Annotated in this window: 53 protein-coding genes, 1 tRNA gene and 1 pseudogene (2 of these 55 cut by a window edge); 32 read left to right on the top strand and 23 right to left on the bottom strand. The window is 71.6% G+C overall.

The window, feature by feature from the left end; genetic code table 11:
* On the top strand, window positions 1–763 hold the 3' portion of the coding sequence (locus ACZ53K_RS12655) for an NAD-dependent epimerase/dehydratase family protein (protein ID WP_468834657.1). Its footprint begins 182 nt before the window's first position; only the last 763 of its 945 coding nucleotides appear in the window; its start codon lies off the left edge, out of view; its stop codon occupies window positions 761–763.
* Window positions 764–847: 84 nt separating this feature from the next.
* On the opposite strand, the gene ACZ53K_RS12660 is transcribed toward ACZ53K_RS12655, so the two are convergent.
* On the bottom strand, window positions 848–1,777 hold the full coding sequence (locus tag ACZ53K_RS12660; protein ID WP_468834660.1) for an MBL fold metallo-hydrolase: 930 nt from the start codon (window positions 1,775–1,777) through the stop codon (window positions 848–850).
* A gap of 121 nt (window positions 1,778–1,898) precedes the next feature.
* On the opposite strand from ACZ53K_RS12660, the gene ACZ53K_RS12665 reads away from it, so the two are divergent.
* The 3 genes from ACZ53K_RS12665 to ACZ53K_RS12675 are packed head-to-tail and all read left to right on the top strand — an operon-like array spanning window position 1,899 to window position 4,560.
* The gene (locus ACZ53K_RS12665; RefSeq protein WP_468834661.1) at window positions 1,899–2,549 is read left to right on the top strand and encodes an antibiotic biosynthesis monooxygenase family protein; all 651 of its coding nucleotides are present in this window, start codon (window positions 1,899–1,901) and stop codon (window positions 2,547–2,549) included.
* On the top strand, window positions 2,546–3,286 hold the full coding sequence (locus tag ACZ53K_RS12670; RefSeq protein ID WP_468834662.1) for an SDR family oxidoreductase: 741 nt from the start codon (window positions 2,546–2,548) through the stop codon (window positions 3,284–3,286). Before ACZ53K_RS12665 ends, ACZ53K_RS12670 begins: the two co-directional genes overlap by 4 nt.
* A 32-nt stretch (window positions 3,287–3,318) precedes the next feature.
* A complete protein-coding gene (locus tag ACZ53K_RS12675) occupies window positions 3,319–4,560 on the top strand; it encodes an FAD-dependent monooxygenase (RefSeq protein ID WP_468834664.1) in 1,242 nt (413 codons plus the stop codon).
* Between the two features lie 61 nt (window positions 4,561–4,621).
* Here the strand turns inward: ACZ53K_RS12675 and ACZ53K_RS12680 are convergent, their stop codons facing one another.
* Entirely contained in the window at window positions 4,622–5,533 is a 912-nt protein-coding gene (locus ACZ53K_RS12680; RefSeq protein WP_468834666.1) for an SRPBCC family protein, read from the bottom strand.
* 239 nt (window positions 5,534–5,772) lie between these two features.
* On the opposite strand from ACZ53K_RS12680, the gene ACZ53K_RS12685 reads away from it, so the two are divergent.
* On the top strand, window positions 5,773–6,771 hold the full coding sequence (locus ACZ53K_RS12685) for an aldo/keto reductase (RefSeq protein ID WP_468834668.1): 999 nt from the start codon (window positions 5,773–5,775) through the stop codon (window positions 6,769–6,771).
* 3 nt (window positions 6,772–6,774) lie between these two features.
* Here the strand turns inward: ACZ53K_RS12685 and ACZ53K_RS12690 are convergent, their stop codons facing one another.
* The gene (locus ACZ53K_RS12690) at window positions 6,775–7,380 is read right to left on the bottom strand and encodes a response regulator transcription factor (protein ID WP_468834670.1); all 606 of its coding nucleotides are present in this window, start codon (window positions 7,378–7,380) and stop codon (window positions 6,775–6,777) included.
* Window positions 7,381–7,487: 107 nt separating this feature from the next.
* Here ACZ53K_RS12690 and ACZ53K_RS12695 point away from each other — a divergent pair, with 107 nt between their 5' ends.
* Window positions 7,488–9,083: an acyl-CoA carboxylase subunit beta gene (locus ACZ53K_RS12695; protein ID WP_468834671.1), complete on the top strand. Its 1,596-nt coding sequence runs from the start codon at window positions 7,488–7,490 to the stop codon at window positions 9,081–9,083.
* Window positions 9,080–9,328 (top strand): acyl-CoA carboxylase epsilon subunit, encoded by a 249-nt coding sequence (locus tag ACZ53K_RS12700; RefSeq protein WP_468834674.1) that lies wholly within the window; start codon window positions 9,080–9,082, stop codon window positions 9,326–9,328. The genes ACZ53K_RS12695 and ACZ53K_RS12700 overlap by 4 nt, the downstream gene beginning before the upstream one ends.
* A 254-nt stretch (window positions 9,329–9,582) precedes the next feature.
* Here the strand turns inward: ACZ53K_RS12700 and ACZ53K_RS12705 are convergent, their stop codons facing one another.
* The gene (locus ACZ53K_RS12705; protein WP_468834676.1) at window positions 9,583–10,302 is read right to left on the bottom strand and encodes a DUF5324 family protein; all 720 of its coding nucleotides are present in this window, start codon (window positions 10,300–10,302) and stop codon (window positions 9,583–9,585) included.
* Between the two features lie 310 nt (window positions 10,303–10,612).
* On the opposite strand from ACZ53K_RS12705, the gene ACZ53K_RS12710 reads away from it, so the two are divergent.
* Both ACZ53K_RS12710 and ACZ53K_RS12715 read left to right on the top strand, forming a co-directional pair.
* Window positions 10,613–11,140: a peptidylprolyl isomerase gene (locus ACZ53K_RS12710; protein ID WP_468834678.1), complete on the top strand. Its 528-nt coding sequence runs from the start codon at window positions 10,613–10,615 to the stop codon at window positions 11,138–11,140.
* A gap of 166 nt (window positions 11,141–11,306) precedes the next feature.
* On the top strand, window positions 11,307–12,215 hold the full coding sequence (locus tag ACZ53K_RS12715; protein WP_468834681.1) for a rhomboid family intramembrane serine protease: 909 nt from the start codon (window positions 11,307–11,309) through the stop codon (window positions 12,213–12,215).
* A gap of 519 nt (window positions 12,216–12,734) precedes the next feature.
* Here the strand turns inward: ACZ53K_RS12715 and crgA are convergent.
* A complete protein-coding gene (gene crgA, locus ACZ53K_RS12720; RefSeq protein WP_468834682.1) occupies window positions 12,735–12,992 on the bottom strand; it encodes a cell division protein CrgA in 258 nt (85 codons plus the stop codon).
* A gap of 149 nt (window positions 12,993–13,141) precedes the next feature.
* On the opposite strand from crgA, the gene ACZ53K_RS12725 reads away from it, so the two are divergent.
* The 6 genes from ACZ53K_RS12725 to ACZ53K_RS12750 all read left to right on the top strand — a co-directional run bounded on the left by ACZ53K_RS12725 (window position 13,142) and on the right by ACZ53K_RS12750 (window position 18,054).
* Window positions 13,142–13,912 carry a DUF881 domain-containing protein gene (locus tag ACZ53K_RS12725; protein WP_468834685.1) on the top strand — a complete coding sequence of 257 codons (771 nt, stop codon included), beginning with the start codon at window positions 13,142–13,144 and terminating at the stop codon, window positions 13,910–13,912.
* A 153-nt stretch (window positions 13,913–14,065) separates the two neighbouring features.
* Window positions 14,066–14,755 carry a class E sortase gene (locus ACZ53K_RS12730; protein WP_468835236.1) on the top strand — a complete coding sequence of 230 codons (690 nt, stop codon included), beginning with the start codon at window positions 14,066–14,068 and terminating at the stop codon, window positions 14,753–14,755.
* Window positions 14,756–14,848: 93 nt separating this feature from the next.
* Complete coding sequence (locus ACZ53K_RS12735) at window positions 14,849–15,025, top strand: hypothetical protein (protein WP_468834687.1); 177 nt, start codon at window positions 14,849–14,851, stop codon at window positions 15,023–15,025.
* Entirely contained in the window at window positions 15,022–15,672 is a 651-nt protein-coding gene (locus tag ACZ53K_RS12740; protein ID WP_468834690.1) for an aminodeoxychorismate/anthranilate synthase component II, read from the top strand. Before ACZ53K_RS12735 ends, ACZ53K_RS12740 begins: the two co-directional genes overlap by 4 nt.
* A gap of 230 nt (window positions 15,673–15,902) precedes the next feature.
* Window positions 15,903–17,282 carry a class E sortase gene (locus ACZ53K_RS12745; RefSeq protein WP_468835238.1) on the top strand — a complete coding sequence of 460 codons (1,380 nt, stop codon included), beginning with the start codon at window positions 15,903–15,905 and terminating at the stop codon, window positions 17,280–17,282.
* A gap of 25 nt (window positions 17,283–17,307) precedes the next feature.
* Window positions 17,308–18,054, top strand: a complete 747-nt coding sequence (locus ACZ53K_RS12750) for a class E sortase (RefSeq protein ID WP_468834693.1) — start codon at window positions 17,308–17,310, stop codon at window positions 18,052–18,054.
* 80 nt (window positions 18,055–18,134) lie between these two features.
* Here ACZ53K_RS12750 and pknB read toward each other — a convergent pair whose 3' ends face one another.
* From pknB to ACZ53K_RS12780, 6 genes are all read right to left on the bottom strand, one after another.
* Complete coding sequence (gene pknB, locus ACZ53K_RS12755; RefSeq protein WP_468834696.1) at window positions 18,135–20,153, bottom strand: Stk1 family PASTA domain-containing Ser/Thr kinase; 2,019 nt, start codon at window positions 20,151–20,153, stop codon at window positions 18,135–18,137.
* A 146-nt stretch (window positions 20,154–20,299) separates the two neighbouring features.
* On the bottom strand, window positions 20,300–21,769 hold the full coding sequence (locus ACZ53K_RS12760; RefSeq protein WP_468834699.1) for a peptidoglycan D,D-transpeptidase FtsI family protein: 1,470 nt from the start codon (window positions 21,767–21,769) through the stop codon (window positions 20,300–20,302).
* Window positions 21,766–23,163, bottom strand: coding sequence for an FtsW/RodA/SpoVE family cell cycle protein (locus ACZ53K_RS12765; protein ID WP_468834702.1), 1,398 nt, complete (start codon window positions 23,161–23,163; stop codon window positions 21,766–21,768). Before ACZ53K_RS12765 ends, ACZ53K_RS12760 begins: the two co-directional genes overlap by 4 nt.
* A 23-nt stretch (window positions 23,164–23,186) precedes the next feature.
* Window positions 23,187–24,686 (bottom strand): Stp1/IreP family PP2C-type Ser/Thr phosphatase, encoded by a 1,500-nt coding sequence (locus ACZ53K_RS12770; RefSeq protein ID WP_468834704.1) that lies wholly within the window; start codon window positions 24,684–24,686, stop codon window positions 23,187–23,189.
* A gap of 128 nt (window positions 24,687–24,814) precedes the next feature.
* On the bottom strand, window positions 24,815–25,342 hold the full coding sequence (locus ACZ53K_RS12775) for an FHA domain-containing protein FhaB/FipA (protein WP_468834705.1): 528 nt from the start codon (window positions 25,340–25,342) through the stop codon (window positions 24,815–24,817).
* Between the two features lie 10 nt (window positions 25,343–25,352).
* Complete coding sequence (locus ACZ53K_RS12780) at window positions 25,353–26,186, bottom strand: FhaA domain-containing protein (protein ID WP_468834706.1); 834 nt, start codon at window positions 26,184–26,186, stop codon at window positions 25,353–25,355.
* Window positions 26,187–26,873: 687 nt separating this feature from the next.
* On the opposite strand from ACZ53K_RS12780, the gene ACZ53K_RS12785 reads away from it, so the two are divergent.
* Window positions 26,874–26,957, top strand: a tRNA-Leu gene (locus ACZ53K_RS12785).
* Between the two features lie 126 nt (window positions 26,958–27,083).
* Here ACZ53K_RS12785 and ACZ53K_RS12790 read toward each other — a convergent pair.
* Entirely contained in the window at window positions 27,084–27,983 is a 900-nt protein-coding gene (locus ACZ53K_RS12790) for a LysR family transcriptional regulator (protein WP_468834709.1), read from the bottom strand.
* A 117-nt stretch (window positions 27,984–28,100) separates the two neighbouring features.
* On the opposite strand from ACZ53K_RS12790, the gene ACZ53K_RS12795 reads away from it, so the two are divergent.
* The 3 genes from ACZ53K_RS12795 to ACZ53K_RS12805 all read left to right on the top strand — a co-directional run bounded on the left by ACZ53K_RS12795 (window position 28,101) and on the right by ACZ53K_RS12805 (window position 32,118).
* On the top strand, window positions 28,101–29,330 hold the full coding sequence (locus ACZ53K_RS12795; RefSeq protein WP_468834711.1) for an MFS transporter: 1,230 nt from the start codon (window positions 28,101–28,103) through the stop codon (window positions 29,328–29,330).
* A gap of 201 nt (window positions 29,331–29,531) precedes the next feature.
* Complete coding sequence (locus ACZ53K_RS12800) at window positions 29,532–31,346, top strand: sensor histidine kinase (protein WP_468834714.1); 1,815 nt, start codon at window positions 29,532–29,534, stop codon at window positions 31,344–31,346.
* Window positions 31,347–31,431: 85 nt separating this feature from the next.
* Window positions 31,432–32,118, top strand: a complete 687-nt coding sequence (locus ACZ53K_RS12805; protein ID WP_468834718.1) for a response regulator transcription factor — start codon at window positions 31,432–31,434, stop codon at window positions 32,116–32,118.
* A gap of 118 nt (window positions 32,119–32,236) precedes the next feature.
* On the opposite strand, the gene ACZ53K_RS12810 is transcribed toward ACZ53K_RS12805, so the two are convergent.
* Complete coding sequence (locus ACZ53K_RS12810; protein WP_468834721.1) at window positions 32,237–32,887, bottom strand: FMN-dependent NADH-azoreductase; 651 nt, start codon at window positions 32,885–32,887, stop codon at window positions 32,237–32,239.
* Window positions 32,888–33,006: 119 nt separating this feature from the next.
* Here ACZ53K_RS12810 and ACZ53K_RS12815 point away from each other — a divergent pair, with 119 nt between their 5' ends.
* Complete coding sequence (locus ACZ53K_RS12815) at window positions 33,007–33,369, top strand: winged helix-turn-helix transcriptional regulator (RefSeq protein ID WP_468834723.1); 363 nt, start codon at window positions 33,007–33,009, stop codon at window positions 33,367–33,369.
* A gap of 7 nt (window positions 33,370–33,376) precedes the next feature.
* Here the strand turns inward: ACZ53K_RS12815 and ACZ53K_RS12820 are convergent, their stop codons facing one another.
* Window positions 33,377–33,811: a MarR family winged helix-turn-helix transcriptional regulator gene (locus ACZ53K_RS12820; RefSeq protein ID WP_468834725.1), complete on the bottom strand. Its 435-nt coding sequence runs from the start codon at window positions 33,809–33,811 to the stop codon at window positions 33,377–33,379.
* A 103-nt stretch (window positions 33,812–33,914) separates the two neighbouring features.
* Between ACZ53K_RS12820 and ACZ53K_RS12825 the strand changes: the two genes are divergently transcribed.
* From ACZ53K_RS12825 to ACZ53K_RS12840, 4 genes are all read left to right on the top strand, one after another.
* Window positions 33,915–35,285, top strand: coding sequence for an ABC transporter permease (locus ACZ53K_RS12825; RefSeq protein ID WP_468834727.1), 1,371 nt, complete (start codon window positions 33,915–33,917; stop codon window positions 35,283–35,285).
* A gap of 327 nt (window positions 35,286–35,612) precedes the next feature.
* Entirely contained in the window at window positions 35,613–37,307 is a 1,695-nt protein-coding gene (locus tag ACZ53K_RS12830; protein ID WP_468834729.1) for a DUF2252 domain-containing protein, read from the top strand.
* A gap of 148 nt (window positions 37,308–37,455) precedes the next feature.
* Complete coding sequence (locus tag ACZ53K_RS12835) at window positions 37,456–38,415, top strand: J domain-containing protein (protein ID WP_468835241.1); 960 nt, start codon at window positions 37,456–37,458, stop codon at window positions 38,413–38,415.
* Window positions 38,416–38,425: 10 nt separating this feature from the next.
* A complete protein-coding gene (locus ACZ53K_RS12840) occupies window positions 38,426–38,770 on the top strand; it encodes a rhodanese-like domain-containing protein (protein WP_468834731.1) in 345 nt (114 codons plus the stop codon).
* 186 nt (window positions 38,771–38,956) lie between these two features.
* Here the strand turns inward: ACZ53K_RS12840 and ACZ53K_RS12845 are convergent, their stop codons facing one another.
* The 6 genes from ACZ53K_RS12845 to paaA form a co-directional block, all read right to left on the bottom strand.
* Complete coding sequence (locus ACZ53K_RS12845; RefSeq protein WP_468834733.1) at window positions 38,957–40,090, bottom strand: acyl-CoA dehydrogenase family protein; 1,134 nt, start codon at window positions 40,088–40,090, stop codon at window positions 38,957–38,959.
* An 82-nt stretch (window positions 40,091–40,172) separates the two neighbouring features.
* Window positions 40,173–41,312 (bottom strand): 2Fe-2S iron-sulfur cluster-binding protein, encoded by a 1,140-nt coding sequence (locus tag ACZ53K_RS12850; protein ID WP_468834735.1) that lies wholly within the window; start codon window positions 41,310–41,312, stop codon window positions 40,173–40,175.
* Window positions 41,312–41,806 (bottom strand): 1,2-phenylacetyl-CoA epoxidase subunit PaaD, encoded by a 495-nt coding sequence (gene paaD, locus ACZ53K_RS12855; RefSeq protein ID WP_468834737.1) that lies wholly within the window; start codon window positions 41,804–41,806, stop codon window positions 41,312–41,314. The genes ACZ53K_RS12850 and paaD overlap by 1 nt, the downstream gene beginning before the upstream one ends.
* Window positions 41,800–42,612 (bottom strand): 1,2-phenylacetyl-CoA epoxidase subunit PaaC, encoded by an 813-nt coding sequence (gene paaC, locus ACZ53K_RS12860; protein ID WP_468834739.1) that lies wholly within the window; start codon window positions 42,610–42,612, stop codon window positions 41,800–41,802. Before paaC ends, paaD begins: the two co-directional genes overlap by 7 nt.
* Entirely contained in the window at window positions 42,609–42,908 is a 300-nt protein-coding gene (gene paaB / locus ACZ53K_RS12865) for a 1,2-phenylacetyl-CoA epoxidase subunit PaaB (protein WP_468835243.1), read from the bottom strand. Before paaB ends, paaC begins: the two co-directional genes overlap by 4 nt.
* Before the next feature lie 161 nt (window positions 42,909–43,069).
* Window positions 43,070–44,029, bottom strand: coding sequence for a 1,2-phenylacetyl-CoA epoxidase subunit PaaA (paaA, locus tag ACZ53K_RS12870; RefSeq protein ID WP_468834740.1), 960 nt, complete (start codon window positions 44,027–44,029; stop codon window positions 43,070–43,072).
* Between the two features lie 228 nt (window positions 44,030–44,257).
* Here paaA and ACZ53K_RS12875 point away from each other — a divergent pair, with 228 nt between their 5' ends.
* From ACZ53K_RS12875 to ACZ53K_RS12885, 3 genes are read left to right on the top strand one after another with little or no spacing between them, the layout of a single operon-like run.
* Window positions 44,258–44,866, top strand: a complete 609-nt coding sequence (locus tag ACZ53K_RS12875) for a DUF5819 family protein (protein ID WP_468834741.1) — start codon at window positions 44,258–44,260, stop codon at window positions 44,864–44,866.
* On the top strand, window positions 44,863–46,422 hold the full coding sequence (locus ACZ53K_RS12880) for an HTTM domain-containing protein (protein WP_468834744.1): 1,560 nt from the start codon (window positions 44,863–44,865) through the stop codon (window positions 46,420–46,422). Before ACZ53K_RS12875 ends, ACZ53K_RS12880 begins: the two co-directional genes overlap by 4 nt.
* A 57-nt stretch (window positions 46,423–46,479) precedes the next feature.
* Window positions 46,480–47,298, top strand: coding sequence for a TrmH family RNA methyltransferase (locus ACZ53K_RS12885; RefSeq protein WP_468834748.1), 819 nt, complete (start codon window positions 46,480–46,482; stop codon window positions 47,296–47,298).
* Here ACZ53K_RS12885 and paaN read toward each other — a convergent pair.
* The gene (gene paaN, locus ACZ53K_RS12890) at window positions 47,295–49,001 is read right to left on the bottom strand and encodes a phenylacetic acid degradation protein PaaN (RefSeq protein WP_468834750.1); all 1,707 of its coding nucleotides are present in this window, start codon (window positions 48,999–49,001) and stop codon (window positions 47,295–47,297) included. The genes ACZ53K_RS12885 and paaN overlap by 4 nt on opposite strands.
* Before the next feature lie 211 nt (window positions 49,002–49,212).
* Between paaN and ACZ53K_RS12895 the strand changes: the two genes are divergently transcribed.
* Window positions 49,213–50,733: a 3-hydroxyacyl-CoA dehydrogenase gene (locus ACZ53K_RS12895; RefSeq protein ID WP_468834752.1), complete on the top strand. Its 1,521-nt coding sequence runs from the start codon at window positions 49,213–49,215 to the stop codon at window positions 50,731–50,733.
* Window positions 50,734–50,735: 2 nt separating this feature from the next.
* Window positions 50,736–51,323 (top strand): TetR/AcrR family transcriptional regulator, encoded by a 588-nt coding sequence (locus ACZ53K_RS12900; RefSeq protein WP_468834755.1) that lies wholly within the window; start codon window positions 50,736–50,738, stop codon window positions 51,321–51,323.
* 70 nt (window positions 51,324–51,393) lie between these two features.
* On the opposite strand, the pseudogene ACZ53K_RS12905 reads toward ACZ53K_RS12900, so the two are convergent.
* Both ACZ53K_RS12905 and ACZ53K_RS12910 read right to left on the bottom strand, forming a co-directional pair.
* Window positions 51,394–52,378 (bottom strand): annotated as a pseudogene (locus ACZ53K_RS12905) (IS481 family transposase).
* A 321-nt stretch (window positions 52,379–52,699) separates the two neighbouring features.
* Complete coding sequence (locus ACZ53K_RS12910; RefSeq protein WP_365836609.1) at window positions 52,700–53,191, bottom strand: Lrp/AsnC family transcriptional regulator; 492 nt, start codon at window positions 53,189–53,191, stop codon at window positions 52,700–52,702.
* A gap of 227 nt (window positions 53,192–53,418) precedes the next feature.
* On the opposite strand from ACZ53K_RS12910, the gene pdhA reads away from it, so the two are divergent.
* The 3 genes in view from pdhA to ACZ53K_RS12925 are tightly spaced (each overlapping or abutting the next) and all read left to right on the top strand, a layout consistent with a single transcriptional unit that may run on beyond the window.
* Window positions 53,419–54,615, top strand: a complete 1,197-nt coding sequence (gene pdhA, locus ACZ53K_RS12915; protein WP_468834759.1) for a pyruvate dehydrogenase (acetyl-transferring) E1 component subunit alpha — start codon at window positions 53,419–53,421, stop codon at window positions 54,613–54,615.
* Window positions 54,612–55,646: an alpha-ketoacid dehydrogenase subunit beta gene (locus tag ACZ53K_RS12920; RefSeq protein WP_468834762.1), complete on the top strand. Its 1,035-nt coding sequence runs from the start codon at window positions 54,612–54,614 to the stop codon at window positions 55,644–55,646. Before pdhA ends, ACZ53K_RS12920 begins: the two co-directional genes overlap by 4 nt.
* Window positions 55,646–56,159, top strand: partial view of a dihydrolipoamide acetyltransferase family protein gene (locus tag ACZ53K_RS12925; RefSeq protein ID WP_468834764.1) — the 5' portion only. The gene runs 1,061 nt beyond the window's last position; the window shows 514 of its 1,575 coding nt (coding positions 1–514); it begins with the start codon at window positions 55,646–55,648; its stop codon lies off the right edge, out of view. Before ACZ53K_RS12920 ends, ACZ53K_RS12925 begins: the two co-directional genes overlap by 1 nt.

Raw genomic sequence — 56,159 nt, forward strand, 5'->3', positions numbered from 1 at the left:
GAACGCGGCGGGCGCGGCACGGGGCGTGACCGTACGGCAGCTGGAGACGGCCAACGTCCGCCTGGTGGAACGGCTGACGGCGGCCATCACGGCGATGCCGTACCGGCCCCGGCTGATCCACCTCGGCAGTGCCCACGAGTACGGACCCCGGCCTGCCGGGACGCCCTTGACCGAAGAACACGAGACCGCCCCGGCCGGCGCCTACGGGCGCTCCAAGCTGCTGGGCACACGGGCGGTGCTGCATGCGGCGCGGGACGCCGGGCTGCCCGGCGTGGTGCTGCGGCTCGCCGACGCCACCGGGCCGTACGCCCCCGGCGACAGTCTGCTGGGCAGTGTCGCCGGGCGGCTCGCCGCGGCGGCCGGCGCACCGGACGCGGGCGCCCGCGTGACGGACCTGCGGCTCACGCCCGGCGCGGCACACCACGAGTTCGTGGACGTCCGGGACGTGGCCGGCGCCGTGCTCGTGGCGGCCCGCGCGCCGGTGGCCGACATCGCGGGCCAAGTGATCAATGTCGGCCGGGGCGAGGCGGTGTCCGTCCGGTGGGCCGTCGGCCGGCTGGCGGCGCTCAGCGGGCTGCCGTCGCGGATCGTCGACGGCCCTGACGACCCCGCCGGCCCGTGCCGCGACGTACCCCGGCAGCACCTGGACATCTCCAAGGCCCGCCGGCTGCTGGGCTGGCAGCCGGGCTACGACCTGGAGACCTCACTCCGCGACCTGCTCGCCTCAGCTTCCGGCTGGCTCTTCGAACGGGCACCGCGATGAGCGGTCACAGCAACCTGAGAAGGCCACCCGACCGGAAAAGCCACAGCGACCGCAGACAGCCGTGCCGACCACGGGCGCGAAGACTCAGGCGTGACAGGCGGGCAGTCCGCCGTGGTAGTCGAGCATGAGCGCGAAGGCGGCCATCTCGTCCAGCCGCGCGCCCCAGACGCCGCCGCGCGCCTCGTCGTAGGCGCGGACGAGGTTGGGCACCAGCCGCTCGGTGTCCAGCAGGTCCTCCCAGGCGCCGAGCCGCACCGAGCGCGCCGCCTCCAGCGGTGAGACGCCGGCGGCCAGGCCCTCCGCGGCCGTGCGCTGAACCCAGCGCAGGTACCGGGCGCAGTCGTCGAGCAGTTCCGGTCCGCCGACGGCTCCGTGGCCGGGTACGACCGTCTCGGGCTCCAGTGCGCGCAGCCGTTCCAGCGCGCGCAGGGACCCGCCGATCGAGCCCATGAGGCAGAACGGTGTCACCCCGTTCATCGCGATGTCCCCGGTGAACAGCGTCCGCCGCTCCGGCACCCACACCACCGTGTCACCGCAGGTGTGTGCGGGCCCCAGATGCAGCAGTTCGACCCGCGGGCCGCCGGTGTGCAGGTCCATGCGGTCGGTGAACGTCAGTTCCGGCAGCGTCAGCCGTACGTCCCCCCACTCGACGGCGGGCCACAGTTTCGTCAGTCCCAGATCCGACTCGATCATGTCGGCGCGGGCCACGGCGTGCGCGACGAACACCGCCTCGGGGGCGAACACGCAGTTGCCGAAAGTGTGATCGCCGTGCTGATGGGTGTCGACCACCACCCGCCGGGACGCCCCCGCCCGCGCGTCGACCTCCGTACGCAGCCGTTCGGCGCGGGCGATCGTCGCGGCGGTGTCCACGACCACCGTGGCCCGGCCGCCCAGCACCACCCCCGCGTTGCTCAGGCACCACCCGCCGTCCGGCTGGGTGAAGGCGAACACCCCGTCCGCCACCTCCTCGAATCGCGTCCCACGGTCTGTTCCGCTCACTCGTCGTCCTGCCATGCCGCCGATCCTCGGCCCGCGGACTCGACGTCCGCTCGACCCGGTGTCGAGCGCCGCGCAGCAGGCTGCGGAGCACGGGCGGCCCGCGCGCTGCCGTACGGATGACGACGAAGGAGCCGACATGGCACCCGCACAGCACGGACCGGGCTTCGCGCCGGGGCTGATGGCCGTCAACACGTTCACGCTGCTGAAGCCGGACGACGCCGCCCGCTTCGAGGAGAAGTTCCTGGACCACGTCGGGTTCATGCGGAGCCGGGAGGGCTTCGCCGCCCACCAGACGGTCCGCTCCGGCGAGCACGCGGGCCGGTACGCCAACGCCGGCTGGTGGCGCTCCCCCGACGACTTCGGTGCCGTCGCCCGGTCCGAGACCTTCCAGCGGCACGCCGAGGAGTTCCACCGGCTGGTCGAGGTGGAGGTCACCCCGGCCCGCACCCTCTACGCCACCGAACCGGCCGGAGCCGTCGGTGCCGCGCTGCCCGGATTCCCCCATGTGACCGTCGAGCCGTTCACCGCGGCCGGTGCGCCGGACGCGGTGCGCGACGCCTTCGCCGGACACCTGGCGGCCGTACCGGAAGGTGCCCTGGCCTGGGCCGTGCTGGGGGTCGCCCTGCCGGACCCGACACGGTACGTCGCCGTCGCCCGTTGGCGCTCCGCCGAAGCGGCCGGGAAGGCGCGCGCCGCGCACCCGCTGCCCGGCACCGCGACGGGCGGCTTCGTCGCGGGTGCGCCGCTGACCGAGGGCCGGAGCGCCACCGCACCGGCAGGCGCGTGAACACCCCGGGCCCCGCCGTCATCACCGGCGGTACGCGCGGCACCGGCCTGGCGGTGGCGCGGAAGGTGTGCGCGGCGGGCGGCGACGTACTGCTCGTGTACGGACACAGCGGCGAGGACGCCGGCCGGGCCCTCGCCTCCCTGGCCGGCCTGCCGGGCTCCGCCTCGGCGGTGAAGGCCGACCTGGCCGCCCCGGAGGGCGTCGGACCGGTGCTCGACGAGGCCGCGAAGCGCTGGGACCGGATCGGCGCCTTCGTGCACTGCGCGGCCGTCTGGCACCCGGCACCGGCCCTCGGCGCGGACACCGCCGCCGTCCGGGACGAACTCGCCATGGCCTGCGAACCGTTGCTGACCGCGGCGCCGCGTATCGCGGGCCTCATGGCGGGCGGCCCCGGCCGGATCGTCGCCGTCTCCAGCGCCGGCGCGCAGCGCGTCGCCCCCCGGTACGCGGGACTGGGCATGGCCAAGGCCGCGCTGGAGAGCCTGGTGCGCTACCTCGCGGTGGAACTGGCGCCGCGCGGGATCACCGTCAACGCCGTCTCCTCGGCCAAGCTCGACAAGGGGGAATCGGCGCCCGGCCAGGAGGCGGCCCGGGCCCTCGCCCGGCGCACCCCCGCCGGACGCCTCACCACCCCCGAGGACCTGGCCGGCGTGGTCGCGCTGCTGCTGCACCCCGACGCCGGCTGGCTCCAGGGCCAGACCCTCACCGCCGACGGCGGCCTGTCGCTGCTCGCCTGACCGCTCTGTTCCGTCACGGAGGTACCACTGCGATGACCGACCTGGCCGACCACACGACCGACGTCTGCGTGGTGGGCGGCGGCCCGGCCGGCGCCGTGCTGACGCTGCTGCTCCTGCGCTCGGGCGTGCGGGTGACCCTCGTCGAGAAGTTCGGGACGTCCTCGTTCGACCGCGAGTACCGGGGGGAGATCCTGCAACCGGGCGCGATGGCCCTGCTCGACGCGCTCGGCGTACTCGCGGACGTCCGGGAGCGCGGCTGCCACGAGCACGACCGCTTCCAGCTCGTCGAGCGGGGCCGCGCCCTGCTGGACGTGGACTACCGGCGGCTGCCCCGGCCCTACGACCATCTGCTGTCCGTGCCGCAGCCGCATGTGCTCGGCGCGCTCCGCGACCGCTGCGCGGAGTACGGGCACTTCACCGCGCTCGACGCCACGCGCGCGAAGGACCTGCTGCGCGAGGACGGTGCCGTCCGCGGTGTCGTGGTGGACGGCCCGGCGGGGCAGCGGGTGATCCGGTCCCGCTGCGTCGTGGGGGCCGACGGCCGCTATTCGAAGATCCGCAGGCTGGCGGGCATCGCCTTCCGCCGCCATGACGCCTTCGACCACGACGTGCTGTGGTTCAAGGTGGCCGCGGACTCCGACGGGCGACGCCGCGACGTCCGGGTGCACCGGGGCGGCACCGGCCCGGCGATGATCTACCACTCGTACCCGGACCGGCTGCAGATCGGCTGGATGCTGCCGCACGGCGGGTACCGGGAGCTGGCCGCGCACGGCGTGGACCACGTCAGGTCCCTCGTCGTGGGCGCCCTGCCCCGCTACCGCGAGCTGATCGAGGCGGAGGTGCGCAGTCTGCGGGACGTGTCGCTGCTGGACGTGTTCTCCGGCCGTGCCGAGCGCTGGGCGGACGACGGCCTGCTGCTCATCGGGGACAGTGCCCACACCCACAGCCCGATCGGGGCGCAGGGCATCAACCTCGCCGTGCAGGACGCCGTGGTTGCGCATCCCGTACTGGTCGGCGCGGTGCGCCGGGGCGACACCGGGGCGGCGGCGCTGGGGGCGTTCGCGGCGCGGCGCGCCCCGGACATCGAGCGGGCGATGAAGCTCCAGGTGATGCAGAGCAAGGCGATGCTTTCGACCGGGGCCCTGGCGACGCGCGTCCGTCCGGTGCTGGCCCGCGCCCTGAAGGGCACGCCGGTGTACCGGAAGGTGCTGAACCGTATCGCTTACGGCAACCGTGGCATCCGGGTCGACAGCGACTCCTTCAGCACGGCCTGACCGACGCCTGCCCGGTTCCGGGGGTACTTCCCCCCCCCCGGAACCGGGCAGGCTTCCGTCCTCAGCCGCGCACGGCCCCGGCGACCGCGTCCGCCGAGCGCCGGACCTCGGCGCGCAGCGCCTCCAGCCCCTGCCGCGCGGCCTTCTCCACCACGTCGTCACCGGACTTGAGGGTCCCCAGCGGCAGCGTCACCGTGCGGCTGACGGTGAGCTGCGTACGGTCCGGGCCGGCCGGCGCGAGCTGCCAGCGGCCCACCTCGGCGTGCAGTTCCTCCGGCGGGTCCAGCCGCTTGTAGGCGACGCGGTACGGGTCCGGGCGCAGCCGGACATAGCGGCCGCCCGGGGCGAGGGTCAGCGTCTCGGCGATCTCCCCGCCGTCGATGGCGGCGGTCGCGGACGGCCCGCCGTGCGCGGCCGCCCACACCTCCGGCCGCAGCAGCGCGGGCAGCACCGCGTCCGGGGCGCCGTCCAGCGGCACCTGCTCCTCGTGCGTCAGGAACAACCGGCCGAGCCCTGGGCCGAGTTCCGCGACGAACCGGTAGGCGTCCAGCTGCTTGGGCACGTTCTGGTCCAGGTTCGCGAGCTGCGCGGCGACCTCTTCCGTGGCGTCGGCGTCCAGGGTGTGGACGACCGTCATCGAGGCCGTTCCGATCTCGGGACCGGCGGTGAAGGTCCACAGACCGTGCTGGGAGCGGATGCTCCCGCCAGGGCTGTCGTGGACGAACTCGATACGCAGCCGCTCCCGGTCGAGCGTGCGGCGCACCTGCCAGGTCCGCACGGTCTCGCCCGCGCGCACCCAGCGCCGGACCAGGTCCCCGGTGGAGCCGTGCGGGGCGGGCGTCACCTCGGCGAGCAGCTGGGTCGGGGCGAAGCGCGGCGCGCCCTCGGTGTCGGCGACCAAGTCGAACAGGGCCCGGGGCGTGGCCCGGACGACGGCTTCGTGGCGTACGGATCGTTCGGACGGCGTCGGCATCAGGTGGTGTCCCCTCGGGGTGCGGTCCGCTCCGGCCGGACGGCGGAGCGTGGGCGATGCTGCCGCCACCCCCCACAGCGGCCCTAGAGAGGGGCTTGACGCGGGCCCCGCCGGGCGGTCGACCCCGGCCCGAGACCGGTTCGAGCGGCGGCCCGAAGACTCGCGGTGACGACAGAGTCTGAGTCACAGTGCCCCGGCCCGATCCGTCCGGCCGGCGGCCCGAGAGGAGGCGCTCGAACGTGGAATACCTGAAGCTGGGGAACAGTGGACTCGCGGTGAGCCGTGTGTCGTACGGGAACTCCACCACAGCCGGCAACCAGCTGGACGACGACGCGGCGGCGGCCTGTGTGCGCGCCGCCCTCGACGCCGGCATCACCACCTTCGACACCGCCGACGCCTACGCGGGCGGGCGGGCCGAGGAGGTGCTGGGTGCTGCCTTGAAGGGCGTGCCGCGGGAAAGCGTCGTCCTGATCACGAAAATCTTCTTCCCGACCGGCAAGGGGCCCAACGACCGGGGCCTGTCGCGCAAGCACATCCGCGCCGGCGTCGAGAACTCGCTGCGCCGCCTGGGAACGGACCACGTGGACGTGTACGTCGCCCACCGCTACGACAGCAGGACGCCGCTGGAGGAGACCATGTCGGCCCTGGCCGACCTGGTGCACCAGGGCAAGGTGCTGTACCTGGGAGTGTCCGACTGGGAGCCGGAACAGATCGTGGCTGCCAAGGCGATGGCCGACGAACTGCGGGTGCCGCTGGTGTGCAGCCAGGCGCAGTACTCGATGCTGTGGCGCATCCCGGAGGCGGGCGTCTCCCCGGTGTGCGAGGCGCTGGGCATCGGCCAGATGGCCTGGTCGCCGCTGGCGGGCGGAGTCCTGACGGGCAAGTACCAGCCGGGCGAGGACTATCCGGAGGACTCCCGGCTGGCCGAGGCCAAGGGGGCGCTGGAGGCCATGAACCGCTGGTACCGCCTCGGCCCCGGCGTACTGGAGAACGTACAGCGCCTGGCGAAGGTGGCGGCCGAGGCGGGGCTGACCCTGCCGCAGCTGGCGCTGGCCTGGGTACTGGGCCAGGCGCCGGTCACCAGCGTGGTCCTCGGCGCCTCGCGGCCCGCGCAGATCGAGCACAACCTGCAGGTCGTCGGCAAGCGGCTGGACGAGGAACTGCTGGCGCGCGTCGACGCCGTGCTGGGCCCGGTGGTGATCCGCGACCCGAGCCTCAACCCCCGTCCACCGGCCTGACGTTCACAGCCAGCCGGCCTCACGCGCGATACGGATGGCGTCGACACGGTTGCGCGCGCCCAGCTTGGTGACGACCGTCGCGAGGTAGTTGCGAACCGTGCCGACCGAGAGGACCAGCCGGGTGGCGATCTGCCGGGCGTCCTCCCCGTCGGCGGCCAGGCGCAGCACCTGCAGCTCACGCGGCGTCAGCGGCGACGTCCCGTCGTCCAGCGCGGCCAGCGCGAGCTGCAGGTCGACGACGCGCTCGCCCCGCGCGACGGCGTGGATGGCGTCCACCAACTGGGCGGGCTCGGCGTCCTTGATGAGGAAGCCCACGGCCCCCGCGGCGAGGGCCTCCCGCAGCTTGCCGGGCGCGGGCGCGCTGGTCAGTATCAGCACCTGGCAGTCGGGTAACAGGGCGCGGAGCTTGCCGGTCGCCGTGATGCCGTCCGTACCGGGCAGCCCGATGTCCACGACCGCGACGTCCGGCCGGGTCCGTGCCGCGACGGAGGCCACGTCGTCGCCGTGGGCGACCTCGGCGACCACTTCCAGATCCGGTTCGAGATCCAGCAGGGTGACCAGGGCCTTGCGCAACATGTGCATGTCCTCGGCGATCAGGATTCTGATCACGTGGATCGATTCCCCCTTTGGAGCACCGACAGCCACACAGCTCCAGGTGAATTATGACCCGGCCGCCGACGCAAGATCCATCAATCAGCAGGGGGAAGGCAGCAGCCATGAGTGCCGTGAGTGGGAGTGCGCCCGTGCCGGCCGGCCGTACGGCCGTGGACGCGCGCGAACGCAGCACCGCCCTGGCGGAGTTGCGCGAGAACGTACACCGCGGCCCGGAGCGGGCGACGGCCGCCCAGCACGCCAAGGGCAAGCTGACGGCGCGCGAGCGCATCGGCCTGCTCTTCGACCCGGGGACGTTCACCGAGGTCGAGGCGTTCCGGCGGCACCGGGCCACCGGTTTCGGACTGGAGGACCGGCGGCCGCACACCGACGGCGTCGTCACGGGCTGGGGGAAGGTGAACGGCCGTACCGTCTTCGTCTACGCCCACGACTTCCGGGTCTTCGGCGGGGCGCTCGGCGAGGCGCACGCGGAGAAGATCCACAAGGTGATGGACCTGGCGGAGGCGGCGGGGGCGCCGCTCGTGGGGCTGTGCGACGGCGCGGGGGCGCGTATCCAGGAGGGCGTCACGGCGCTGGCCGGTTACGGCGGCATCTTCCGCCGGAACGTACGCAACTCCGGGGTGATCCCGCAGCTCAGCGTGATCATGGGGCCGTGCGCGGGCGGCGCCGCCTACTCACCCGCCCTGACGGACTTCGTCTTCATGGTGCGCGGCATCTCCCAGATGTTCATCACCGGACCCGACGTGGTGCGGGCGGTGACCGGCGAGGCGATCACCCATGACGCGCTGGGCGGCGCGGATGCCCACGCGGCCCGCAGCGGGGTCGCCGCCTTCGCGTACGACGACGAGGAGAGCTGCCTCGCGGACGTGCGGTACCTGCTCTCCCTGCTGCCCTCCAACAACCGGGAGCAGCCGCCGGCCCTGCCGAGCGCCGATCCGGTGGACCGGCGCTGCGAGGTCCTGGCCGACCTGGTGCCGGCCGACCCGAACCGGGCCTACGACATGCGGCGGGTCATCGAGGAGATCGTCGACGAAGGCGAGGTGTTCGAGGTCCACGAGCAGTGGGCGGGCAACGTGCTGTGCGTGCTGGCCCGCCTGGGCGGGGAGGTGACCGGCATCGTCGCGAACCAGCCCGCCGCGCTCGCGGGGGTGCTGGACATACCGGCGAGCGAGAAGGCCGCGCGCTTCGTGCAGACCTGCGACGCCTTCAACATCCCGCTCGTGACGCTGGTGGACGTGCCGGGCTTCCTGCCCGGGGTGGACCAGGAGCACGGCGGGATCATCCGGCACGGCGCCAAGCTGCTCTACGCCTACTGCAACGCGACCGTCCCCCGGATCCAGGTGATCCTTCGCAAGGCTTACGGCGGCGCGTACATCGTGATGGACTCCCGCTCCATCGGGGCGGACCTCTCGCTGGCCTGGCCCACGAACGAGATCGCCGTCATGGGCGCCGAGGCGGCGGCCAACGTTGTCTTCCGCAGGGAGATCGCCGCGGCGGACGATCCCGAGCTGGCCCGCAAACAGCGCGTCGAGGAGTACCGGGAGCGGCTGATGCACCCCTATTACGCGGCCGAGCGGGGCCTGGTCGACGATGTGATCGATCCGGCCGAGACCCGGTCACGGCTGATCGGGGCCCTGTCGACGCTACGGGCCAAGAGCGCGCCGCTGCCCGGCCGCAAGCACGGGAACCAGCCGCAGTGAGCGCGCGGCCGGCAGCGGGCGACGACGTCCCGTGGGTGCGTGTGGTGCGCGGCAAGCCGACGCCGGAGGAACTGGCCGCGCTGACGGCCGTGCTCGCGTCCCGCTCGGGCGCCCGGGCCGCCGCGGAGACCGTCGCGGACGCGGTTCCGCTCCGGGCGGCATGGCCGCGCGCCGGACAGACCGTTCCGGCACCGGCGTGGCGGGCCCGCCGCCTGCCGGGGTGGCGTGGCGGTGAAGCGGCGTAGACCGGCGGGGGCGGACCCTTCGTGCGGCCCATCGGGTCCGCCCTGTGCCACGGCTGCCCGCGCATACGGATGCCTGGACCTGCGAGTGCCGGGACCTGCGGGTGTCTACGGCTACGTATGCCTGCGACCACGGCAGCGCACGACCGCATCCGCCCAGGACGACCGGGGCCGCATGCGCGCACGACGAACAGGCCGCGCCGCAGGCCCTGGGGTGGGGCTGCGGCAAGGCCATGAGCCGTACCGGCGAGCCAGACTCAGGTCTTGGGCCCGCCGCGTTCCTCCGCCTCGGCCTCGGCCTGCTTGGCCTGGACCTCGGGGTCCAGGGCGGCCGCCTCTGCGGTGCCGTCGACGGCGGTCAGGGTGGCGCGTTCGCTGACCTCGGTGGGGGCCGGGGGCTCGACCAGCCAGTCCGGGTTGGCCTGCTTGTCCCACCACTTCCAGGCGGCGTAGGCGCCGCCCGCGAGGAGGCCCACGATGGCGACGCGCTTGACGGCCTTGCCGGCGCGCCGACGGCGGTTGTGCTTCTTGACGAGCTTCTCGATCTCCTTGGCCGACACCTGGCCGCGGAGTGCCGCGATGGCGGCCGTGCCGCGTGCCACGGCCTGCTCGCGGACCGGTTCGGCCGCAGCGCGTGCGCTGTGCACGGCGTGCTCGACGCGCGGGGCGGTGTAGTCCGCGGCCTGGCGGGCGGCCTTGCGGGTGCGCTCGGCGGCCCGGCTCGCGGCGGCGTCCACCTTGGGCGGCAGGGCGTCGCGGGCGTGCTCGATGCGCGGGTGCAGGTGGGCGTCGTACTGGCTGCGGGCCTGGTGTGCGGCCTCGGCCACCTTGGGTGCCAGTCGCGTACGGGCCTCGTGCGCGTAGTGCGCGGCGGTGTCCTTGGCCGTACCGGCATACGGAGCCACCACCTCCGCCGCGTGCCGCACGCTGTCCTTGGCCGAACTGGTCGCCGCGCGCACGCTGTCCTTGCGGGTCACGGGATCCTCCTCCTCGGTGGCGTGTCCGGGGGGCTACGGGGGCTGTTCCCCAATGTCTGCTGTGTCGCCTGTCCACCCGAGTCAAGATCATGCCTGCTCACACGACACACGGCATGTGCGGGCGGGCATCCGGGTCATTGGGGACCATACGGAGCCTTGCGATGACAATGCCACGGTTTTCCGGGCTGTGCGCCGGTTCGGCGGGTACTGGTGGCGGAAAGGCGAACAGCAACGCGGCGGTGTCCGGGTGCCGGGCGGACGTCCATGCGAGGATCGGGAACCGTCAGTGCCGACTTATGGAAGGTAGATCGTGGCTGAAGAGCTCTACGCCACCCTGAAGACCAATCAGGGCGACATCGAGATTCGGCTCCTGCCGAACCACGCCCCGACGACGGTGAAGAACTTCGTCGAACTCGCCAAGGGCGAGCGCGAGTGGACCCACCCGGAGACCGGCAAGAAGACCACGGAGAAGCTGTACGACGGCACGGTCTTCCACCGCGTGATCAGCGGCTTCATGATCCAGGGCGGCGACCCGCTGGGCAACGGCACCGGCGGCCCCGGGTACGAGTTCAAGGACGAGTTCCACCCCGACCTGTCCTTCAACAAGCCGTACCTGCTCGCCATGGCCAACGCCGGCCCGGGCACCAACGGCTCGCAGTTCTTCATCACGGTCTCCCCGACCACCTGGCTGACCGGCAAGCACACCATCTTCGGTGAGGTCACCAACGACGCGGGCAAGAAGGTCGTGGACGCCATCGCGGCGATGCAGACCAACCCGCGTACGGACCGCCCGGTCAACGACGTCGTGATCGAGTCGGTCGTCGTCGAGACCCGCTGACGCGCGGCACCGCGTCACCGCCCATCCGGCCCGGGAGTCCCGCAGCGGCCCCGGAGCGCGGTGCGCGGGAACCATTGCGCCCTGCCCGGTCGTAGATCGGGTGGGGCGCGCACGTCGTTCGTGCGGTGACGTCCGCACGGATTCGGCACGAGGGACCGAGGGGACCATGGACCAGGCGCCGGGCAGCCCACAGGAGCCGCAGGACGCGCGGGCGGGCGACGCCGTACCCGGCTGTTACCGCCATCCGGACCGCGCGACGGGCATCAGCTGTACGCGCTGCGAGCGGCCCATCTGCCCCGAGTGCATGGTCAGTGCGTCGGTCGGATTCCAGTGCCCGGAGTGCGTACGCGGCGCCGGCGGCACGGGCAGTACGGCGCAGGCCACCGCCCCCCGGACCATCGCGGGCGGCTCGCCGACCACGGACACCCGGCTGGTCACCAAGATCCTGCTCGGCCTCAACGTCGCGGTGTTCATCGCGGTGCTGTCGGTGGGCGACGGCCTGGTCCAGAGCCTGGAGATGATCGGCGGGGCCTTCGTCCCCCAGGACCTGAAGTTCATCGGCGTCGCCGAGGGCGAGTTCTACCGCCTGCTGACGGCGGCGTTCCTGCACCAGGAGCCGATGCACATCATCTTCAACATGCTGTCGCTGTGGTGGCTCGGCCCGCCGCTGGAGGCGGCCCTCGGCCGGGTCCGCTTCCTCGCCCTCTACCTGCTTTCCGCCCTCGGCGGCAGCGCCCTGTCGTATCTGCTCGCCGCCCAGAACCAGCCCTCGCTGGGCGCGTCCGGCGCGATCTTCGGACTGCTCGGCGCGACGGCCATACTGATGCGCCGCCTGAACTACGACATGCGGCCGGTGCTGATCCTGCTGGCGCTCAACCTGGTTTTCACATTCGCGTGGCCCAACATCGCCTGGCAGGCACATGTCGGCGGTCTGATCGTGGGCGCGGCCGTGACGTACGGGATGGTGCATGCGCCGCGGGAACGGCGCGCGCTGGTGCAGGGCGTCACGTTCGCGGTGGCGTTCCTGGCGATCGTCGCGGTGGTGTGGGTGCGGACCGTCCAGCTCGTGGGGTGAGTGAGCGGGCGGGCAGGCAGGTGCGGCCCGGCGGCGTACGGTCGGCGGGTGCTGCCCCGGCGGTGTACGGCCCTGGCGGCGTACGGCCGCCCGGCGACGGCCTGTGAAAAGCCGGTATGGACGCCGGTTCGGCGCCGGTTGTCCACAGCGCGTGTCGGATCTTGTGCATCGGGTGGGGAACGTGTGTTCCGCTCTGCACTGAGCTGCGTTTTCCCAGGAAGGGCAGGGGGTGACGGTGGTCCGGGTGGCGGGCCGCCGGTCACACCGGCGTCAACGGCCGGGAAGTTATCCACAGATCTTCTGAAGTTTTCCCCGGCTGTGGATAACTGTGTGGATGGCCTTGGGCAGGGCTTGCGCGACAACGCCCGCGACAGGGCCGGATCACAGCCCGGCGAGGGGCGGATCAGCGGCCCGTACCGGAGCGGTCAGCGGCCCGACAGGAGCGGCCGTGGTGGCCGCCCTGACGGGCGCGGTCGTCCTCGAAGCCGGGTGTCACCGGTGGCCGTGGGCTGGTCCGGGCTACTTCCACTGGGTGGACACGCCGAAACCCAGGGCGATGAAACCGAACCCGCACACGATGTTCCAGTTGCCCATCGCCTTGACGGGCATGTCGCCCCCGGTGACATAGAAGAGCACGATCCACACCAGGCCGATCAGGAACAGTGCCAGCATCACCGGGGCGACCCAGCCGCGGCCGGAACTCATGCGCAGATTGGTCGTCTGCTTCGCCGGCGGCGGCGTGAAGTCGTCCTTCTTGCGGATCCGTGACTTCGGCACGAGGAACTCTCCTGTCGATGATCTGCGTGACCGCACTGGGGGCGGATGATGCGTGAGGCGGGCCGGGCGGGTGGTGACGGGGAGCGGATTCCTTCCCCGAGCGTCCGTTAGCGTAGTGCTTCCGCGGCGTCGTAAGGAGCAAGGGTACGTTGAGCACTTCCGCTGACTCCCCCGGCCGCCCGCCACGCCGCCGCCTGCGGCCGGTGCGGCTGCTGACGCTGGCGGTCTTCGCGCTCGCCGGACTGATCTTCTGGCTCAGCTTCGACACCGCGCGCGGCACGGACCTGCGCTCCGACGATTCGATGCTGCGTCTGTCCGACCTCATCCAGGAACGCAGCCACAAGAACGGCGCCCACGACGAGCGCAACGCCGCGCTGCGCGACGAGGTGGACACCCTCGCCCACCAGGACAGCGGCTCCTCGAAGGCCGAGGACGCCAAGCTGGCGGCGCTGGAGAAGAACGCGGGCACCAAGCCGGTCGCCGGCCAGGGCCTGACCGTCACCCTCACCGACGCCCCGCCGAACGCCACCGCGAAGATCCCCGGCGTGCCGGAGCCGCAGCCCAACGACCTGGTCATCCACCAGCAGGACCTGCAGGCCGTGGTCAACGCCCTGTGGCAGGGCGGCGCCAAGGGCATCCGGGTCATGGACCAGCGGCTGATCTCCACCAGCGCGGTGCGCTGTGTCGGCAACACCCTGATCCTCCAGGGCCGCGTCTACTCGCCGCCGTACAAGGTCACCGCCGTCGGCGACCGCGAGACGCTGAACCGGGCGCTGACCGCCTCGCCGGCCATCCAGAACTACATGCAGTACGTGAACGCCTACGGCCTCGGCTGGAAAGCCGACCAGCACGAGGCGGTGACTCTGCCCGGCTACTCCGGCACAGTGGATCTCCACTACGCACAGCCTGTGAAGCCGTGATCCGCCGGCCGCCCGCACCGGGGCCGGCGGCCGGGGAGGGGGCGGTCCGCCATGACGGCACGGTCCAGGGCGGCGGCGCGGTACGGGACGAAGGGGCGGCCCGGGGCGAGGGGACGGCCTGGCCCGGGGCGGCGGCCCGCCACGGTGGCGCGGCTGATCGTGCGGACACTCAGCGAGGTCTGCGTCACCGCCGGCACACTGATCGTCCTCTTCGTGGTGTACGTCCTGTTCTGGACGGGCGTACGGGCCGACAGCGCGATGGACGGTGAGATCGGCAGACTCCAGGACCGGTGGTCCACCGGACCGGTCGCCACCGCCTCCCCGGACGGCACTTCCGGGCGGCCGGACAGCTCCGGCAAGCAGCCGCGGTACGAGAACGGCGCGCCCTTCGCCGTGATGTACATCCCCCGCTTCGGCGCCGGCTGGAGCAAGCCCGTGCTGGAGGGCACCGCGGCGGACGTCCTGAAGAAAGGGCTGGGGCACTACGGCCGCACCGCGCGGCTCGGCGAGACGGGCAACTTCGCGGTCGCCGGGCACCGCCGCACCTATGGCGACCCCTTCAAGGACTTCCCCCGGCTGCGGCCGGGCGACGCGGTGGTCCTCACGGACGGCACGACCTGGTTCACGTACCGGATCGACCGGCGCCCCTACAGGACGCTGCCCACCGATATCGGCGTCATCGACCCCGTACCGCGCAAATCGGGATACAACGGCCCGGGTCGCTATCTCACCCTCACCACCTGCGAGCCGGAGTGGGGCCACAGCCACCGGCTGATCGTCTGGGCCCACCTGGATTCCACCCAACCCGTGGAGCGCGGCAGGCCGTCGGCTTTGACCGGCTGACCCCCCGGCCCCCGCCCCCGCCCTTTAGTCTGGTGGGGCGATCGACATCGATCGACACGGTCATCGTCATCGGCAAGTAGGGGCAGCGACAGCATGTACGGCTGGATCTGGCGGAATCTGCCGGGCAACACATGGGTGAAGGCACTGCTTTCACTCGTGCTGGTGCTGGCGATCGTCTACGTGCTCTTCCAGTACGTCTTCCCGTGGGCGGAGCCGCTGCTCCCCTTCAACGACGTCACGGTCGACCGAGGGATGGGCGCTGTCCGATGACCGCACGCATCCTGGTGGTCGACAACTACGACAGCTTCGTCTTCAACCTCGTCCAGTACCTCTATCAACTGGGTGCCGAGTGCGAGGTGCTGCGCAACGACGAAGTCGAGCTGCGGCACGCGCAGGACGGATTTGACGGCGTCCTGCTGTCCCCGGGCCCCGGCGCCCCTGAGCAGGCAGGCGTCTGTATCGACATGGTCCGGCACTGCGCCGACACCGGCGTGCCGGTCTTCGGTGTCTGCCTCGGGCTGCAGTCGATGGCGGTCGCGTACGGCGGCGTCGTCGGCCGGGCCCCCGAGCTGCTGCACGGCAAGACCTCCCTGGTCTCCCACGAGGGCGCGGGCGTCTTCAAGGGGCTGCCCACCCCCTTCACCGCCACCCGCTACCACTCTCTGGCCGTGCAGCCCGGCACCGTACCCGACGAGATGGTGGTCACCGCCTGGACCGGCGACGACGCCGAAACCGGCGTGGCGATGGGCCTGCGGCACCGTGAACTTCCGGTGGAGGGCGTGCAGTTCCACCCCGAGTCGGTACTGACCGAGTGGGGCCACCGGATGCTCGCCAACTGGCTGGTGGAGTGCGGCGATCCCGGTGCGGTGGAGCGCTCGGCGGGGCTCGCCCCGGTGGTCGGCAAGGTCGGCGCGTGACTGACCTCCGCCGCGAGCGCGAGGGGAGGTCCCACGAGCCGCGGCGCGCTGCCGACGGCTCGTACGACCGTGCGGCGTTCGAGGCAGCCGTGGGGCAGCTGGACGATCCGCTGACGGACCCGCTCCCGGGCCGCCCGCCGGAGCGGGAGTCGCGGCCGGGATCCGTACCCGGTCCTGGCTCTGGGCCCGGTACCGGCTCTGGGGCCGAGCCTGGCCCCGGACCTGATGCCGTGCCCGGCACCGACCCCGGCCCTGGGCGGAACGCGCATCCGCAGACGGCGCAGCCCGCGCAACCCGCCGCGGGGAAGAGCGGTTCGCCGTGGTTCCGGCCGCACCATGCCCCGGCGGCGACTCCCGCGCAGCAGCAGAGCCCGGGCCGGAACCAGGCTCCGCAACGACCGGCGAACGGCCCGATATCCGGTCCGGCCCAGACCCGGCCGCAGACCCAAGCCCCGGCAGCCCCGTACGTGCCGACCCCGAACCCGGGCCCGGCCACGGACCCGGCCCCCACCCCGAACCCGGCCCCGGCCCCGGCCCCCGGGCCCATGCCGGACCCGTTCCTCAACCAAGCCCTGAACCCGCCGTACGTACCGGGCCCGGTCGGCGCTGCCGACTCGGAGCCCGCGTTCGACGCCGAGACCATGGCGCTCCGTCAGGCCGCGGAGCCGGACGGCGAACGCAGCGGGCCGGACGTTGTTTCACGTGAAACAGAGCCCGCGTCCTCGGCTCCCGACACGTCAGCCGCGACACCACCGGCGACCGGCGGCCGCGCCGCGCGCCGTAAAGCCGCCCAGGAGGCCGCCAAGCGCGGTAACAGGCGCGGGCGGCGCGGTTCCCCCTCGGACGCCGCGAACGCCTCGTCTTCGGCCGCTGAGACGCCTTCCGCGCCCATGACGCGGCTGGAGGCCCGCCGGGCCGAGCGGGCGCGCAAGGAGAGCCCGGGCATCATCGCGAGCCGCGCCGTCGGCGAGGTGTTCATCACCCTCGGCGTGCTGATGCTGCTCTTCGTCACCTACCAGCTGTGGTGGACGAACGTCCTGGCGCACCAGCAGGCGGGCGGCACCGCCAGCAACCTGGAGCACGAGTGGGACGAGGGCGGCGAGGACCGCAAGCCCGACGCCTTCTCGCCCGGCCAGGGCTTCGCGATCATGTATATCCCCAAGCTGGACGTGAAGGTCCCGATTGCCGAGGGCATCAGCAAGCCCGCGGTGCTGGACCGCGGCATGGTCGGCCACTACGACAAGAACAGCGTGAAGACCGCGATGCCCTGGGACAAGGAGGGCAACTTCGCGGTGGCCGGACACCGCAACACCCACGGTGAGCCGTTCCGCTACATCAACAAGCTGGCCAAGGGCGACAAGATCGTCGTCGAGACGCGCAGCACGTACTACACGTACACGATGGAGAGCATCCTCCCGCAGACCTCGCCGCGGAACATCGGTGTGATCGGCCCGGTGCCCAAGGGCTCCGGCTTCACCGGCCCCGGCCGCTACCTGACGCTGACGACCTGCACCCCGGAATTCACCAGTACCTACCGGATGATCGTCTGGGGCAAGATGGTCGAGGAGCGGCCGCGGAGCAAGGGCAAGCCGGATGCGCTCGTCAGCTGAGCGAACGTAAGAGGGGTACCACGCGGTGACTGCCACCGGACACGACGAGGACACCGGCCCGGCGGCGGAGCAGCCGGTGTCCACGCCGCCGCGCCGCCTGCGCGGGCGGATCGCCGCCGTCGTCAGCGTCATCGGCGAGCTGCTGATCACGGCGGGGCTGATCCTGGCCCTCTTCGTCGTCTACTCGCTGTGGTGGACGAACGTCCTCGCCGACCGTGCGGCGCACAAGCAGGGCGACACGGTCCGCAAGAACTGGGCGCAGACCCCGAAGGGCCCCGGCGCGCTCGACACCAAGGACGGCATCGGCTTCCTGCACGTCCCGGCGATGAAGAACGGCGAGGTGCTCGTCAAGAAGGGCATCGACCCGGACGTTCTCAACGAGGGTGTCGCCGGTTACTACACCGAGCCGGTCAAGTCGGCCCTCCCGCAGGACGCGAAGGGCAACTTCTCGCTGGCCGCGCACCGCGACGGGCACGGCGCCAAGTTCCACAACATCGACAAGCTCAAGGACGGCGATCCGATCGTCTTCGAGACCAAGGACACCTGGTACGTCTACAAGGTCTACGCGTCCCTGGACGAGACCTCGAAGTACAACGTGGACGTCCTGGACGACGTCCCCAAGGAGTCCGGCAAGCGCAAGGCGGGCCGCTACATCACGCTGACGACCTGTACGCCGGTCTACACCTCCACGTACCGCTACATCGTCTGGGGCGAGCTGGAGCGCACCGAGAAGGTCGACGCCAAGCGCACCCCGCCGAAGGAACTTCGCTAGAGCCGGTTCCCCGCGCCAACGGGAAAGCCCCGGCCCCATCGAAGGGTGCCGGGGCTTTCCCGTGCGGCGGCAGACGCCCGTCAGCGCCTGTGGTGCCGTCCCCACCAGCTGCTCGGGTCGCCGAAGACGCTCCCGTCGTCACCGCCGTCGTCCCCGCTGGGGGAACCTCCGATGGTGGTGAGCGTCACCGTCGTGGAGCCGGGCGCGGACGGGGTGTTCGGCTGCGGGTCCTGGGTGACCACGCGGGCCTTGTCGTCCTGTGAGCTGCCGCCCGCGAACTGGATGTTCGTGAAGCCGGCGTCCTGCAGGGCCTTCTTGGCGTCCTTGACGGACTGGCCGACGACGGTGGGCACCGGCTTCTGCTCGGCCGCCTTGCCGACGGTCAGGGTGATCGTCGAGCCGTTGCGGGCCTGCGTGTTGCCGTCCGGGGACTGCTTGACGACCTTGCCGACCTGGTTCGGGTCGGACGTCTCCTGCTCGGACTTGCCGACCTGGAAGCCGAGGTCGGTCAGCTGCTTGGAGGCGGTGTTGAAGTCCTGCCCGACCACCGGCGGCACCGTCGCCGTCGGCGACTTCTTGGCGACGACCAGGGTGATCTTGGTCTTCTTGGTGGCCTCGCCCTGCGCCTTGGGGTCCTGGTCGATGACCGTGCCCTCGGTGCGGTCGGAGACCCGCTCGGTCTTCTGGACGTCCTGGAAGCCCTTTTTCTCCAGGTCGCTCTTCGCCTTGTCGAAGGTCAGGCCCGTGACGTCGGGGATGGTGACCTTCTCCGGCCCGGTGCACAGCGTCACCGTCACCGTCTCGTCCTTGGAGACCGTCTCGCCGGCGGCCGGCGACTGCTTGGTGATCTGGTTCTTCTCGACGTTCTCGCAGGCCGTGCTGCCGCCCTTGGTGACCTTGAAGCCGCCGTTGTCGCCCGCGGCCTTGGCCTGGTCGAGGGTCTTCCCGGTCAGCTCCGGGACCTTCACCTCGCTGCTGGTGTTGGTGTTGCTGAACATCGCCTTGCCGATGAAGATCGCACCGGCGAGCACCAGGATGCCCGCGACGACGAGCAGGATCGTCGAGGTGTGCTTCTTCTTCTGGCCGCCGCCACCGCCACGGCGCCGGTCGGGCCGCTCGTCGTAGCCGTACCCGCCGTCGTCCGGATTCATCGGCGGCAGCATCGACGTCTGGCCCGCCGGGTCCTGCGGACGCAGCATCGTCGTCGGCTGGTCCTGGTCGTAGCCGACCGCGCCGAGGGCGGCGGTCGCCGCGACCGGCTGCCCGTCGAGGGCCGCCTCGATGTCGGCGCGCATCTCGTCCGCCGACTGGTAGCGGTAGTCCGGGTCCTTGACCAGCGCCTTGAGGACGATGGCGTCCATCTCGGGCGTGATCTCGGGGTCGAAGTTGCTCGGCGGCTGCGGCTCTTCCCGTACGTGCTGGTAGGCCACCGCGACGGGCGAGTCGCCGACGAACGGCGGCCGTACGGTCAGCAGTTCGTAGAGCAGGCAGCCGGTGGAGTACAGGTCGGAGCGGGCGTCGACCTGCTCGCCCTTGGCCTGCTCGGGCGAGAGGTACTGCGCCGTGCCGATGACCGCCGCGGTCTGCGTCATCGTCATACCGGCGTCGCCCATCGCGCGGGCGATGCCGAAGTCCATGACCTTCACCTGGCCGGTGCGGGTCAGCATGACGTTGGCCGGCTTGATGTCGCGGTGGACGATGCCGGCCCGGTGCGAGTACTCCAGCGCCTGGAGCACACCGATGGTCATCTCCAGCGACCGCTCGGGCAGCAGCTTGCGGCCGGAGTGCAGCAGCTCGCGCAGGGTGGAGCCGTCGACGTACTCCATGACGATGTACGGGATGGAGACCCCGTCGACGTAGTCCTCGCCGGTGTCGTACACCGCGACGATCGACGGGTGGTTCAGCGAGGCGGCCGACTGGGCCTCACGGCGGAACCGGGCCTGGAAGGACGGGTCGCGGGCGAGGTCCACGCGCAGCGTCTTCACAGCGACGGTGCGGCCGAGGCGGGTGTCATGCGCGAGGTAGACCTCGGCCATGCCGCCGCGGCCGAGCACCGAGCCCAGCTCGTACCGGCCGCCGAGGCGACGCGGCTCTTCCATAAGCTTCTCCAGCCCTCTCCGTCAGTCCCGACCGCACCCGTGTGTGGTCCGGCGGTGTGCTGTTCGGGCATACCGTACCCGGCACGCCATGCGGGGCCCGGCCGCGACCGGCACCTGATATCCGACCGGTATGGGCGTGACCGGGGTCACTTCCTGCCGTCGAGTACTGCCTCCATGACCTTCTTGGCGATGGGGGCGGAGAGCTTGCCGCCCGCGATGTCGTCGCGGAGGGTGTCCGAGCTCTCGATCACGACGGCGACGGCCACCGGCGTGCCCTTGGCGGTCTTGGCGTAGGAGATGAACCAGGCGTACGGGTTGTCCTTGTTGTCCTCGCCGTGCTGCGCGGTACCGGTCTTGCCGCCGACGGTGACGCCGTCGATCTGGGCGTTGGTGCCGGTGCCGTTCTTGACGACGCCCTCCATCATCTCCTGGACCTTCTGGGCGTTCTCCGGCTTCAGCGGCTGGCTCATCGTCTCCGGCGTGTGCTGCTGTACGACGTTGAGATTGGGGGCCACCAGCTGGTCGACCATGTACGGTTTCATCAGCTTGCCGCCGTTGGCGATGGCCGCGGTGACCATGGCCATCTGCAGCGGCGTGGCGCGGTTGGAGGCCTGGCCGATGCCGGCCATCGCGTTCTGCGGCCGGTTGTCGGTGGGGTAGACGCTCTCGGCGGCCCGGACCGGGGTGTCGACCTCGTCGTTGTTGAAGCCGAACTTCTCCGCCTCGGCCTTCATCGTCTTGTTGCCGAGGTCGGCGCTGATCTTGCCGAAGACGGTGTTGCAGGACCAGCGCAGCGCTTCCTTGAGGCTGGCGTTCTCGCAGGGGATGTTCCCCTCGTTCTTCAGCGGCTGGTGTGCGGTGTCCGGCAGGTACCAGGGCAGCGGCGAGTCGGTCTTGGCGTTGATGTCGGTGTAGAGGCCGTGCTCCAGCGCGGCGGAGGCCGTGACGACCTTGAACGTCGAGCCCGGGGGGTAGGTCTGGCGCAGCGCCCGGTTGAGCATCGGCTCGTCGGGGTTGGCCTTCTTCAGCAGCGAGTTGTACGCCTTGGCATCCTTGTCGGACATGCCGGCGAAGGTGGAGGGGTCGTACGACGGGGTGCTGGCCAGCGCCAGGATCGCGCCGGTCTCCGGGTTGATCGCGGCGACCGCGCCCTTGTTCTTGCCCAGGCCCTCGAAGGCGGCCTTCTGCGCCTTGGCGTTCAGGGTGGTGACGACGTTGCCGCCCTTTTGCTTCTCGCCGGTGAACATGTCGACCGTGCGGCTGAAGAAGAGCTTGTCGTCGGTGCCGGACAGGATGCTGTCGTTGAGCTTCTCCAGCTGGTTGGAGCCGAACGCCTGGGACGCGTAGCCGGTGACCGGCGCCCACATCGGGCCGTCCTTGTACGTCCGCTTGTACTTGAAGTCGCCGCTCTCGTTGGTGGCCGAGCCGGTGATGGCCTTGCCGTCGACGATGATGTTGCCGCGCGGCTGGCTGTAGCGCTCGATGGCCACCCGCCGGTTGTGCGTGTCGTTCTTCAGCTCGTCGGCCTGGACGAACTGCACCCAGTTGACGCGGATGAGCAGCGAGAGCACCAGCAGGCCGCAGAAGATGGCCACGCGGCGCAGAGGCTTGTTCACGGGCGGACCACCTGGGTCATCTCGGCGTCGGTGGAGGGGGCCGGGGCGGGGGCGGGGCGGCGCGCGGTGTCGCTGATGCGCAGCAGCAGCGCGACCAGGGCCCAGTTCGCGATGACGGAGGAGCCGCCCTGTGCGAGGAACGGCATCGTCATACCGGTCAGCGGGATCAGGCCGGTCACACCGCCGGCGACGACGAAGACCTGGAGGGCGAAGGCACCGGACAGGCCGACGGCGAGGAGCTTGCCGAACGGGTCGCGGGCGGCCAGCGCCGTGCGGATGCCGCGCTCGATGAGCAGGCCGTACAGCAGCAGGATCGCCATCAGGCCGGCCAGGCCGGCCTCCTCTCCGACGGTGGCGAGGATGTAGTCGCTCTTGGGCGCGATGCCGCCGATGAGGCGGGAGTAGCCCTGGCCGAGGCCGGAGCCGAGGATGCCGCCGGAGCCGAAGGAGTACATGGCCTGGGCGGTCTCGGTGACGCCGCCGTCGAGCAGCTCCAGGGGGTTGAGCCAGTTGTGCACACGGGTCTGGACGTGCGACTCGAAGGTGGCCACCGCGACCGCGCCGGCGCCGCTGAGCAGCAGGCCGAAGACGATCCAGCTGGTCCGTTCGGTGGCGACGTACAGCATGACGACGAACAGGCCGAAGAAGAGCAGGGACGTACCGAGGTCGGTCTCGAAGACCAGGATCATCAGGCTCAGCGCCCAGATGACCAGGATCGGGCCGAGGTCGCGGCCGCGCGGCAGGTACAGGCCCATGAAACGGCGGCTGGCCAGCGCCAGCGCGTCCCGTTTGACCATGAGATAGCCCGCGAAGAAGATCGCGATGACGATCTTGGCGAACTCACCCGGCTGCAGCGAACCGACACCGGGGATGGTGATCCAGATGCGGGCGCCGAACTTCGCCGGGAAGAACACCGGCGCGATCAGCAGGATCAGCGCGACGACCATCGAGATGTAGGTGTAGCGCTGCAGGACCCGGTGGTCCTTGAGGAAGATCAGCACGCCGAGGAACAGGGCGACGCCGAGCGTCGACCACATCAGCTGCCCGGGGGCCATGGCGCCGCCGAGCTGCTTGGTGGTGATCTGCGGTTCCTGGTCCAGGCGCCAGATGAAGACCAGACCGAGCCCGTTGAGGAGGGTCGCGATGGGCAGCATCAGCGGGTCGGCGTACGGGGCCCACTTGCGTACGACGAGGTGGGTGACGCCGGCCAGCAGGAAGAGGCCGAGGGCGTAGCCGAGTACACCGGCGGGGACCCCGCCCTCCTTGGCCAGGCCGACGTTGATGTACGCGAACACCGGGATGAGGACCGCGAAGACGAGCATGGCCAGCTCGGTGTTGCGGCGGCTCGGGGCACCGATCGTGCCCACGGTGGTCGTGGTGGTGGTACTGCTCATCAGTTCTACGGCCCCCTACGCCCTCACTGCTGGGTGCTGCAATTTTTTTCCAGCTTCTGCTGCTCCTCTGAGGGGGGCGTCTGGCTGGTGGTGGGTGTGGGCGTCGGGGCCGCCGGCTTCCCGGGCTTGCCCTTGTTCTTGCGGGCCTCTTCCTCGGCCTTCTTACGGTCCTCCGCCGCCTTGCGCTCCGCCGCTTCCCGCTGTTCCTTCGACTGACAGGCGTTGGCCTGCTTGCCCAGCTCGGAGACCTTGTCGATCGCCTGGTTGCGGCTGTCGACGGCGATGGTCTCCTTGACCTGGTTGCGCTGGTAGACGGGAAGGTACTTGAGTTCGATCTCCGGGTGGTCCTCGTCGACGTTGTTGAGCTTGATCCAGGCGAGGTCCTGGCTGATGCCCTGGTACAGCGCGACGTGGTCGTCCTTGGCGCCGACGAAGTACTGCGTCTGCGTCCAGCGGTAGCCCGCGTACAGGCCGCCGCCGACGACGGCCAGCGCCAGCACGATGATCAGCGACCGTTTGATCCACCGGCCCCGGCCGCGCTCCGGCTTGAGGAACTCCTCGTCCGTGAACGCGCCGAACGAGCCCTGCGGCGGGCCCGCGAGGTCGTTGTCGCCGCTGCCCGGCGGGCCGAAGGCGCCGCCCGGCGCGGCCTGCGGCGCGTCCCGGTGGCGGCCCAGTTCGGCGGCGCGGGCGGCCGGCGTCTGCATCGTGCTGGGGTCGCTGAGCTGGTTCTGGTTCTCGGCGACCGCGCCGACGACGACGGGGGTGTCGTTGAGGTGGCCCGCGAGGGTGTCACCGGCGTCGACGTCCAGTACGTCGGCGACGATGCAGGTGATGTTGTCCGGGCCGCCGCCGCGCAGCGCCAGCTGGATCAGTTCCTGCACGGTCTCGTGCGGGCCCTGGTAGCTGGCGAGGGTGTCCTCCATGGTCTGGTGGCTGACCACGCCGGACAGGCCGTCCGAGCAGATCAGGTAGCGGTCGCCGGCCCGTACCTCGCGGATGGACAGGTCGGGCTCGACGTGGTCGCCGCTGCCCAGCGCGCGCATCAGCAGGGAGCGCTGCGGGTGGGTGGTGGCTTCCTCCTCGGTGATCCGGCCCTCGTCGACGAGCCGCTGCACCCAGGTGTGGTCCTGCGTGATCTGCGTCAGGACGCCGTCGCGCAGCAGGTACGCGCGGGAGTCGCCGACGTGGACGAGGCCGAGCCGCTGCCCGGTCCACAGCAGGGCGGTCAGGGTGGTGCCCATGCCCTCCAGCTGCGGGTCCTCCTCGACCATGACGCGCAGCTGGTCGTTGGCGCGCTGGACGGCCGTACCGAGGGAGGTGAGGATGTCGGAGCCGGGGACGTCGTCGTCGAGCTGGACGAGGGTGGAGATCACCTCGGAGGAGGCGACCTCGCCCGCGGCCTGGCCGCCCATGCCGTCGGCGATGGCGAGCAGGCGCGGGCCGGCGTAGCCGGAGTCCTCGTTGCCCTCCCGGATCATGCCCTTGTGCGATCCGGCGGCGAAGCGCAGTGACAGACTCATACGCACCTCGCCCGTCGGCTCGGGGTACATCCGCACGGTGCCCACCCTCCGGTCGGGAGCACGCTCGGGTCCGTCGAGTGGACCGCCGCGGCGTGCTCGCGCCGCTCGCGCTCATTCATGACGTAGCACTACTTCCGCAGCTCGATGACGGTCTTGCCGATGCGGATCGGGGCTCCCAGCGGAATCGGTGTCGGGGTCGTCAGTCGGGTCCGGTCGAGATACGTGCCGTTGGTGGACCCGAGATCCTCGACGATCCACTGGCCGTCACGGTCCGGGTAGATCCTGGCATGCCGGCTGGAGGCGTAATCGTCGTCCAGCACGATCGTGGAGTCGTGCGCGCGTCCCAGGGAGATGGTCTGGCCCTGGAGGGCGACGGTCGTACCCGTCAACGTGCCCTCGGAGACCACCAGCTTCGTGGGGGCGCCGCGGCGCTGACGGTTGTTGCCGCGACCGCTGTCCTGGCGGCGCTGCGGCGGCGGAGCGGCCTGCTGGCGCTGCTGCGAACGCGCCTCCTGGCCGCCGCGCCGGGCGGCGCCGCGCTGCGTGACACGCGTGCCGAACAGATCGCTGCGGATGACCTGAACGGCCACGATGACGAACAGCCACAGTACGGCGAGGAAACCCAACCGCATGACCGTGAGGGTCAGCTCTGACATTGCCCCCGCTTCACCCTTCGGCTTGCCGGTAAACGATGGTGGTACTGCCCACGACGATCCGCGAGCCGTCGCGGAGCGTAGCGCGGGTGGTGTGCTGCCCGTCTACCACGATGCCGTTGGTAGAACCCAGGTCCTGGATCGTCGGCGGCGTCCCGACGCGGATCTCGCAGTGCCGCCGGGAGACTCCCGGGTCGTCGATGCGTACGTCGGCGTCGGTGCTGCGGCCGAGGACGAGCGTGGACCGGGAGATCTGGTGGCGGTTGCCGTTGATCTCGATCCAGCGCCGCGTCTGCGCGAACGGCTGCGGCCCGGCGCCGGGCGGGGCCGGCCGGGGGGCCGGCTGGGCGGCTCCGGGCGGCGAGGTGGGCATGGGGGGCGGGCCCACATGACCGCCGGGGCCGGACGGGCTGCTCCTGGGCGCGGTGGGACGCTGGGCCGCGGCGGCGGCACCCGGGGTCTCCTGTGACGTGCTGGAGGCGAGGGTGCGGCTGCGGACGCGGTACAGGCCGGTGTCGAGGTCGTCGGCCTTCTCCAGGTGCACCTTGATGGGGCCCATGAAGGTGTAGCGCTGCTGCTTGGCGTAGTCGCGGACCATGCCGGAGAGCTCGTCTCCGAGCTGGCCGCTGTACGGGCTGAGCCGCTCGTAGTCGGGGGTGCTCAGTTCGACGATGAAGTCGTTGGGGACGACCGTGCGGTCGCGGTTCCAGATGGTGGCGTTGTTGTCGCACTCGCGCTGGAGCGCGCCGGCGATCTCAACGGGCTGCACCTCGGACTTGAACACCTTGGCGAAGGTGCCGTTGACGAGACCTTCGAGACGCTGCTCGAAGCGCTTCAGTACTCCCACGGGGCACCTCCTTCCTCAGTCTTCGTCAGGTCGGTCTTCGACAGGGTCGTCCTGATACTGCTTACTGATCGTATCCACGCGCCGGGAAATCGGCTGGTTCCCCTTTCCCGTCGTGAGGACGAGTGTCGCCCCTCACAAGGTTGCTCACTGCTGCTTGCTGGTGCGTCACTCCGGTGTAACCGCGATGGGGCCGCGGTGCCGCCGTGGCGAAACCTGCTGTGTCACCGGCGACCGGGGCGGGCCCTGGCACCGCGATGGCTTCGCGATGGGACCGCGCCGGCGTTGCGATGGCACTGCGATCGTAGATGTGCCCCACTCACAGTGTCCCGCAACCGCCGGGTTCGCCGACCGGGTGGGGCGGCGCGGCGGAGGCTGACGCGGGCGGGGCCGTCCGGGTGCGGCGAGATCCGGTCAGGGGTGCCGGTGCGTTCCGGTCGGGGGCGCCGGTGTGATCCGGTCGGGGGATTCCCGGGGGAGGTCCGCCGGGTGGAGCGGTGGGGTGAGGGCCGGGCATCGGTCGTGGTGGAGGCCCGGAAGGCCCCCGAAGGTGGTCACGGGCGGGCTCCGGAGAACGGATGTGATTACACCCCTGGCAGCGTGCTAATGTTCTGGATGTCGGAAGGCGCTCGCACAAGACCCGGACGGAACAGCCCGGATCACGTGAGAGAATCGGATGACACACCCAATGCGCGGGTGGCGGAATAGGCAGACGCGCTGGATTCAGGTTCCAGTGCCCGAAAGGGCGTGGGGGTTCAACTCCCCCCTCGCGCACAGATGAGACCCCCGGTCCGGGATTCCCGGACCGGGGGTCTTGCGTTGTTCCCGCGGGTCCTTCGCCACGGCTTCTTCGGGCGGGCCCTGGGGGCCCGGTCCGTCGTCCGAAAGAAGCGGTGAGGGCTACGTCACATCGGTGACGGCCTGGCTGAAGGCGCGGGTGCGCGCGGTCTCGCGGTCCCGGTGCCAGACGAGTCCCAGCGCGGAGTCCGGCAGGCCGGTCACCGGTACGAAAACGAGGTCGCGGCGGCCGTGGTACTCCGCCGTGGGGCGGCAGAGCAGCATCGCGCCGCGGCCGGCGGCGGCCAGGGCCAGGCCCTCCTGGAGGGTGCGGACACCGGGGCCGGGCGGGATGGGGCGGCCGCCGGGGGTGCTGGTGGGGGCCTGGGCGTAGCGCCAGTACTCGGGTGCGGGGCCTTCGACCGCGATGAGGGGCCCGTCGGCGAGGTCCTCCGCGCCGATGGCCGCCCGGGAGGCGAGGGGGTGGCGTACGGAGACGGCGAGCGTCTGCTGCTGCTTGGAGAAGACCGGTCCCAGTACGAGGCCGGGCTCTTCGACGGGCAGCAGGACGACGGCGGCGTCGACCTCGCCGCGGTACACCGGGCCGAACGGGTCCTGGAGAGGTATCTCGACGACCTCGGTGACGCAGCCCGGATGGCGGGTGTGAAAGGTGTCGATGGCCTCCATGACGTGGTCTGCGGCGGTGCCTTGGAAGCCGATGCGCAGCCGGCCCTCGATGCCGCGGGCGGCAGCCACGGCGGCGTCGACCGTGCCGCGCAGGGCGTCGTAGGCGGGCCGCAGAGCGGTCAGGAAGTCCGTACCGAGGGGCGTGAGGCGCACCCGGCGGCTGGTGCGTTCGACGAGGCGGGCGCCGACGCGGCGTTCCAGGGCGCTGACGAGCTGGCTGACGCGGCTCTGGGAGACGTACAGGCGCGCGCCGGTGCGCCCGAAGTGCAGTTCCTCGGCGAGGACGAGGAAACACTCCAGTTCGCGGATCTCCAGGCCGCCGGAGGTGGCGGGCACGGTGTTGCGCTGGGTGGGAGGGGTACTCCGGGTACTCCGGGATGGATGAGCCACGCTCATGGAAGCGTGAGGTGTTCGCCGTTGTTCCCGCGGGCGGCGGCGCATTGGCTGGGGGCCATGACGACGATCGGGGAAACGACGGGCGGCACCGGCTCCGAGCTGCGGCCGGACAGGGGCGGGGGCTGGGCCGCGGTGGGAGCGCTGGCGGCGGCCACGTTCACGGTGGTGACGTCGGAGATGCTGCCGGTGGGGCTGCTGACGCCCATCGGGGGCGCGTTGGGGGTCACGGACGGCGCGGCGGGCCTGACGCTCACGGTGGCCGGCGTGGTCGCGGCGCTGGGGGCGCCGGTGCTCACGCTGGCGGTGGGGCGGGCGGACCGGCGGACCGTGCTGTGCGGCCTGATGGCGACGCTCGCGGCGGCGAACCTGCTGGCCGCGTGGGCACCCGGGTTCGGGGTGCTGCTGGCGGCGCGGGTGCTGGTCGGGCTGGCCATGGGCGGCGTGTGGGCGTTGGCGGCCGGTCTGGCGGTGCGGCTGGTGGCGGCGCGGTCGGTGGCGGCGGCCACGTCATTGATCTTCAGCGGGGTGGCTGCCGCGTCGGTGCTCGGCGTGCCGGCGGGCACCCTGACCGGGCAACTCGGCGGGTGGCGGGCGGCGTTCGTGGTGGTGGGCGTGCTGTCGGCGCTGATCGCCGTGGCGTTGGCCGTACTGCTGCCGCCGCTGCCGGCGGAGGGGGCCGTACGGCTGGACGGGGTACTGCGGCTGTTCCGCGACGCGCGGGTGCGTACCGGGCTGGTGGTGGTGGCGCTGCTGGTGGGCGGGCATTTCGCCGCGTACACGTATGTGCGGCCGGTACTGGAGGAGGTGTCCGGGGTCGGTGCCGGGGTGATCAGCACGCTGCTGCTGGTGTACGGGGTCGCGGGGGTGGCGGGGAACTTCGTGGGCGGCGCGGGGGCGGGGCGGTCGCCGCGCGGCACGTTGGTGGTGATCAGCGCGGTGCTGGCGGGGGCGGTACTGCTGGTGCCCGTCCTGGGGGTGGGCGTGCCGGGGGCGGCGGCGTTGCTGGCGGTGTGGGGACTGGCTTACGGAGGGGTGTCGGTCAGTACGCAGACGTGGCTGATGGCGGTGGCCCCGGAGGCGCGTGAGGCGGCTTCCGCGCTGTTCGTGGGGGTGTTCAACGCGGCGATAGCGCTGGGCGCGTTCGGCGGGGGCCGGGTGGTGGACGGCTGGGGGCTCACCGGGGTGCTGTGGCTCGGGGGTGCGCTGGCTGTGGGGGCGTTGGTGGCGGTGGGGGTGGGGCGGGGGCCTGGGGGAACTAGGGGGGCTTGGGGGATCTGCGGGGGCTAAGGGGTGAGGGGGAAGGGGCTGAGAGATGAGAGATGAGGGGGGTGGCCGGAGCTGCCGGGCGGGGCGCGGCGTGTGGCCCGGCGTGTGGCTCGGCTGCGGGGCGGCGAGCGGCCTGGCGTGTGGGGATCAGCGACTTTCGTCGTGGCAGGCAACGACGAACGGTGACTGTGCCGGCCGGTGGGCTTTTCTTACGCTCAGTACGTGAACAACACGGGGAATGCACAGGTGGCGACTCGGGCGACGGCGGTCCGGGCCGTGGCCGGGCGGGTGTGGCGGCGCCTGGCCCGTCCGGAGCAGTGGCCGCCGTACCGCGTCGTCGGTGAAGCGTTGCTGGCGCTGCTGCTGGGGCTGATCGCGCTCGGCATGGAGAAGCTCAGCGAGAGCGGCGACGCCCGTACGTGGCTGGTGACGGTGACGGTGATGGTGCTCTCGCCGCTGCGCCGGGCCCTGCCCGGCACGGTCCTGATCGTCGCGGCGCCGCTGAGCTGGCTGTGCGCGGGGGTGGCGGCGCTGCTGATCGTGGCGGGCTGGTCGGCCGGGCGCCGGATCGCGGGCAGTGCGCGGGCCTTGGTGGTGTTCGCGGTGGCGCTCGTGCTGAGCATGGCGATGCCCGTGGTCGAGGACTTCCCTCTGGTGTCCCCGGAAAAGCTGATGATCCTGGCGGTGTCCTTCCTGGCGATAGTGGCCATGCCCGGCATCGCGAGCCGCTACTGGTCCCAGCACCGCACCCTGGTGGACACCCTCCACGCGCAACGCACGCAGCTGCTGCGGGAGAACGCGATGATCGCCCGCCAGTCGCGGCTGCGCGAGCGGCAGCGCATCGCGCAGGACATGCACGACAGTCTGGGCCACCAGCTCACGCTGATCGCCGTGCACACGGGTGCGCTGGAGGTGGACTCCGAGCTGAGCGGGCGGCAGCGGGAGGCGGTCGGTGTGCTGCGCGGAGCCTCGGTGGCGGCGATGCGCGAACTGCGTGAGGTGGTGGGCCTGCTGCGGGACGACCACGAGGACGCGGCCGCGGGGCATCCGGCGATCGGCGCGGGCACGGCTCCGGACGCGGGACAGCGCGGGGTGGCTCAGGTGGACGGGCTGGCCGAGGCGTCGCGCGGGGCGGGAGCGCGAATAACCGTCGCCCGGTCGGGGGAGCCGCGCGCGCTGGCGCCGGCCGTCGACCGGGCCGCGTACCGCATCGTGCAGGAGGGGCTGACCAACGCCCACAAGCACGCATCGGGAGCGCCGGTGTCGGTGGCGCTGCGCTACGAACCGGACTCGCTGCTGGTCGAGGTCGTCAACGGACCGGTGCCGCCGGGTGCGGCCGGTGGTCCCGAGGTCAGCGGCGGACAGGGGCTGACGGGGTTGCGGGAGCGGGCCCGGCTGGTCGGCGGCATGGTGCACAGCGGCCCGGTACCGGGCGGTGGTTTCCGGCTCGCCGGGGTGCTGCCGTACGGGCCGGTGACGGTGGCGGCGACCGCCGCGGAGCCGGTACTGCCGGCGCCCGTGACGGAACCGGCCCGGGCGGCCGGCTCCGGGGCCGGGCTGGTGGACCACGGTTCCGGAGGCCCCGTGGTGCGCCCCGGCAAGGACGGCCGGCCGGTCATCGACTGGTCCCGGGTGTATGCGGCGCCGGACACGGCGATGTTCCGCGGGGAGGCGAGGCGCAGCGGATTCGCCATCGGGTGTGGCCTGGCGGCGGGTGTGCTCGTGGTTCTGGGGGTGCTGACCGCCTGGGGGACGGTGCGGCTGTTCAAGGAGATGGAGGAGGGTTCGGTGTCGCCGGGCACCTATGAGCAGTTGACGACCGGCCTGCCGGAGGCTGAGGTGCGCGAGCGGCTGCCGGACGGGTCGTTCCTGTACAGCGGGCTGAACGACCAGGGGCCCGCGAAGCCGGAGGGCGCGCGCTGCGAGACGTTCGCGTCCACGGAGTCGTCCGAGAACTGGGACGAGGAGCGGGCGTTCCGGTTCTGTTTCAGGGACGGGAAGCTGGTGGAGAAGCGGACCTTCCTGGGGAAGGTCTGAGGGCGGCCGGACGGACCGGCGCGTGAATGGGGGGAAAATGGCGCTGTCCGTGGAATCAGCCGACCGAGCCGGTACGGGAGTCCGAGTGATCAGGGTGATCGTCGCTGACGACGAGCCGCTCATCAGAGCCGGTATCCGGATGATCCTCACCTCCGCCCGGGACATCGCGGTCGTGGCGGAGGCGGGGAACGGCAAGGAGGCGGTCGAGGCCGCGCGGAGCCAGGGCGCGGACGTGGTGCTCCTGGACATCCAGATGCCGGTCATGGACGGGCTGACGGCGCTGGCCGAACTGCGCCGGGCGGCACCGTCCGTACGGGCCCTGATCCTGACGACGTTCGGGGAGCGGGAGAACGTCCTGCGGGCGCTGGGCGAGGGAAGCGCGGGCTTCCTGCTGAAGGATTCCGCGCCGGACGAACTGATCCGGGCGGTGCGTGCCGCCGCCGACGGCCATGCCTATATGTCACCGGTGGCGACCCGGCATGTGGCCGATTCGCTGGTGGCGCACGGCAGCGGCTCCGGCGGCGAGACCGGCGCGACCCGCACGGCACGGCGCGTGGCGGAGGCCAGGCGGCGGCTGGCCGTCCTGACGGAACGGGAGATGGAGGTGCTGTCCCTGCTCGGCGAAGGGCTGTCCAACGCCGATGCGGGTGAGCGGATCCATATGAGCGAGGCGACGGTGAAGACGTACGTCAGCCGGATCCTGGCCAAGCTGGACTGCGAGAACCGGGTGCAGGCGGCCCTGCTCGCCCGCGACGCGGAGCTGGGGGCGTAGCGCCGCCTGGCCCGTCTCGCTCCGACCCGACCCGGCCCGACTCGGGCCTGGGCCGGGCGGGTGCGGGCCGGCGGGTGCGGCCGGTGGGTGCGGCCGGTGGGGTGCCGGGTGCGGTGGGTCAGGCGGCGAGGCGCGCGGCGAGGGCCTTGGCCTTGTCGGCGGCTTCCTGGAAGGCCTTGTCGCGGGAGGTCTCGTACAGCGGTATGAGGTCCTTCATCGCGGGGTTGGTGGGGGCCATCGTCAGCTCGGGGACGATGAAGTCGACCTCCATGCCGAACATGGTGCCGAGTACGGCCTGCAGGTAGTTCTGGACGTAGTCGGAGCCCTCGCGGGGGGTGCCCGGGGCGTACGAACCGCCACGGCTGGTGACGATGGTCAGCGGCTTGCCCTTGAGCGAGGACTCGTCGCCGGCGGTCCGGCCCATGATGATCACGTGGTCCAGCCATGCCTTCAGCGTGGAGGGGATCGTGAAGTTGTACATGGGGGCGCCGATGACGACCGCGTCCGCCTTCTCCAGCTCCTCCACCAGTTCGAGGCGCCGCGCGAATGCGGTCTGCTGCTCGGGGGTGAGGTCGCCCGGGGCGCTGAAGGCGGCGGTGAAGCCGGCGGCCTCCAGGTGCGGCAGCGGGGTGGCGGCGAGGTCGCGGTAGACGACGGTGCCACCGGGGTGCTGCTCCTCCCAGGCCTTGCGGAAAGCGGCGGTGACCGCGCGGGAGGCGGATCCTTCGGCCGGGAACATGGAGGAATCGAGGTGCAGAAGCGTGGCCATGATGCGGTCCTTCGTTCGCGGCCGGTGCGCGGCCCAGGTCTAAGTTCCGTACGTACCTATGTTTAGCACAGTAGCTTACTTTTCCGCGGTACCCAACGTCAGGGCAGTACTCTGGGCGCATGGCGGAGCGCGGCGATGAGACATGCAGGCAGGTGGACACCGGCATGGCGCGGGTCTTCGAGCTGTTCGGCAAGCGATGGACCGGCCTGGTCGTGTCCGTGCTCCTCGACGGCCCGGTGTACTTCGCCGAGCTGCGACGGGCGGTCCCCGGCATCAGTGAACGCATGCTCTCGGACCGGCTCACGGAGCTGTCCGCGGCCGGTCTGGTCCTGCGGGAGGTCGACGGCGGCCCGCCGCTGCGCGTCTCGTACCGCCTGACCGAGGCGGGGCGGGCGCTGGATCCCGCGCTCAAGGAGCTGGCCCGGTGGTCGGCGACGTACCTCGCCGAGGGCGGGCAGTGCCCGGAGCGCTTCCGGAAGTGAACGGGCTTCAGCCGTGGCGTTCCTGCGCGGCGTTGTAGCGCAGCAGGTATGACGCGAATCGGTCCAGGTCCTCTTCGTCCCAGTCGGCGAGCCGCTCGTGGAACGCCTGGCGGCGGCTGGCGGTGACGTTGGCGAGCATCTGCGCGCCCTTGGTGGTGGGGTGCAGCACCTGGACGCGGTGGTCGTCCGGGTCGACGCGGCGCTCCACGAACCCGAGCTTCTCCAGGGCGGAGATCTGGCGGCTGACCGTGGACTTGTCCAGGAGGTAGTGCGCGGCGAGGTCGGTCGCGCGGCATCCCTTCTGGTCGTCGAGGTGCGCCAGCAGCGTGTAGGAGACGAGCGAGAGTTCGGGATGCATACGGGCGGCGGTGGCGCGTGCCCGGCGGGCGAACGCGGTCATCTCCTGCTGGATGGTCTCGACGGATTCGTCTCTGCGGGCCACGGGGCTTGCCTTTCGTTGAAGTAGTTGTATAGTACAACGTGAAATGAGAGTTGTATAAGCCAACTACTCGAACGTGAGCGACTAGCTTGAGAAGGCACGACGCATGAGTTCGGTCCGACGCCCCGACCACCACCGACCCGACCACCGAGCCGATCTGCGGCACGTCCTGACCCACCTGATCACCCCGTTGCTGATGTGCATCGGGATGGGCCTGGCCTACCTGGGCGCGTTCGCCCACCCCGAGCCGCACCACCTGCCCGTCGCCGTCGTCGGTTCGGGCTCCCAGGCGCAGGTGCTCGCCCAGTCGATCAGCGACAAGGCGCACGGCGGCCTGGACGTACGCACGGTCGGCAGCCGGGCCGAGGCCGTGGACCAGCTGAAGCACCAGGACATCTTCGGCGCGTACGTGATGGACGCGCACGCTTCCGAAGGCGGCGCACCGGCCGGCAAGAGCGACGGCGCGTCGACGGGTAAGAGCGACGGCGCACCGGCCGCGAAGAAGGACGGCGCGTCGGCGGGCAAGGGTGGCGGCGCTTCGGCCGGGGCCAAGAACGATGCCGCGTCGGCCGCCGCCAAGGGCAGCGGCGCTTCGCAAGCCGCCCCGGCGGCCAACGGCGGCGGGGCCAAGGCGGCGCCCGAGCTGGTAGTCGCGACGGCCGGCTCCGACACCACGGCGTCCGTCGTGCAGAAGATCTTCACGCCCGTCGCGGCCCAGCAGGGCGCGCCGCTCAAGGTCACCGACGTCGCTCCGCCGGCCGAGGACGACCCGACGGGCCAGGGTCTCTTCTTCCTGATGGTCGCGATCAGCATCGGCTCGTACGCCTCGGTCGCGGTGATCGGCGGCGCCGGAGCCGTGCTGCCGATCCGGCTGCGCGCGGCGCTGGCGGTCGGTACCTCCTTCGTGGTCAGCATCCTCGGGACGCTCTTCGCCGGGCCGGTCTTCCACCTCGTCGACCACGGGCTGTGGGGGCTGTGGAGCATGGCCTGGCTGTACTCGGCGGGCATCCTGCTTATCGGCACCGGGCTGCACACGTTCCTCAAGCGCTGGACCACGCTGGGTGTGATGGCGCTGTTCGTGATGCTCAACTTCACCTCGGCGGGCGGTGTCTTCCGCCCCGAGCTGCAGAACGGTTTCTTCGCTTCCCTCCACGCGTTCTGGAACGGCGCCGGCTTCGTCGAGGGCACCCGCAGCCACGTCTACTTCGACGGCAACGGGCTCGCCGGACACGTCTGGACGCTGGTGCTGTGGCTGGTCGTGGGCTGCCTGATGATCGGCGTGGCGTCGCTGGCCGAGGCACGCCGACGGCGCGCGGCGGCGAACGCGGCACAGAACGCGACGGCCGTGGCCGCTGCCGCCGTGGCCGCCACGGTGCCGGAGCGCCGCCCGGCCCACGCCGCGACGGCCGGTGACCGCACGAGCGCGGAGCAGGCCGAGGCGGCCGAGGAGGAGATGGAAGAGGCGGTCGGAGTCTGATTTCCGGGCAGCCGGAGACGGGCCCGAACCTGAGCGCGAGCCCGAATCTGAACCCGGGCCCGAACCCGAACCCGGCCCGAGCCGGCTCCCGAGCCCGAGCCCGAGCCGGAGGCCTCCGGGACGGGGGCCACACATCCCCACGACTCTGTCACGCAGAGTTATCCACAGGCCCTGCCGCGAGGCGGGGCCTGTCTGTAACGTCGTGCACACGCGGCGGAGACAACGCTCCGGCGGCCGGCTGGTCGACCGATCTCCGCGGACGTTCCGTCGCGGCCGGACGACCGGGTCCGGGGACGGTGCACGGGACGAAGGGGGAGGTGGCGCGCGATGTCGCGATTGCCGTACGTACCGGGGTTCGCGAAGCCTGACGGGCGGGGGCCCGCGCCGAAGGCGGTCGGCAAGGCGCTCCGGGAGCGGGCGCCACGCTCCGCGCACGGCCGGTTCACGCCGGAGGCCGGGCGGCCGGACGCGGTGACGACGGTCGAGGAGTCCAACGCCGGCCGCATCCCGGAACTGGTGCCCATACGGGTCGGGCGGATGGCCGCCGACCCCTTCGCCTTCCTCCGCGGATCCGCCGGCCTGATGGCGTACGACCTGCTGGCCACACCGGTGACCGGCATCGGCGCACAGATATGCGGTGACGCGCACGCGGCCAACTTCGGCCTCTACGCCGACGCCCGCGGCAAGCTGGTGATGGATCTCAACGACTTCGACGAGACGCTGCACGGGCCTTGGGAGTGGGACCTGAAACGGCTTGTCGCCTCGCTGGTGCTGGCCGGACGGGAGGCCGGTGCGAGCGAGGAGCAGTGCCGGGAGGCGGCGCGGGATGCGGCCGGCGCGTACCGGCGCACGATGCGGCTGCTGGCGGGTATGTCGGCCGCCGACGCCTGGAACGCGATAGCCGACGAGGCACTGGTCTCCCACGCGGACGCCCGGGACCTGCTGGGCACGCTGGAGCGGGTGGTGGCCAAGGCCCGGAAGAACACCAGCGCGCGGTTCGCGGCGAAGTCGACGGAGGAGATACCCGGCGGCGGAAGGAGGTTCGTGGCCGCCCCGCCCGTACTGCGGCGCATACCGGACGCGGAGGCCGCCGCGGTCGTCACCTCACTCGCGGGCTATCTGGAAACGCTGCCGGAGGACCGACTGCCGCTGCTGGCCAGGTATGAGGTCCAAGACGTGGCCTTCCGAGTGGTGGGCACGGGCAGTGTGGGCCTGCGCTCGTACGTGGTGCTGCTGCAGGACCACCGCGGCGAGCCACTGGTGCTCCAGGTGAAGGAGGCACGCACCTCAGCGCTGACGCCGTACGTGGAAAAGGCCGGCTTCCCCGTCCCGGCGGCGGCGCACGAGGGCCGGCGAATAGTGCACGGACAGCGCCATATGCAGGTGGTCAGCGACAGCCTGCTGGGCTGGACGACGGTGTACGAGCCGCGGGCGGCGAGCGGCGGGAGCAACACGAGCAGGGGGGCTGGCGCGAGCATTGGGGGCGACGCGAGCGTTGGGGCTGGAGGGGCTGGAGGGGCTGGAGGGGCTGGAGGGGCTGGAGGGAGCGTGCGGAGCGGCCGGAGCGGTGGGGCTGGCGAGGGCGGCCGGAGCGGTGAGGTCGGCGGGAGTGGCGGGGGCGGCGGGAGCGCGGGGGCTGGCCGGAGTGACGGGGGCGGCCGGGCCGGTGGGAGCGGCTGGAGTGGCCACTCAGGCCGGAGCGTGGGGGCGGGGGAGGGGGCGGGGGCGGGGAGGCCCCACCAGGTGCGGCAGTTCCGAAACCGTAAAGGCAGCGTTGACCCCGCCGCCCTCGCGGGCGATCAGATCGATGACTACGCGCGGATGACGGGCGCGTTGCTGGCCCGGGCGCATGCCCACAGTGCCGATCCGCGCGTGGTGGCGGGGTACTGCGGCAAGAGCGACGCGTTGGACGAGGCGCTGGCCGGTTTCGCGGTGGCCTACGCGGACCGTATGGAAGCGGATCACGCGGAGTTGGTCGCGGCGATCAGTAAGGGACGGATAGCCGCGGAGACGGGAGTCTGAGCGGGGCCGGGACGGGCCGTAGGGTGGCCGGGTGACGAACTCGCAGGCGGAGAACTCGCAGGACGGCCAGGACGCACACGCTGACCATGGGGCCGCGAGCCATGGCGCTCACGACTCCCGGGAAGGGCACCCGACCCACTCCGAGGGCCTGGCCCACCCGCAGGACCCGGCCCAGCCCCAGGAGCCGGCCCACCCGCAGGACCCGGCCCAGCCCCAGGAGCCGGCCCACCCGCAGGATCCGAGCCAACCCCAGCCCCAGGACCCGAGCCACCCCCAGGATCCAGCCCACGCCCAGGGCTCCCCCCACGCCCAGGGCTCGGCCGAAGGCTCGCGTGAGGCTTCGACGCGGCGGCTGGCGCGGGCGGTGGAGGCTGCTGAGCAGGCGCTGATCGAGTTCGAGATCGCGGTGGAGACCTTCCGGGTGGAGGTGGAGAACTTTTCCCGGCTGCACCATCAGCGGCTCGGCCCCATGTACGCGCGGCTGGACGAGCTGGACGCCCGTATCGCCGAGGCGATCGCCGCTCGTACGGGCGACCCCGAGGACGTGCGCAAGGCCCGGGAGGCGCGGGCGTCGGTGTTGCCGATGCCCGATGTCGAGGAGCTGTTCCAGGGGTGGATGGGCTCCGAGGGGTTGTATCCGGAGGCCGAGGCGATGCTCAACGAGCAGTCGGTACGGCCGCCGCAGAAGGTGCGGCCGAGCGAGGAGGCCCGCCGGGTCTACCGTGATCTGGTCCGCAAGGCCCACCCCGACCTGGCGCGCGACGAGGCCGAACGGGGCCGCCGGGACGCCTTCATCGCCCGGGTCAACGCCGCGTACGGAGCCGGGGACGAAGCCGCGCTGCGCGAGCTGGCCCGTGAGTGGGAGGCCGGACCCGTGCCGCAGGAGCAGCGGCCGAGCGAGAGCGAGGAGCTGTACGCGCGGCTGGAGTGGCTCGCGGCGCGCAAGGAGATGCTCGCGGCGGCCGCCGCCGAGCTGGAGGACAGTGCGATCGGCGCGATGATCAAGATGGCGCCCGAGGACCCGGACGCGCTGCTGGAGGAGATCGCCGAGAAGCTGCTCGCGGACGTCGCAGAGCGCGAGGCGTACCTGGCGCAGCTGGTCGGGTAGCGTCGGGGTCATGCACTTCGCTTCTCTGCCCACGGTCGGTGTCGACGCTCTGACGTCCGAGGACTTCCTTCTGGACGTACGCGAGAACGACGAGTGGGAGGCCGGGCACGCCGAAGGCGCGCTGCACATCCCGATGAGCGAGTTCGTCGGCCGGTACGGCGAGTTGACGGAGCAGGCGCCCGACGGTGGCAAGGTTTACGTGTTGTGCCGGGTCGGCGGCCGGTCCGCGCAGGTTGCCCAGTACCTGATCCAGCAGGGCATCGACGCGGTGAACGTCGACGGCGGCATGCAGGCCTGGGAGGCCGTCGGCCGCCCGGTCAAGGACAGCAAGGGGCAGCCCGGAACGGTCATCTGACCGGCTGCGCTCAATCGATCGCCCCTACGCCCCAGTCGCCCCCTTCGCCTCGGTCCCTCTGGTCGACTGAGGCCGCTTCGGGCCCAGGCGTGGGCAGCGAGCGCTCAGCCGCAGGCGTGGACGGCCAGCGCGCGGGACTCAGCGCTCAGCCGAGGGCGTGGACGGCCAGCGCGCGGGGCTCAGCGCTCAGCCGAGGGCGTGGGCAGCCAGCAGGTCGCCCAAAGCTTCCTCGTGTGCGGCGGCCGGGCCGAGGGAGAGTTCGAGCTGTTTCGCCCAGGCGTGGTACCGGTGCAGTGCGTAATCCGTGTCCGCACCGAAGCCGCCGTGGAGGTGCTGCGCGGTCTGTACGACGCGGCGCACACCTTCCGAGGCCCAGATCTTGGCCACCGCAACGTCTCCCGCGGGTGGCAGCGCACCGTTCGCGGGGCTGCTGATGCGCCATGCGGCCTGCCAGAGGGTGGCTTCCATGGCGCGTAGGTCGATGTAGCGGTCGGCGGCCTGGACGGCGACTGCCTGGAAGGTGGCGACGGGGAAGCCGAACTGTTCGCGCTTCGCCGTGTACGCGCTGGTCATGGCCAGTACGGCTTGGCCGAGGCCGAGTGCCAGCGCGCACGTGCCGGTGGTGAGAACGTTGCGCAGCCACTCCCAGGCCCCGGGGTCGGTGATCACTTCTTCGGCGGGCACCCGTACGGATTCCAGGTGGACTTCCGCGTGCCGTTCGCCGCTGGTGGAGACTTGGTCGCAGAGCCGGACACCGTCCTGGAGGCGGGGTACGAGGGCGAGTACGGCGGTTCCGTCGCCGGTGTGGGCGGGGATGACGATGCGGTCGGCGTTCTGTGCCCAGGGGACGGCGGTCTGGACGCCGTCCAGAGCCCAACCGGCGTCTTCCTGACGGGCGGTGACGGCCAGTTCGGCGGGGTCATGACCCGTGCGTCCGTTGGCGGCGACGGTGAGGACCAGCTCACCGCGCCCGGCCCGGGGCAGTACGTCGGCACGCAGCGCGGCATCGGCGTATGTCTGGACCGCTAGGGCCGCGACGCTGTTCTCCAGCAGCGGTACGCGGGCGAGCACCTTGGCGGACTCGCGCAGCACCAGGCAGAGCGCGATCGGGTCCAGTCCGGCGCCGTCGTACTCGGGCGCGATCAGCAGGCTCAGCAGGTCGGCGCCGGCCAGCTTGCGCCACAGAGGGCGGTCGAAGTCGTCGGCCACGGCTCCGGCGGTGAGCGCGGGGCTCGGCACACTGTCGGGAACCACGTCCGCGAAGACGGCCCGGGCCGCCTCTACGGCCGCCTGCTGCTCCTCGGTGAAGGTGAAGTCCACTGGCCTGTCCTCCCGCGTGCCCGCACGGCGACTATCTGATGGGGCGTCAAGTTAGAACAGGTTGCAGGAATTGTGAATGGGGTCAGCGGTCGAAGTCCAGCTCGACCTCCTCCGTCACAGGGCGCGACTGGCAGGCCAGTACATATCCCGACGCGACTTCCTCGTCCTCCAGGGCGTAGTTGCGGTCCATCCGAACCTCCCCCGACACTAGGAACGCGCGACAGGTACCGCAGACGCCCCCCTTGCAGGCGTACGGGGCATCCGCGCGGTTGCGCAGCACGGCCTCCAGCAGCGATTCGCCGTCCGATACCGGCCAGCTGCCCGCCCGGCCGTCCAAGGTCGCGGTCACGGTGCTGTGCACGGGGGTGCGGAGGGGCGCGGGGCTGCCCGGGGGAGAGGCGTAGCTGCCCACTGCCGTGGCGTCCATGGTGCCCGTGCCGGCGGTGCCCTGCGCAGCGGCGCCTGCGAGGGCAGCCTCCGCGGGGGTGGGCTCGGATATGTGGAAGATCTCTTCATGGATGCGGTTACGGGGGACCTGGAGGGAGCGCAGGGCCCGCTCCGCGGCCTGAACGAGGCCGTACGGGCCGCACAGATACCAGCCGTCGACAGACTCCGCCGGCAGGAGTGCGGGCAGCAGCTCCCGCAGCCGTTGTTCGTCCAGGCGGCCGGAGGGCAGGCCCGACTGCTGGTCCTCGCGGGAGAGGACCGGGACGAGCTGGAAACGGTCCGGAAAGCGGTCCTTGAGGTCGGCGACCTCCTCCAGGAACATCGTGGACGCCGCCGTGCGGTCGCTGCGGATCAGGCAAAAGCGGGCGTCCGGCCGACGGGTCAGCAGCGTCGCGGCGATGGACAGCACCGGGGTGATGCCGCTGCCGCCGACAATGCCGACGAAGTGACCGGGGCGGGGCTCCAGCACGAACCGCCCGGCCGGTGCCATGACGTCGACGGTGTCACCGACGGTCAGTTCCTTGAGCGCATAGGTGGAGAACTCGCCGTCCTCGACCAGCCGGATGCCCACCCGCAGCGCGGGTTCGTCCGACGCCGGAGTGCAGATCGAGTACGTACGGCGGATCTCCCGGCCGTCCACCGTGCGGCGCACCGCGATGTGCTGGCCCGGTAGGTGCCGGAAGGTCTCGCACAGCTCGGGCGGGACCTGGAAGGTGACGGCGACGGAGTCGTCCGTGAGCCGCTCGATCTCCGCGACCCGGAGCGGGTGGAACATCACAACTCCTTGAAGTGGTCGAACGGTTCACGGCAGGACTCGCAACGGCGCAGTGCCTTGCAGGCGGTGGAGGAGAAACGGCTGAGCAGGGTGGTGTCGGTCGATTCGCAGTGCGGGCAGCGGATCGCCAGGGCCACCGGTACGGGGCCGCCGGCCGGGCCGGTGGGACGCGGCGGGGCTATGCCGAACTCGGACAGTTTCCGGCGGCCTTCTGCCGTGATCGCGTCGGTCGTCCAGGGCGGGCTGAGGACCGTACGCACCTCGACCTGGGGGATGCCGTTCTCCTGGAGAACGCGCTCTATGTCGGCGGACATGGCCTCGATGGCGGGGCAGCCCGTGTACGTCGGGGTCAGGTCGACCTCCACCTGGCCGGGGCCGGTCAGCCGCAGGCCGCGCAGCACGCCCAGTTCGGCCAGCGTCACGACCGGCAGCTCCGGGTCCGGGACGGAGCCGGCCAGTTCGCGCAGCCGCTCTTCGAGGGGGGTGGTCACCATGTCGCCCCCGGGTGGCTGCGATGCAGGTGCTGCATCTCGGCGAGCATCCGGCCGAACGGCTCGGTGTGCAGCCCCTGGCGGCCGGCCCCCGCGGTCCAGGCGCCGCGGCTCGGGCCCTGGGGGGCGGTGAGGGTGGCGCGCGTCAGGACGGTTTCGATGCGTGTGGCCCAGGCGTCGTGGAGGGCCGGCAGGTCGAGGTCCAGGCCCGGCACGGGTTCGAAGAGCTCGCCGGTGAAGCGCCACAGGGCGTCCAGGCCGCGTTGTATGCGCTGGTGGCTCTGCTCGGTGCCGTCTCCGAGGCGGAGGGTCCACTGCTCGGCGTGGTCACGGTGGTACGCGACCTCCTTTACCGCCTTCGCAGCCAGGGGGGCCAGGGGGCCGTCGTCGGTGGCCAGTTGCCCGTACAGCAGCTCCTGGTAGGTGGAGAAGTAGAGCTGGCGGGCGATGGTGTGGGCGAAGTCGCCGTTGGGCTGCTCGACGAGCTGGCAGTTGCGGAAGGAGCGTTCCTCGCGGAGGTAGGCCAGTTCGTCCTCGTCCCCGGCGAGGGAGAGCAGGACGCGGGCCTGGCCGAGGAGGTCCAGCGCGATGTTGGCGAGGGCCACTTCCTCTTCGAGGACGGGGGCGTGTCCGGCCCACTCCCCCAGCCGGTGGGACAGGATCAGGGCGTCGTCACCGAGGGCCAGGGCGGGGGCAGCGGCAGCGACGTCCCGGGCGAGGGAGCCCGCGGGGGCGGGAGCCGCGGTGGTGGCGTCGGCGGTGGACGGTTCCGGGGCGGTCGGCTCCGAGGCGGTGGGTACGGGCTTCACAGGTGCTGCACCCCGTCCGGGATCTCGTAGAAGGTCGGGTGGCGGTAGGGCTTGTCGGCGGCCGGCTCGAAGAAGGAGTCCTTCTCGTCCGGGGAGGAGGCGGAGATCGCGGCGGACGGGACCACCCAGATCGAGACGCCTTCCGAGCGGCGGGTGTAGAGATCGCGGGCGTTGCGCAGAGCCATCTCGGCGTCCGGGGCGTGCAGGCTGCCTGCGTGGGTGTGGGACAGGCCGCGCCGACTGCGCACGAAAACCTCCCACAGCGGCCAGTCGGCGGCCCGTGCGGAGGCCGCTATCGGCGCGCTGCTCTGGGGGGCGGTGCGCGCGCTGCTCCCTGGGACGTTGCCGACTGCGTCACTGCCAGCCCCCACCCGGCCACCCGCCCCCGCCCGGCCCTCGGGACCCCCCAACGCTGCCTGGCTCTCCGCTCCTCCGCGGCCTTCTGCACCCGTCATGGTCATCGGGTCCCCTCCCCGCGCTTGGCCGCGTACGCCGCGGCGGCGTCGCGTACCCAGGCGCCGTCCTCGTGGGCGCGGCGCCGTTGGCTGATCCGCTGGTCGTTGCAGGGGCCGTTGCCCTTGAGCACCTCGCGGAACTCGTCCCAGTCGATGGGCCCGAAGTCCCAGTGACCGCGCTGTTCGTTCCACGTCAGGTCGGGGTCCGGGAGGGTGAGGCCGAGCGATTCGGCCTGCGGTACGCAGATGTCCACGAAGCGCTGGCGCAGTTCGTCGTTGGAGTGCCGTTTGATCTTCCAGGCCATGGACCGGGCCGAGTGTGCCGACTCGTCGTCGGGCGGGCCGAACATCATCAGCGACGGCCACCACCACCGGTCCACCGCGTCCTGCGCCATGGCGTGCTGGGCTTCGGTGCCGCGGCTCAGGGCCAGCAGCAGTTCGTAACCCTGGCGCTGGTGGAAGGACTCCTCCTTGCAGACGCGGACCATGGCGCGGGCGTACGGGCCGTACGAACAGCGGCAGAGCGGGACCTGGTTCGTGATCGCGGCGCCGTCCACCAACCAGCCGATGGCGCCGACGTCGGCCCAGGTCAGGGTGGGGTAGTTGAAGATGGACGAGTACTTCTGGCGGCCTTGGTGCAACTTGTCGAGCAGCTCGTCGCGGCTCGTGCCGAGAGTTTCGGCGGCGCTGTAGAGATACAGGCCGTGACCCGCCTCGTCCTGCACCTTCGCCATCAGGATCGCCTTGCGGCGCAACGACGGGGCCCGGGTGATCCAGTTCGCCTCCGGCTGCATACCGATGATCTCGGAGTGCGCGTGCTGCGCTATCTGGCGCACCAGTGATGAGCGGTAGGCGTCCGGCATCCAGTCACGTGGCTCGATGCGCTCGTCCGCGGCCACGGCCGCGTCGAAGCCGGCCTCCAAGGCCGCGAGGGACTCCGTGCCCGGCGCGATCGTCGTCATGTGATCCCCCTAGCTCCCGACCGACCGATCGTTCGGTTCAATGGTGTGGCTCGAACAGGCGGGGTGTCAAGCCTGTGGATAACTCGGGGGAGGGTGTGCCGTGTGGGGCTGCCTAGGTACGGTTCCGGGGCGGTGGAAAGCCGCTCGGTAACTGGGAACGGGGCAGGAATGCAGCAATACGGGGACGAATCGCGGCCACCAGCCGCGCTCTCGCTACCGTCACGCATCGTGGTGAGCGTCGTGGCCGGCGCCGTGACACTGGCCGTCGCGATCCATCTGGCGATGATGTTCCTGCACGTGGCACCGCCCAACACGTTGAGCAAGCAGCACAGCAAGTTGATCGATGACTATGTGTTCCCGGAGTACGAGCAGAACTGGAAGCTGTTCGCCCCCAATCCGCTGCAGCAGAACATCGCGGTGCAGGTGCGGGCCCAGGTCCGCACCAAGGCCGGTGACCGGCTGACCACCGGCTGGACCGACCTCTCCGCGGTCGACGGCCGGGCGCTGCTGCACAACCCCGTACCGAGCCACACCCAGCAGAACGAACTCCGCCGCGCCTGGGAGTACTACCTCAACACCCACGACGCGCAGGACCGCGCCTCCGGTATACGGGGTGAGCTGGCCGAACAGTACGTCCGGCGGATCGTGATGCTGCGCCTGAGCAAGCAGTGGGCGCAGCGCGGCGCGATCGAGCAGATGCAGGTCCGCTCGATGACGACGGCCGTCAGCCCGCCGTCGTGGAGCTCGGAGAAGATCAGCGACAAGCCCAGGTACCGCGCGCTGCCCTGGTGGCCGGTCACCGCAGACGACCTGCCCGAAGGAGCGACGATCCAGTGACAGTGCACAGGTTGCCTTCGCAGGCGGCGCGGAACGCGGCGGACACCGACTCTCAGACGACGCCCGGAGACGCCGGCGTGGAGCAGTCCGGCACGGGCTCCCCGGCGACGCCCGGAGACGCCGGCACGGACCGGCCCCGCATCGGCTCCCCGGCGCCCCCCGGAGACGCCATGGAGCAGCCCGCCACCGACTCCCCGGCGACGCCCGGCCGCCCCGACACCAACTCCCCCACCCCGACCGATCAGGTCGAAGCGGGACAAGCCGCCCCGGCAGACAGTGCCTGGCCCGTCGTCGTCCCCCACCCCGCGCACCCCGCCAGGCCCCCCGCCGCCCCCAACGAGACGCGTATAGAGCGCGCCTTCGGCCAGGCCTTCAGGCGCGTCACGGGCACCGTCTTCGCCCCGTACCAGTCCGCCGTCACCCGCATCGGGTTCGCGGCCACCTGGCTCTTCTTCCTGCTGCGGGAGTGGCCGAACCGCCTGGAGCTGTACGGGCCCCACGGCCCCTGGAGCGGCGACATGGCGCGCCGGCTCCTCGACGGCAACGAAGCTTTCTCGGTCCTGACCTGGACCGACAGCCGCGGTTGGTTCGAACTCGTCTACGCCCTCGCCATCGTCACCAGCGCCCTGCTGCTGGTCGGCTGGCGGACCCGCACCATGTCGGTGCTGTTCATGGTGGGTGTGCTCTCGCTGCAGAACCGCAGCATCTTCGTCGGTGACGGTGGCGACAACGTCATCCACCTGATGGCCATATACCTGGTGCTGACCCGCTGCGGGCAGGTGTGGTCGCTGGACGCCCGGCGCGCGGCCAAGCGCGCGCGGCAGCCCGACGGCGGTCCGGAGCGCGACATCACCGGCATCGCCCTCTGGTCGGTGCTGGGGCTGTCCCTCGCCGTCGCCCAGGCCCTCGGCCTGTCCGGGCTCTCCTGGTTCGGCCCCGGGCCCTTCCCGAACGTGGGCTGGGGCCTGACGCTGTGGGTCCTGTGGGCCGCCCATGGCGCCTGGTGGGTGGCGCGGCGGTACGCGCCCGGAGAGCCGCGCACCGTCCTCGACATGATCACCAAGCTGGTGCACAACGGCGCTCTGCTGGTGATCGTCGTCGAGGTCTGCCTGATCTACGCCACCGCCGGCTGGTACAAGATCCAGGGGTCGCGCTGGCAGGACGGCACCGCGGTGTACTACCCGATGCACCTGGACTACTTCTCGCCTTGGCCGGAGCTGTCCCGGGTGCTCGCCGACAACGGCCTGATGATCATGCTGATCACCTACGGCACGGTGATCGTGCAGGTCGCCTTCCCCTTCACCCTCTTCAACCGCCGGCTGAAGAACGTGCTGCTGGTCGCGATGATCTGCGAGCACCTGTCGATCGCGTTCCTGCTCGGACTGCCGTTCTTCTCGCTCGCGATGATCACGGCGGACGCGGTGTTCCTGCCGACGGTCTTCCTGGTGTGGCTCGGCGCCCGGGGCACCTCCGTACGCGATCGGGTGCTCCCCGGCCGTACGGAAGGCGGGGAGCGGGCGGCCCGCGACGGTGTGCCCGAGCCGGCGAGCCGGTGACGGCCGGGGCCGTGAGCGGCGGGTGTCCGTCCGGCGGACAGTTGAGATAGTGGGGAAATGATCGAGAACGGGACCTCGGACGACCCGGTACGGCGCTGGCGCGCGAGCGCCGGCGACCCGGCCGCGGTCCTCCTGGACGGCTTCCACACGCTGAAGCACGCGCTGCGCTTCGGCGGGGACGTACGGCACGTGCTGACCAGCGACAAGCCCGCCCTGCTGGCGCTTGCCGAGGAACTCGCGAACGATCTGACCGGCGACCTCGACGCACTGGCCGAGCAGGTGCCCGCGGCGGCGCTGCGCACGCTGCTGCCGAAGGTGCACCCCACGGGCGTCGCGGCCCTGGCCGTACGCCCCGATGCCGCGGCGAACCTGGCCAGGCTCCGCGAAACCCCGCGGCCGTCCCCCGTCGTCCTGCTGGAGAACCCGCGCAACCTGGGCAACATCGGCGCCGTCGTCCGTCTGGCGGCAGGATTCGGCGCGACCGGGGTGGTCACCACCGGCTCGCTCGACCCGTGGCACCCCAACGCCGTACGCGGCAGCGCGGGCCTGCACTTCGCGAGCGCCGTGGAGCGCCTGACGCTGCCCGAACTGCCGCCCGGCCCGGTCTACGCCCTCGACCCCGAGGGCGCGGACATCCGGTCCGTGACGTTCCCCGACGACGCGGTCCTGGCCTTCGGATCCGAACGGCAGGGCATCTCGGACGAGCTGCGGGACCGGGCGTCCGCGCTGGTCGCGGTGCCGATGCAGGCCCGGGTCTCCAGCTTCAACCTGGCCACGAGTGTGGCCATGGGCCTCTTCCACTGGATGTCCCGCAGTACGGCGGGCCCGACGGCCCCGGCCGGGGCGACCGGAGCGGCCGGGCCGGCTCTCTCCTAGCTCTCCTGGGCGGGCCGACGCACCTCCACCGTCCGGAAGCGGTTGGCCACGAACGCGCCGTCGCACAGCGCCGCGTTGGCCGCCGGGTTGCCGCCCGAGCCGTGGAAGTCGGAGAAGGCGGCGGTCTGGTTGACGTACACCCCGCCGGTCAGGTTGAGGGAGAGCTGCGCGCACTCCTCCAGACACGCCTCCTCCACCAGCTTCTCCACCTCCTCGGAGGTCGTGTACGCGCCGACCGTCATCGCGCCCTTGACGCGGGTCGTGTGCCGCAGCAGGTCCACCGCGTCCGCCGCGGAGTCGACGGCCACCGCGAAGGAGACCGGGCCGAAGCACTCCGACAGGTAGGCGGCGTCGGCGCCCGCGCCCTCCCAGAGCTTGCGTGCGCCGTCCATCTTGACCATCACCGGGGTACGGACCGTGGCGTCCGGGAAGTCGGGGTTGGCCACCTCGCGCGAGGGCAGGGCCACCTCACCCAGCCCGGAGGCCGCCTCGATCCGCTCCTTGACCTGCGGGTTGACGATCGCGCCCAGCAGGGCGTTGGCCCGCGCATCGTCGCCCAGCAGCTTGTCGACGGCGGTCGCGAGGTCGCCGACCACGTCGTCGTACGACTTGGGGCCGGCGTCCGTGGTGATGCCGTCGCGGGGGATGAGCAGGTTCTGCGGGGTGGTGCACATCTGGCCGCTGTACAGGGACAGGGAGAAGGCGAGGTTGCCGAGCATCCCCTTGTAATCGTCCGTGGAGTCGATGACGACCGTGTTGACGCCGGCCTTCTCCGTGAAGACGTGGGCCTGGGGCGCGTTGGCCTCCAGCCAGTCGCCGAACTCCGTCGAGCCCGTGTAGTCGATGATGCGGACCTCGGGGCGCACCGCGAGGGTCTTGGCCAGGCCCTCGCCGGGCCGGTCGACGGCCAGGGCCACCAGGTCGGGCGAGAACCCGGCCTCGGCCAGCACCTCGCGCGCCACCCGGACGGTGAGCGCGAGCGGCAGCACGGCCCGCGGGTGCGGCTTGACCAGGACCGCGTTGCCGGTGGCCAGGGAGGCGAACAGGCCCGGATAGCCGTTCCACGTCGGGAAGGTGTTGCAGCCGACCAGGAGGGCGACGCCACGGGGCACGGCCTTGAAGGACTTGGCCAGCTCCAACGGCTCCCGCTTGCCCTGCGGCTTGGACCACGCGGCCTGGTCCGGGGTGCGGACCTGCTCCGCGTAGGCGTACGCGACGGCCTCCATGCCGCGGTCCTGGGCATGCGGCCCGCCCGCCTGGAACGCCATCATGAACGCCTGACCGCTGGTGTGCATCACGGCCTGCGCGAACTCGTGGGTGCGCGCGCTGATCCGCGAGAGGATCTCCAGGGACACCAGGGCCCTGGCCTCCGGGCCGGCGTCGCGCCACGCGGGCATCGCCGCGCGCATCGCGGGCAGCAGGACGTCCGCGTCCGGGTGCGGGTAGCTGATGTTCAACCCGATGCCGTACGGGGAGACTTCCGCGCCCGTCCAGTCGTCCGTGCCGGGCTGGTCCAGGTCGAAACGCTTGCCGCGCAGGGCGTCGAAGGCGGCCTGGCCGTCCGCAGCGGCGTTCTCCCCGTAGGCCTTGGGGTGCTCGGGGTGCGGGGACCAGTACGCGCGGGTACGGATCGCCTCCAGCGCCTGGTCGAGCGTCGGGCGGTGCTTTTCGAGCAGCTGCGCTGCGGTCAGTTCGGCGGCCATCGAAGACCAACTCCTCGTCGGGCGGGACTGGGCCTGCCGGCACCGGACGTGCGCCTCGATGCGGCACCGGGAAGCGGCGCCACTGCGACGACCGGTCCGAGGACAGGGCTGGGAACCATTTCGGCGACGGGGCTAGAGTAACCGAACGATCGGTCGGGGCAAGAGGGTCCGGCGAACCTGTGGACAACTCTGTCGGGGAGGATCAGCCGTCATGACAGCCATCGAAGCGGACCGCACCGTCGCGGTCGTCGGTACGGGCACCATGGGCCAGGGAATCGCGCAGGTCGCGCTGGTCGCGGGCCATCCGGTCCGGCTCTACGACGCCCTCCCGGGCCGGGCCGCGGAGGCCGCCGAAGCGATCGGGCGACGCCTGGACCGCCTCGTGGAGAAGAGCAAGCTGACGCCCGTGGAGCGTGCGGCGGCACGCGCGCGCCTCACCCCCGCCACCGCACTCCCCGAACTCGCCGACGCCGCCCTCGTCATCGAGGCGATCGTGGAAGAACTGGACGCGAAGCAGCAGCTGTTCGCTGCCCTGGAGGACGTGATCGGCGAGGACTGCCTGCTGGCCACCAACACCTCGTCCCTGTCCGTCACCGCCGTCGCGGGCGCGCTCCGCCTGCCGGGACGCTTCGTCGGCCTGCACTTCTTCAACCCGGCGCCGCTCCTGCCCCTCGTCGAGGTCGTCAGCGGCTTCGCGACGGACAGCTCGGCCGCCACCACCGCGTACGAAACGGCCGCGGCCTGGGGCAAGTCCCCCGTACGCAGTGCCGACACCCCCGGCTTCATCGTCAACCGCATCGCCCGCCCCTTCTACGCGGAAGCCCTGCGCCTGTACGAGGAGCGGGCCGCCGACGCGGCCACCATCGACGCCGTGCTGCGCGGGTCCGGCGGCTTCCGTATGGGGCCGTTCGAGCTGATGGACCTCATCGGGCAGGACGTGAACGAGGCCGTCACCCGCTCGGTGTGGGAGGGCTTCTTCCGCGACCCGAAATTCACGCCCTCCCTGGCGCAGCGGCGCCTCGTGGAGGCCGGTTTGCTGGGCCGCAAGGCGGGCCGGGGCTGGTACGACTACGCCGACGGCGCCACCGGGCAGCAGCCGCACACTGCGGAGCCGTGCCCGGCGCCGACGGCGGTGGCCGTGCACACTCGGCTCGCCGGGCCCGCCGCCGTCCTCCAGGAGCTGATCGAGGAGGCGGGCGTCAAGGTCACCCAGGACCGCGCCCCAGGAGAGCACGAAGGCTGCATCCGGTTGCCGGGCGGCGCCCGCCTGGCGCTGACCGACGGGCACCCCGCCACCGGTGACATGTCAGGGCCCACCATCCGTTTCGACCTGGCACTGGACTACCGGGCCGCGACCCGCATCGCCCTCGCGCCCGGTGCGGAGGCGTCCGAGCAGGACGTACGGGAAGCGGTGGGCCTCTTCCAGGCGCTCGGCAAGGAGGTCAGCGTCATCGACGACGTACCGGGCATGATCGTCGCCCGTACGGTCGCGATGATCGTGGACTTCGCCGTGGACGCCGAGGCCCGCGGGGTCGCGAGCCGCGCGGACATCGACACGGCCATGCGGCTGGGCGTGAACTACCCCGGCGGCCCCTCGGAGTGGGCCGGGCGGATCGGCCGGCACTGGTTGTGGCACGTGCTGGACACCCTCCGCCACCAGTACGCGAACGGCCGCTACGGACCGTCCTGGGCCCTGCGCCGCAGTTTGAAGCTGAACGGCCGGATGCTCTAATCATGACCATGGCCAAGCGCGACACCTATACGCCCGATTCGCTGCTGTCGGTCGCCGTCGAGGTGTTCAACGAGCGCGGTTACGACGGGACCTCCATGGAGCACCTCTCCCGGGCGGCCGGCATCTCCAAGTCCTCGATCTACCACCACGTGCGCAGCAAGGAAGAGCTGCTGCACCGCGCCATAAGCCGGGCGCTGGACGGCCTCTTCGGGGTCCTCCAGGAGCCCGGGGCGTCCACGGGCCGGGCCATCGAGCGCCTGGAGTACGTGGCCCGGCGCGAGGCGGAAGTGCTGATGGAGGAGCTGCCGTACGTGACGCTGCTGCTGCGGGTGCGCGGCAACACGGACACGGAGCGCTGGGCCATGGAGCGCCGGCGGGAGTTCGACGGCGAGGTCACCGAGCTGCTCAAGCAGGCCGCGGCCGACGGCGACCTGCGGGCCGACGTGGACGTCCGGCTGGCGACCCGGCTGCTCTTCGGCATGATCAATTCGATCGTGGAGTGGTACCGGCCGGGCCGGGGCGGGGCGGCGACCGGCGAAGAGGTCGCCGAGGCCGTGGTGCGTACGGCGTTCGCGGGGCTGCGGACCTGATGAGGTGGGGTGCGGGCGGGGCGCGCGGCGCCGGGAACGCGCCCGCACCGCCGGCCCCATCGGACACCCCCTAGGTGTGTTGTCCCGCAGCGTTGTTTACGCGGGTGATGGGTGGCTTGCCTTTGAGTGCGGTGTGGCAGCGGTGGTGGTTGTAGGTGTGCAGGAAGTCTGCCAGGGCCGTGGTGCGCTCGTCGTTGCTGGCGTAGGGCCGCAGGTAAGCCCACTCGTCGAGCAGGGTGCGGTGGAAGCGTTCGGCCTTGCCGTTGGTCTGCGGCCGGTAGGGGCGGATGCGTTTGTGGGCGATGCCGGCCGCGGTCAGGGCCTGGGTGAACAGCTTGGATTTGTAGCAGGAGCCGTTGTCGGTCAGGACCCGCTGGACGGTGATGCCGTGGCCGGCGAAGAAAGCGTGGGCGCGTTGCCAAAAGGCGATGGCGGTGTGCTGGCGCCCGTCGGGCAGGACCTCGCTGCAGGCCAGGCGGGAGTGGCCGTCGACGGCGGAGTGGATGTAGCTGTAGCCGATCACCGGCTTGCTGCTCTTGCGCTGGCCGGTGGTGGCCTGGCGGTTGTGGTTGCCGGCTGTGCGGTCCAGCACCCGCCAGCCGCCGCCGTCGGGGATGTTGCCCAGCTTCTTGATGTCGACGTGGACCAGCTCGCCGGGGTGGTCGCGTTCGTAGCGGCGGACCGGTTCGCCGGTGGGCCGGTCCAGCCAGGCCAGGCGGTTCAGGCCGTGGCGGGTCAGGATGCGGTGCACGGTGGAGGCCGGCAGCCCGAGAATGGGGGCCGATGCGGGCCGGTCCCGGTTTGCGGGCCTGGCGCAGTGCGGAGACCCGGTTTTCGGTCTGCGGCCCGGTGCGGTGCGCGGTGGTGTGCGGCCGGCTGGGGCGGTCGTGCAGGCCCGCATCGCCCTCCGCCTGCCACCGGCGCATCCACTTGTGGGCGGTCGGCCGCGAGTTCCCCATCTCGGCGGCGGCGTGGGCCACGGGCCGTCCGCAGCGGGCCCGGTCGACCAGCAGCCGCCTGCCGTGAACGGTCAGCCGGGCATTACGGTGGGACATGAAGACCTCCGTGCGGTGAAGCCTAGACACCTCCACCACACCGGAGGTCTTCGCCATTGATCAAACCGAGCCGGCTGTTAACAACGCTCGTGATCAATACAACTAGGGCGCTTCTGACGGATCTCCGCGGCATCGCGACTCCCCCAGCTACCGCTGGGAGGTGCCCCAGGCACGCACCCTCGCCGCACGGCACAAAGGGACAGGTGGCTCCGCCACATGACCCTTCACACCGCACTCCCCCTAGCTCTTCGAGCAGGGGGGACCCCCAAGCGCACGCACCGAACGCCGCTCCGTCCCCCACGGAGATCCATCAGAAACGCCCTAACCCTGCTCGGCCCCCAGGTCGGTCTCCTCGAAGACGAGCAGGGTGCGGGTGCTGAGCACCTCCGGGATCGACTGGATCCGGGTGAGGACCAGTTCCCGCAGCTCCTGGTTGTCCTTGGTGTGCACCAGCAGCAGGACATCGAAATCGCCGCTGACCAGGGCGATGTGCGAGGCCCCCGGCAGTGCGGTGAGCTGGGCGCGGACCGTGCGCCAGGAGTTCTGCACGATCTTCAGCGTGACGTAGGCGGAGGCGCCCTGCCCGGCCCGCTCCTGGTCTATCCGCGCGCTGAAGCCCCGGATCACGCCGTCGTCGATTAAACGGTTGATGCGCGCGTAAGCATTGGCGCGCGAGACGTGTACCCGTTCGGCGACGGAGCGTATCGAGGCCCGTCCGTCGCTCTGCAGCATGTTCAGGATCGCGCGGTCGATGGTGTCCAGGGGGCGCGCGGGGCGATGCCCTCCATTACTGGCCATCTGTTCGTCCGGCATACCGCCTCGCCTCCCCTGTGTGGACGCCCTGTCCTCATCTCAGGCTGTGGAGAACCGATTGTCCACAGGCTGAGCCCGCCTGTAGCCAAAATGTGCTGGCGACCGAACAATCGGTAGGGACGGGCCACCCGCCCGCCACATCCGCATCCCTACCCGCCCGACGCCCACCACCGCTTCCCGCGAGGCGGTCCCCGCCACTCTTTCCGAAGTCCAAGGAGGTGCTCCTCATGACGGTTCTTGAGCAGCGCGGCAGCAGGAGGAGCGAAAGCCACCGGCCCGCGCCGCCGCCCGCCTGGCGTCCCCACGTGGACCCCGCGCCCCTCCTGCCCGACGCGGAGCCGTACCGACTGCTGGGCACGGACGCCGCCGACCGGATCGACGCCGGGCTCCTGACCGAGCTGTACGCGCAGCTGGTGCGCGGCCGCCGGTACAACGCCCAGGCCACGGCCCTGACCCGGCAGGGCAGGCTGGCGGTGTACCCGTCCTCCACCGGACAGGAGGCCTGCCAGGTCGCCGCCGCGCTGGTGCTGGAGGAACAGGACTGGCTCTTCCCCAGTTACCGCGACACCCTCGCCGCCGTGGCCCGCGGCCTCGACCCCGTACAGGCCCTCACCCTCCTGCGGGGCGACTGGCACACGGGATACGACCCGCACGAGCACCGCATCGCCCCGCTGTGCACCCCGCTGGCCACCCAACTCCCCCACGCGGTGGGCCTCGCGCACGCCGCCCGGCTCAAGGGCGACGACGTGGTGGCGCTCGCCATGGTGGGCGACGGCGGGACGAGCGAGGGCGACTTCCACGAGGCCCTGAACTTCGCCGCGGTGTGGCAGGCCCCGGTGGTCTTCCTCGTCCAGAACAACGGCTTCGCGATCTCCGTACCGCTCGCCAAGCAGTCCGCCGCGCCGTCCCTCGCCCACAAGGCCGTCGGGTACGGAATGCCGGGCCGCCTGGTGGACGGCAACGACGCGCCCGCGCTGCACAAGGTGCTCGGTGAGGCGGTGGAGCGGGCGCGCCGGGGCGGGGGACCGGCGCTCGTCGAGGCGCTCACCTACCGCATCGAGGCCCACACCAACGCCGACGACGCCACCCGCTACCGCAGCGAGGACGAGGTCGAGCAGTGGCGCGGACACGACCCGATAGCCCTGGTGGAGCGCGAGTTGACGGGGCGTGGCCTGCTTTCCGACGACTTCGTGCAGCGGACCAAGGACGGCGCCGAGGAACTGGCCGCCGGCCTCAGGGACCGCATGAACCAGGACCCGGTGCTGGACCCGATGGACCTGTTCGCTCACGTCTACGCGGAGCAGACCGGCCAGTTGCGGGAGCAGGCGGCACAACTGCGGGCCGAGCTGGCGGCCGAGGCCGCGGGCGCCGAAGAGGACACGGCCGGCGGGGCGCCGGACGGCACGGGGGAGGAACGGCCATGACGGCGACAGCGGCGGAGACCGGGCGCAAGCCCGCCAGCATGGCGCAGGCGCTGAACCGCGCTCTGCGCGATGCAATGGCCGCGGACCCGACCGTCCATGTGATGGGCGAGGACGTCGGGGAGCTGGGCGGCGTCTTCCGGATCACCGACGGGCTGGTGAAGGAGTTCGGCGAGGAGCGCTGCGGCGACACCCCGCTCGCCGAGGCGGGCATCCTCGGTACGGCGGTCGGCATGGCGATGTACGGGCTGCGTCCGGTCGTGGAGATGCAGTTCGACGCCTTCGCCTACCCCGGTTTCGAGCAGCTGATCAGCCATGTCTCCCGGATGCGCAACCGCACCCGGGGCGCCATGCCGCTGCCCCTGACCATCCGCGTGCCGTACGGCGGAGGGATCGGCGGCGTGGAGCACCACAGCGACTCCTCCGAGGCGTACTACCTCGCCACCCCCGGTCTCCAGGTCGTCACCCCGGCCACCGTCACCGACGCGTACGGGCTGCTGCGGGCCGCCATCGCCTCCGACGATCCGGTGGTCTTCCTCGAACCCAAGCGGCTGTACTGGTCGCGCGCCGACTGGTCGCCCGACGCGCCGGAGCCGGTGGCCGAACTGGGCCGCGCGGAGATCCGGCGGCCCGGCCGCGGCGCCACGCTGATCACGTACGGGCCTTCGCTGCCGGTCTGTATGGAGGCGGCCGAAGCGGCCACGGCGGAAGGCTGGGACCTGGAGGTCCTCGACCTGCGCTCGCTGCTGCCCTTCGACGACGAGACGGTCTGCGCCTCGGTACGGCGTACGGGCCGCGCGGTCGTCGTGCACGAGTCCAGCGGGTTCGGCGGCCCCGGTGGGGAGATAGCCGCGCGCGTCACGGAACGCTGCTTCCATCACCTGGAGGCGCCGGTGCTGCGGGTCGCGGGCTTCGACATTCCGTATCCGCCGCCGATGCTGGAGCGCCACCACCTGCCGGGCGTCGACCGGATCCTGGACACCGTCAGCCGGCTCCAGTGGGAGTCGGACTGGACCGAGGGGAGCGGTGACTGATGGCCGTGGTCCGTGAATTCACCCTGCCCGACCTCGGCGAGGGACTCACTGAGGCGACGGTCGTGCGGTGGCTGGTCGAGGTCGGCGAGGTCGTCGCCGTGGACCAGCCGGTGGTCGAGGTGGAGACCGCGAAGGCGCTGGTGGACGTGCCCTGCCCGTACGGCGGTGTGGTCACCGCGCGGTTCGGGGACGAGGGCGCGGAATTGCCGGTGGGGTCGCCGCTGCTGACGGTGGCGGTTGGGACACAGGTGGGGGCCGGGACGCATGCGGTGGAGGGGCAGGGGGCGGAAGCGGGCCGGGGGGCTGGGGAGGGGACGGATGCGGATGCGGGTGCGTCGGGTGAGGCTCGTGGGGGTTCCGGGAGCGGAGGGGGAACGGCCGAAGGGTCGGGGAATGTGCTCGTCGGGTACGGCACGAGCGCCGCGGCGGCACGTCGGCGGCGGGTCCGCCCGACGGGGGGTGCGGTTTCGGGGCGCGATGGGGTTTCGGGGGGCGATGCGGCTTCGGGGCGTG

It is taken from the genome of Streptomyces sp. NPDC033221 (assembly GCF_055577005.1).

Bases quoted from the DNA above. Each gene is read 5' to 3' on its own strand.
- ACZ53K_RS12795 (WP_468834711.1), top strand. From the start codon at position 28,101: ATGACGACGATCGGGGAAACGACGGGCGGCACCGGCTCCGAGCTGCGG.
- ACZ53K_RS12675 (WP_468834664.1), top strand. From the start codon at position 3,319: ATGACCGACCTGGCCGACCACACGACCGACGTCTGCGTGGTGGGCGGC.
- paaN (WP_468834750.1), bottom strand. From the start codon at position 49,001: ATGGCCGCCGAACTGACCGCAGCGCAGCTGCTCGAAAAGCACCGCCCG.
- ACZ53K_RS12815 (WP_468834723.1), top strand. From the start codon at position 33,007: ATGGCGGAGCGCGGCGATGAGACATGCAGGCAGGTGGACACCGGCATG.
- ACZ53K_RS12695 (WP_468834671.1), top strand. From the start codon at position 7,488: ATGAGTGCCGTGAGTGGGAGTGCGCCCGTGCCGGCCGGCCGTACGGCC.
- ACZ53K_RS12895 (WP_468834752.1), top strand. From the start codon at position 49,213: ATGACAGCCATCGAAGCGGACCGCACCGTCGCGGTCGTCGGTACGGGC.
- paaD (WP_468834737.1), bottom strand. From the start codon at position 41,806: ATGGTGACCACCCCCCTCGAAGAGCGGCTGCGCGAACTGGCCGGCTCC.
- ACZ53K_RS12810 (WP_468834721.1), bottom strand. From the start codon at position 32,887: ATGGCCACGCTTCTGCACCTCGATTCCTCCATGTTCCCGGCCGAAGGA.
- ACZ53K_RS12735 (WP_468834687.1), top strand. From the start codon at position 14,849: ATGTACGGCTGGATCTGGCGGAATCTGCCGGGCAACACATGGGTGAAG.
- ACZ53K_RS12850 (WP_468834735.1), bottom strand. From the start codon at position 41,312: ATGTTCCACCCGCTCCGGGTCGCGGAGATCGAGCGGCTCACGGACGAC.
- ACZ53K_RS12665 (WP_468834661.1), top strand. From the start codon at position 1,899: ATGGCACCCGCACAGCACGGACCGGGCTTCGCGCCGGGGCTGATGGCC.
- ACZ53K_RS12840 (WP_468834731.1), top strand. From the start codon at position 38,426: ATGCACTTCGCTTCTCTGCCCACGGTCGGTGTCGACGCTCTGACGTCC.
- ACZ53K_RS12900 (WP_468834755.1), top strand. From the start codon at position 50,736: ATGACCATGGCCAAGCGCGACACCTATACGCCCGATTCGCTGCTGTCG.
- ACZ53K_RS12770 (WP_468834704.1), bottom strand. From the start codon at position 24,686: ATGAGTCTGTCACTGCGCTTCGCCGCCGGATCGCACAAGGGCATGATC.
- ACZ53K_RS12830 (WP_468834729.1), top strand. From the start codon at position 35,613: ATGTCGCGATTGCCGTACGTACCGGGGTTCGCGAAGCCTGACGGGCGG.
- ACZ53K_RS12910 (WP_365836609.1), bottom strand. From the start codon at position 53,191: ATGCCGGACGAACAGATGGCCAGTAATGGAGGGCATCGCCCCGCGCGC.
- ACZ53K_RS12885 (WP_468834748.1), top strand. From the start codon at position 46,480: ATGATCGAGAACGGGACCTCGGACGACCCGGTACGGCGCTGGCGCGCG.
- ACZ53K_RS12920 (WP_468834762.1), top strand. From the start codon at position 54,612: ATGACGGCGACAGCGGCGGAGACCGGGCGCAAGCCCGCCAGCATGGCG.
- ACZ53K_RS12660 (WP_468834660.1), bottom strand. From the start codon at position 1,777: ATGGCAGGACGACGAGTGAGCGGAACAGACCGTGGGACGCGATTCGAG.
- ACZ53K_RS12715 (WP_468834681.1), top strand. From the start codon at position 11,307: ATGGACCAGGCGCCGGGCAGCCCACAGGAGCCGCAGGACGCGCGGGCG.
- ACZ53K_RS12825 (WP_468834727.1), top strand. From the start codon at position 33,915: ATGAGTTCGGTCCGACGCCCCGACCACCACCGACCCGACCACCGAGCC.
- pknB (WP_468834696.1), bottom strand. From the start codon at position 20,153: ATGGAAGAGCCGCGTCGCCTCGGCGGCCGGTACGAGCTGGGCTCGGTG.
- ACZ53K_RS12765 (WP_468834702.1), bottom strand. From the start codon at position 23,163: ATGAGCAGTACCACCACCACGACCACCGTGGGCACGATCGGTGCCCCG.
- ACZ53K_RS12740 (WP_468834690.1), top strand. From the start codon at position 15,022: ATGACCGCACGCATCCTGGTGGTCGACAACTACGACAGCTTCGTCTTC.
- ACZ53K_RS12775 (WP_468834705.1), bottom strand. From the start codon at position 25,342: ATGTCAGAGCTGACCCTCACGGTCATGCGGTTGGGTTTCCTCGCCGTA.
- ACZ53K_RS12680 (WP_468834666.1), bottom strand. From the start codon at position 5,533: ATGCCGACGCCGTCCGAACGATCCGTACGCCACGAAGCCGTCGTCCGG.
- pdhA (WP_468834759.1), top strand. From the start codon at position 53,419: ATGACGGTTCTTGAGCAGCGCGGCAGCAGGAGGAGCGAAAGCCACCGG.
- paaA (WP_468834740.1), bottom strand. From the start codon at position 44,029: ATGACGACGATCGCGCCGGGCACGGAGTCCCTCGCGGCCTTGGAGGCC.